General features: G+C 66.7%; 54 protein-coding genes (2 of these 54 only partly in view). 25 read left to right on the plus strand and 29 right to left on the minus strand.

From position 1 onward, the window contains the following. Together B1818_RS03455 and B1818_RS03460 are read right to left on the minus strand one after the other, a co-directional pair. A protein-coding gene (locus tag B1818_RS03455) for a GAF domain-containing protein (protein WP_078111935.1) crosses the window boundary here: on the minus strand, positions 1-845 show its 5' portion. 448 nt of this gene lie to the left of the window's left edge; the window shows 845 of its 1293 coding nt (coding positions 1-845); the start codon lies at positions 843-845; its stop codon lies off the left edge, out of view. A 114-nt stretch (positions 846-959) separates the two neighbouring features. Beyond that, positions 960-1787, minus strand: a complete 828-nt coding sequence (locus B1818_RS03460; RefSeq protein ID WP_078111936.1) for an AraC family transcriptional regulator — start codon at positions 1785-1787, stop codon at positions 960-962. Between the two features lie 37 nt (positions 1788-1824). Here B1818_RS03460 and B1818_RS03465 point away from each other — a divergent pair, with 37 nt between their 5' ends. Next, a complete protein-coding gene (locus tag B1818_RS03465) occupies positions 1825-2388 on the plus strand; it encodes a maleylpyruvate isomerase family mycothiol-dependent enzyme (protein WP_078111998.1) in 564 nt (187 codons plus the stop codon). 208 nt (positions 2389-2596) lie between these two features. Here B1818_RS03465 and B1818_RS03470 read toward each other — a convergent pair whose 3' ends face one another. Next, positions 2597-2851, minus strand: a complete 255-nt coding sequence (locus B1818_RS03470) for a hypothetical protein (RefSeq protein WP_033206618.1) — start codon at positions 2849-2851, stop codon at positions 2597-2599. Positions 2852-2941: 90 nt separating this feature from the next. Between B1818_RS03470 and B1818_RS03475 the strand changes: the two genes are divergently transcribed. Both B1818_RS03475 and B1818_RS03485 read left to right on the plus strand, forming a co-directional pair. Next, complete coding sequence (locus B1818_RS03475; RefSeq protein ID WP_065631321.1) at positions 2942-3349, plus strand: YccF domain-containing protein; 408 nt, start codon at positions 2942-2944, stop codon at positions 3347-3349. Positions 3350-3715: 366 nt separating this feature from the next. Then, positions 3716-4603: an anti-sigma factor gene (locus B1818_RS03485; RefSeq protein WP_078111938.1), complete on the plus strand. Its 888-nt coding sequence runs from the start codon at positions 3716-3718 to the stop codon at positions 4601-4603. Positions 4604-4691: 88 nt separating this feature from the next. Here B1818_RS03485 and B1818_RS03490 read toward each other — a convergent pair whose 3' ends face one another. The 3 genes from B1818_RS03490 to B1818_RS03500 form a co-directional block, all read right to left on the minus strand. After that, entirely contained in the window at positions 4692-6209 is a 1518-nt protein-coding gene (locus tag B1818_RS03490) for an ATP-dependent DNA ligase (protein WP_058253397.1), read from the minus strand. Positions 6210-6294: 85 nt separating this feature from the next. Further along, entirely contained in the window at positions 6295-7662 is a 1368-nt protein-coding gene (locus B1818_RS03495; protein ID WP_004022229.1) for an MFS transporter, read from the minus strand. Positions 7663-7773: 111 nt separating this feature from the next. Further along, positions 7774-8355, minus strand: coding sequence for a hypothetical protein (locus B1818_RS03500; RefSeq protein ID WP_078111939.1), 582 nt, complete (start codon positions 8353-8355; stop codon positions 7774-7776). 117 nt (positions 8356-8472) lie between these two features. Here B1818_RS03500 and B1818_RS03505 point away from each other — a divergent pair, with 117 nt between their 5' ends. Then, positions 8473-8913 carry a MarR family winged helix-turn-helix transcriptional regulator gene (locus tag B1818_RS03505; RefSeq protein ID WP_078111999.1) on the plus strand — a complete coding sequence of 147 codons (441 nt, stop codon included), beginning with the start codon at positions 8473-8475 and terminating at the stop codon, positions 8911-8913. Positions 8914-8996: 83 nt separating this feature from the next. Here the strand turns inward: B1818_RS03505 and B1818_RS03510 are convergent, their stop codons facing one another. Next, positions 8997-9629 carry an MBL fold metallo-hydrolase gene (locus tag B1818_RS03510; protein ID WP_078111940.1) on the minus strand — a complete coding sequence of 211 codons (633 nt, stop codon included), beginning with the start codon at positions 9627-9629 and terminating at the stop codon, positions 8997-8999. Further along, positions 9626-10714, minus strand: a complete 1089-nt coding sequence (locus tag B1818_RS03515) for an S-(hydroxymethyl)mycothiol dehydrogenase (protein ID WP_058253401.1) — start codon at positions 10712-10714, stop codon at positions 9626-9628. Before B1818_RS03515 ends, B1818_RS03510 begins: the two co-directional genes overlap by 4 nt. A gap of 328 nt (positions 10715-11042) precedes the next feature. Here B1818_RS03515 and B1818_RS03525 point away from each other — a divergent pair, with 328 nt between their 5' ends. Next, positions 11043-11318 (plus strand): Rho termination factor N-terminal domain-containing protein, encoded by a 276-nt coding sequence (locus tag B1818_RS03525; RefSeq protein ID WP_078111941.1) that lies wholly within the window; start codon positions 11043-11045, stop codon positions 11316-11318. 236 nt (positions 11319-11554) lie between these two features. Here B1818_RS03525 and B1818_RS03530 read toward each other — a convergent pair whose 3' ends face one another. Both B1818_RS03530 and B1818_RS03535 read right to left on the minus strand, forming a co-directional pair. Beyond that, entirely contained in the window at positions 11555-12442 is an 888-nt protein-coding gene (locus B1818_RS03530) for a DUF5995 family protein (RefSeq protein ID WP_078111942.1), read from the minus strand. 205 nt (positions 12443-12647) lie between these two features. Next, entirely contained in the window at positions 12648-13451 is an 804-nt protein-coding gene (locus tag B1818_RS03535; protein WP_078111943.1) for a LuxR C-terminal-related transcriptional regulator, read from the minus strand. Between the two features lie 95 nt (positions 13452-13546). Here B1818_RS03535 and B1818_RS03540 point away from each other — a divergent pair, with 95 nt between their 5' ends. Then, entirely contained in the window at positions 13547-15124 is a 1578-nt protein-coding gene (locus tag B1818_RS03540) for an AMP-binding protein (RefSeq protein ID WP_078111944.1), read from the plus strand. A gap of 182 nt (positions 15125-15306) precedes the next feature. On the opposite strand, the gene B1818_RS03545 is transcribed toward B1818_RS03540, so the two are convergent. Next, positions 15307-15969, minus strand: a complete 663-nt coding sequence (locus B1818_RS03545) for a pyridoxamine 5'-phosphate oxidase family protein (protein WP_058253407.1) — start codon at positions 15967-15969, stop codon at positions 15307-15309. A gap of 242 nt (positions 15970-16211) precedes the next feature. Between B1818_RS03545 and B1818_RS03550 the strand changes: the two genes are divergently transcribed. After that, positions 16212-16793 (plus strand): DinB family protein, encoded by a 582-nt coding sequence (locus tag B1818_RS03550; protein WP_058253408.1) that lies wholly within the window; start codon positions 16212-16214, stop codon positions 16791-16793. 139 nt (positions 16794-16932) lie between these two features. Next, positions 16933-17598, plus strand: a complete 666-nt coding sequence (locus B1818_RS03555) for a fasciclin domain-containing protein (RefSeq protein WP_004019684.1) — start codon at positions 16933-16935, stop codon at positions 17596-17598. Positions 17599-17679: 81 nt separating this feature from the next. Here the strand turns inward: B1818_RS03555 and B1818_RS03560 are convergent, their stop codons facing one another. Next, entirely contained in the window at positions 17680-19920 is a 2241-nt protein-coding gene (locus B1818_RS03560; RefSeq protein ID WP_058253409.1) for a molybdopterin-dependent oxidoreductase, read from the minus strand. Between the two features lie 134 nt (positions 19921-20054). Between B1818_RS03560 and B1818_RS03565 the strand changes: the two genes are divergently transcribed. The 4 genes from B1818_RS03565 to B1818_RS03580 all read left to right on the plus strand — a co-directional run bounded on the left by B1818_RS03565 (position 20055) and on the right by B1818_RS03580 (position 25798). After that, positions 20055-21533 (plus strand): NAD(P)/FAD-dependent oxidoreductase, encoded by a 1479-nt coding sequence (locus B1818_RS03565; RefSeq protein ID WP_058253410.1) that lies wholly within the window; start codon positions 20055-20057, stop codon positions 21531-21533. A gap of 242 nt (positions 21534-21775) precedes the next feature. After that, a complete protein-coding gene (locus tag B1818_RS03570; RefSeq protein ID WP_058253411.1) occupies positions 21776-23515 on the plus strand; it encodes a DUF6777 domain-containing protein in 1740 nt (579 codons plus the stop codon). Positions 23516-23577: 62 nt separating this feature from the next. After that, positions 23578-24210 carry an LGFP repeat-containing protein gene (locus tag B1818_RS03575; protein ID WP_058253412.1) on the plus strand — a complete coding sequence of 211 codons (633 nt, stop codon included), beginning with the start codon at positions 23578-23580 and terminating at the stop codon, positions 24208-24210. A gap of 64 nt (positions 24211-24274) precedes the next feature. Then, positions 24275-25798, plus strand: coding sequence for a fatty acyl-CoA synthetase (locus B1818_RS03580; RefSeq protein ID WP_058253413.1), 1524 nt, complete (start codon positions 24275-24277; stop codon positions 25796-25798). 30 nt (positions 25799-25828) lie between these two features. Here the strand turns inward: B1818_RS03580 and B1818_RS03585 are convergent, their stop codons facing one another. Further along, positions 25829-26479 carry a hypothetical protein gene (locus B1818_RS03585; RefSeq protein ID WP_078111945.1) on the minus strand — a complete coding sequence of 217 codons (651 nt, stop codon included), beginning with the start codon at positions 26477-26479 and terminating at the stop codon, positions 25829-25831. 149 nt (positions 26480-26628) lie between these two features. Between B1818_RS03585 and B1818_RS03590 the strand changes: the two genes are divergently transcribed. From B1818_RS03590 to B1818_RS03615, 6 genes are all read left to right on the plus strand, one after another. Then, positions 26629-27828 carry a prolyl oligopeptidase family serine peptidase gene (locus B1818_RS03590; RefSeq protein ID WP_058253415.1) on the plus strand — a complete coding sequence of 400 codons (1200 nt, stop codon included), beginning with the start codon at positions 26629-26631 and terminating at the stop codon, positions 27826-27828. A gap of 161 nt (positions 27829-27989) precedes the next feature. After that, a complete protein-coding gene (locus B1818_RS03595; protein WP_004019695.1) occupies positions 27990-28421 on the plus strand; it encodes an STAS domain-containing protein in 432 nt (143 codons plus the stop codon). 6 nt (positions 28422-28427) lie between these two features. After that, positions 28428-28913 (plus strand): ATP-binding protein, encoded by a 486-nt coding sequence (locus B1818_RS03600; RefSeq protein ID WP_058253416.1) that lies wholly within the window; start codon positions 28428-28430, stop codon positions 28911-28913. A gap of 283 nt (positions 28914-29196) precedes the next feature. Then, positions 29197-30366, plus strand: coding sequence for a hypothetical protein (locus tag B1818_RS03605; protein ID WP_058253417.1), 1170 nt, complete (start codon positions 29197-29199; stop codon positions 30364-30366). 143 nt (positions 30367-30509) lie between these two features. Beyond that, complete coding sequence (locus tag B1818_RS03610; protein ID WP_004019699.1) at positions 30510-31322, plus strand: hypothetical protein; 813 nt, start codon at positions 30510-30512, stop codon at positions 31320-31322. 87 nt (positions 31323-31409) lie between these two features. Further along, on the plus strand, positions 31410-32741 hold the full coding sequence (locus B1818_RS03615; protein ID WP_064571441.1) for a hypothetical protein: 1332 nt from the start codon (positions 31410-31412) through the stop codon (positions 32739-32741). Between the two features lie 118 nt (positions 32742-32859). On the opposite strand, the gene B1818_RS03620 is transcribed toward B1818_RS03615, so the two are convergent. Continuing rightward, on the minus strand, positions 32860-33402 hold the full coding sequence (locus B1818_RS03620) for a dihydrofolate reductase family protein (RefSeq protein WP_058253419.1): 543 nt from the start codon (positions 33400-33402) through the stop codon (positions 32860-32862). A gap of 201 nt (positions 33403-33603) precedes the next feature. On the opposite strand from B1818_RS03620, the gene B1818_RS03625 reads away from it, so the two are divergent. Next, entirely contained in the window at positions 33604-34401 is a 798-nt protein-coding gene (locus tag B1818_RS03625) for an SDR family oxidoreductase (protein ID WP_058253420.1), read from the plus strand. A gap of 21 nt (positions 34402-34422) precedes the next feature. Here B1818_RS03625 and B1818_RS03630 read toward each other — a convergent pair whose 3' ends face one another. From B1818_RS03630 to B1818_RS03665, 8 genes are all read right to left on the minus strand, one after another. Continuing rightward, entirely contained in the window at positions 34423-35382 is a 960-nt protein-coding gene (locus tag B1818_RS03630; protein ID WP_058253421.1) for a phosphotriesterase, read from the minus strand. A 123-nt stretch (positions 35383-35505) separates the two neighbouring features. Next, entirely contained in the window at positions 35506-36945 is a 1440-nt protein-coding gene (locus tag B1818_RS03635; protein WP_058253433.1) for a cytosine permease, read from the minus strand. 911 nt (positions 36946-37856) lie between these two features. Next, positions 37857-39107, minus strand: a complete 1251-nt coding sequence (locus tag B1818_RS03640) for an acyl-CoA dehydrogenase family protein (protein WP_005068444.1) — start codon at positions 39105-39107, stop codon at positions 37857-37859. Positions 39108-39117: 10 nt separating this feature from the next. After that, positions 39118-40215, minus strand: a complete 1098-nt coding sequence (gene soxB, locus B1818_RS03645; protein ID WP_050544330.1) for a 2'-hydroxybiphenyl-2-sulfinate desulfinase — start codon at positions 40213-40215, stop codon at positions 39118-39120. Beyond that, complete coding sequence (locus B1818_RS03650) at positions 40149-41573, minus strand: LLM class flavin-dependent oxidoreductase (RefSeq protein WP_005137358.1); 1425 nt, start codon at positions 41571-41573, stop codon at positions 40149-40151. Before B1818_RS03650 ends, soxB begins: the two co-directional genes overlap by 67 nt. Positions 41574-41832: 259 nt before the next feature. Further along, a complete protein-coding gene (istB, locus tag B1818_RS03655; protein ID WP_005068429.1) occupies positions 41833-42639 on the minus strand; it encodes an IS21-like element helper ATPase IstB in 807 nt (268 codons plus the stop codon). Further along, positions 42639-43883: an IS21 family transposase gene (gene istA / locus B1818_RS03660; protein ID WP_024571251.1), complete on the minus strand. Its 1245-nt coding sequence runs from the start codon at positions 43881-43883 to the stop codon at positions 42639-42641. The genes istB and istA overlap by 1 nt, the downstream gene beginning before the upstream one ends. 79 nt (positions 43884-43962) lie before the next feature. After that, a complete protein-coding gene (locus tag B1818_RS03665; protein ID WP_005068424.1) occupies positions 43963-45225 on the minus strand; it encodes an IS256 family transposase in 1263 nt (420 codons plus the stop codon). 75 nt (positions 45226-45300) lie between these two features. On the opposite strand from B1818_RS03665, the gene B1818_RS03670 reads away from it, so the two are divergent. Continuing rightward, entirely contained in the window at positions 45301-45525 is a 225-nt protein-coding gene (locus B1818_RS03670) for a hypothetical protein (protein WP_005068421.1), read from the plus strand. A gap of 76 nt (positions 45526-45601) precedes the next feature. On the opposite strand, the gene B1818_RS03675 is transcribed toward B1818_RS03670, so the two are convergent. Genes B1818_RS03675 through B1818_RS03685 form a run of 3 tightly spaced genes read right to left on the minus strand, consistent with a single transcriptional unit; the run spans position 45602 to position 48516 of the window. After that, positions 45602-47059 (minus strand): Fis family transcriptional regulator, encoded by a 1458-nt coding sequence (locus tag B1818_RS03675; protein ID WP_078112001.1) that lies wholly within the window; start codon positions 47057-47059, stop codon positions 45602-45604. Next, entirely contained in the window at positions 47037-47402 is a 366-nt protein-coding gene (locus B1818_RS03680) for a helix-turn-helix transcriptional regulator (protein ID WP_024571249.1), read from the minus strand. The genes B1818_RS03675 and B1818_RS03680 overlap by 23 nt, the downstream gene beginning before the upstream one ends. Further along, entirely contained in the window at positions 47395-48516 is a 1122-nt protein-coding gene (locus tag B1818_RS03685) for a tyrosine-type recombinase/integrase (protein WP_005068404.1), read from the minus strand. Before B1818_RS03685 ends, B1818_RS03680 begins: the two co-directional genes overlap by 8 nt. Before the next feature lie 489 nt (positions 48517-49005). On the opposite strand from B1818_RS03685, the gene B1818_RS03690 reads away from it, so the two are divergent. Together B1818_RS03690 and B1818_RS03695 are read left to right on the plus strand one after the other, a co-directional pair. After that, positions 49006-49356 carry a helix-turn-helix transcriptional regulator gene (locus tag B1818_RS03690; RefSeq protein ID WP_078111946.1) on the plus strand — a complete coding sequence of 117 codons (351 nt, stop codon included), beginning with the start codon at positions 49006-49008 and terminating at the stop codon, positions 49354-49356. After that, positions 49343-49684 carry a DUF3703 domain-containing protein gene (locus tag B1818_RS03695; RefSeq protein ID WP_078111947.1) on the plus strand — a complete coding sequence of 114 codons (342 nt, stop codon included), beginning with the start codon at positions 49343-49345 and terminating at the stop codon, positions 49682-49684. The genes B1818_RS03690 and B1818_RS03695 overlap by 14 nt, the downstream gene beginning before the upstream one ends. A gap of 92 nt (positions 49685-49776) precedes the next feature. Here the strand turns inward: B1818_RS03695 and B1818_RS03700 are convergent, their stop codons facing one another. Next, a complete protein-coding gene (locus B1818_RS03700; RefSeq protein ID WP_055476902.1) occupies positions 49777-50436 on the minus strand; it encodes a DUF5134 domain-containing protein in 660 nt (219 codons plus the stop codon). A gap of 55 nt (positions 50437-50491) precedes the next feature. On the opposite strand from B1818_RS03700, the gene B1818_RS03705 reads away from it, so the two are divergent. Next, positions 50492-52555, plus strand: coding sequence for a cytochrome c oxidase assembly protein (locus tag B1818_RS03705; protein WP_254859539.1), 2064 nt, complete (start codon positions 50492-50494; stop codon positions 52553-52555). Here the strand turns inward: B1818_RS03705 and B1818_RS03710 are convergent. Further along, entirely contained in the window at positions 52493-54739 is a 2247-nt protein-coding gene (locus tag B1818_RS03710; protein ID WP_055476901.1) for a cation-translocating P-type ATPase, read from the minus strand. The genes B1818_RS03705 and B1818_RS03710 overlap by 63 nt on opposite strands. 162 nt (positions 54740-54901) lie before the next feature. Here B1818_RS03710 and B1818_RS03715 point away from each other — a divergent pair, with 162 nt between their 5' ends. Both B1818_RS03715 and B1818_RS03720 read left to right on the plus strand, forming a co-directional pair. Further along, entirely contained in the window at positions 54902-55273 is a 372-nt protein-coding gene (locus B1818_RS03715; protein WP_078111949.1) for a BlaI/MecI/CopY family transcriptional regulator, read from the plus strand. 4 nt (positions 55274-55277) lie between these two features. Beyond that, positions 55278-56210 carry a M56 family metallopeptidase gene (locus B1818_RS03720; protein ID WP_055476899.1) on the plus strand — a complete coding sequence of 311 codons (933 nt, stop codon included), beginning with the start codon at positions 55278-55280 and terminating at the stop codon, positions 56208-56210. Between the two features lie 356 nt (positions 56211-56566). Here the strand turns inward: B1818_RS03720 and B1818_RS03725 are convergent, their stop codons facing one another. Together B1818_RS03725 and ctaD are read right to left on the minus strand one after the other, a co-directional pair. After that, positions 56567-56842: a hypothetical protein gene (locus B1818_RS03725; RefSeq protein ID WP_055476898.1), complete on the minus strand. Its 276-nt coding sequence runs from the start codon at positions 56840-56842 to the stop codon at positions 56567-56569. Beyond that, positions 56839-57671, minus strand: the 3' end of a protein-coding gene (gene ctaD, locus B1818_RS03730) for a cytochrome c oxidase subunit I (RefSeq protein ID WP_055476897.1). It continues 958 nt past the right edge of the window; 833 of the gene's 1791 nt are visible here — the last part of the coding sequence; the start codon falls outside the window, past its right edge; the stop codon is at positions 56839-56841. Before ctaD ends, B1818_RS03725 begins: the two co-directional genes overlap by 4 nt.

Raw genomic sequence — 57671 nt, forward strand, 5'->3', positions numbered from 1 at the left:
GCGAGCTGTTCGGTGTTCAGACCTTCCGGAAACGCTTGCAGCAGAACGAGGATCTCGGCGTGCCGGCGCGACAGGGTGCGGGCGCCGGGCCCGTCGGCGGCGCGATGCCAGCGTCCCGGACCGTCACCGAGCACGGCGAGGTGGGCCGCGGCCCGCGGGCCCGGTGCCGGGTCGAAGGTGGCCGGGTCGGCGAGATCGACGGCGCCCGCCCGCAATTCGCGCTCGACAGCGGCGACGACCGACCGGACCGCCGCCAGCGCGAACGGCGCCGCGACCTCGCGCCCGCCGGTCACGTCGATGACACCGATCACGTGCCCGGTCAGCGGGTCGTGCACGGGCGCCGCCGCACAACTCCACTCCTGGACGGGTCCGGCGAAGTGTTCGGGGCCGACGACCTGCACGCCCCGATCGACGGCCAGCGCGAGCCCGGGCGCGTTGGTGCCCACAACCTCTTCGCTCCACACCGACCCCTCGACGAAGTTGATGTGGCCGGCCCGGTCGCGTGCGGCCGACTCGCCCTCGATCCACAGCAGGCGGCCTGCCTGGTCGGTCAGTGCGACGACGACCCCCGTGTCGGCGATGGCGTCGACCATCAGCGACTGCACCAGCGGCCGGACGGCGGTGATGGGGTGTGCGGCCCGGTAGGCGGCGAACTCCGCGGGCGACATCGCGGACGCCCGATCTCCGTCGAGGCCGGTCTCGCTCGGGTCGACCCCCCTGGTCAGCGACCTCGCCCACGAATCGCGGACGATCGAGCGGACCGCATCCGCCGGCGGGTTGCCGCCGGAGAGAAAGTCCTCGTATGCCCGGCGGATGCGCGTGGCCACCGAAGCCGCGTCTGTCATGCACCCCTCCGTCGATTGCCCGAGTCGATTGCCCGATATGTCGACGATTCTGCCTGCCTCGATGTGATCTCGGCAACAATCACCCAGCTCGGCGTCGCACTTCGCCGTTCCGGTCTACCCGAACCTTGCCGAGAACGTGCGCGGGGTCATACCGGTGACGGTCTTGAAGTCGCGGACGAAGTGCGCCTCGTCGGCGTAGGACAACTCCGCCGCCAGCGAGGCGAGCGTCCCCGACCGGTCGCGCAGCCGCTCGGCCGCCTCGTGGAGCCGTCGACGTTGGATGAGCCACTTCGGGGTGAGACCGAGACGACGCCGGGTCAGCCGCTGCAGGCTGCGTTCGGTGAGGTGGAATCGCTCGCAGATCTGCGCGACCGCGACGACCGACGAATCGGTTTCCACGTACTCCACGATCGCGTTGATCAGCCGGCCGTCGTCGTCGAGCGGGAGATACGACCGAAGCCAGTCCTCGACGCGGTCGGTCGCGGTCCGCTGGGTCGCCTCGACTCCGGGTTCGACGGCCATCACCGACCGCACCGACCGCTCGAGGTCGGTGCCCCGGTCGCCGAAGACCTCGGATAGTTCGGCATGCCGATCGGTCCATTTCCCGACGTCACCGGTCAGCACTCCCCCGGCGCCCGGCGTGAGCATCACCCCGACTGCCCAGCCGTCGCCGGTCAGCACCGTCTCCGACAACCCGGTCACCACGCCGTAGAAGCGGGCGTAGGTGTTGCTGACGACGATGAGGCAGACGGGGTACTGCAGGACGCGCTGCGGCGCCTCCGCCCCGGGCGGGACCCACCACACCGGCACCCAGAAGCGGCGCACCAGTTCGTCCAGATCGGGGCTCGGCGCCCACCGTCCGATGCGGAAGCTCGCGTCCGACGGGTCGATGAGGTGCGCGCGCTCGACGTCGTCGAGCCGCGCCGGATTGTCGGGTTTCATCAATCACCGTCCCGTGGTCTCGCGGTTGACTCTCATCATGACCGCAATCAACGACACCTCACCATTGCTCGACCACTACGTCCGCCTCGCCGACGGCTTCGCCACCGTCCTCGACGCCGCGCCCGCCGGCACGTGGACCGCGGACTCGCCGTGCGAGGGATGGACCGGACGCGACGTCGTCGGCCACGTCATCGACACCCAGCGCGAGTTCTTCTCCCGCCACGACATCGATGCCGGACCGGCACCCTCGCTCGACGACCCGGCCGCCGCCTGGCACACCCACCGCGACACCGTCGCCGGACTGCTCGCCGACCCGACCGTCGGCGAACGCACCTTCGACGGACACTTCGGACCGACGACGATCGGCGAGACCCTCATCCGCTTCTACGGTTTCGACATGGTCGCCCACCGCTGGGACATCGCCCGCGCAGCCGGTACCGACCATCGGTTCTCCGACGACGACCTGTCCGAGATGGAAGCCGCTGTCGACGGTTTCGGCGATGCGATCTACTCCGAAGGCGTGTGCCGCAAGGTCGAGATCCCGGCCGGCGCCGACCGTCAGACGACGCTTCTCGCGAAGTTGGGTCGCGTCGCGTCCTGACTCCCCTCTGCCTCTGAGGCGCGAGCCTCCCCATGCTCCCTGAGGTGCGAGCGAAGCGAGCCACGAAGGGCATGGCGAGGCACCCTCACCACGCCCTTCGTGGCTCGTCGCTATCGCTCCTCGCACCTCAGGGAGCACAAGGTTCGCAACTCAGCGAGCCGGGGCGGGACTCCGCGCGCAGCTCAGGGAGCAAGGGGGTCAGCACCACTCACGGGATCCACCCGTTGTGCCGCGGATAGCGCGCGCGGAGGTGACCGTAGACATAGGTGCTGACGAGGAGTGCGACGCCCGCACCGATCGACGGCCACAAGAACACGTTGTCGAGTGAATCGCGGATCGCCGCGACCGCCCAGCCGATCACGAACAGCACGAGCGCGATGGTCGCCAGGATGCGGATGACGAGCACCACGGTGGCGAGCACCGCCCACAACGCCTCCCGCGCACGCCCCGGCCGTCCACCCACGACGTCATCGTAGTGTCGTGCCGGCCCGCGGGTGCTCTCCTGCGTCTCGCATTTGTCCCCACCGGTCGGCGCCGCATGGACAATGGTGGGATGAAGACCATCCTCAACGTCATCTGGCTCGTCCTGTGCGGACTGTGGATGGCGATCGGCTACGTCGTCGCCGGCATCATCTGCTGCATCCTGATCATCACGATCCCGTTCGGCATCGCCTCGTTCCGGATGGCGAGCTACGCGCTCTGGCCCTTCGGACGAACTGTCATCCGCAAGCCGACCGCGGGCGTCGCGTCGACCATCGGCAACGTCATCTGGATCATCGTGGCCGGGTTGTGGCTCGCGATCGGGCACATCACCACCGGCATCGCGATGTGCCTCACGATCATCGGCATCCCCCTCGGCATCGCGAGTTTCAAGATGGTGCCGGTGTCGCTTCTGCCCCTCGGCGCCGAGATCGTCCCGACCGATCAGCAGATGCCCGGCGGTACGCCGGTGCGGATGTGATCCACCGAACGTCGCGCTGACCTCCCCCGACCCATCCGTCACCCAACCCATCCGGGACGCCGATGGATCCGAACAGGTGGCATGACACTCGGGTCCCAGACTGACGTCGCGAGCGCGTGGCCCGGCACGGACGCGACGCTGCCGCCGGTGGCGACCGCCTGTCTCTCGCTGTACGCGACCGGCGCCCGACTCCACCAGGAGTCGTTCAGCCGACGGCCCGGATACCCCGATCACCCGCAGCGAACGTCATACTTCTTGCCGCAGCCCCGTTGCCTCCGGGCCCACGCGGAAACGTGACACCCGCCCGCCGGAAGCGGCGTTCGGGGGGACAACGACACATCGTTCGACGACGGCAGGAGGCACGCGATGTCTGAGCATCTCGATCCCGACGCTGCCGATCTGCTGGAGATGGCACCGCTCGTCGCCCTCGACGCACTCTCCGATGTCGAACTGCGCGACGTCCAGGCGCGCGTCGCGGCGGCGCCGCACGATGTCCGCGCCCTGTTCGACAAGCAGGTCCGCGCGACCCGCGAGGCGCTGGCCGCGATGAGCAAGACGACCGCCACGCCACCTCCGCCGACGCTCCGCGACCGCATCCTGTCCGCCGCGCGCGCCGACGCGGGTCTCGACGCGCCGGACGTCGCCGAACCGGCGGGCGCGTCCGCGTCCGGGCCGGTCGTGTCCGGCGCGTCGGATCATCCGATGCCCCCGCAGGACCCCGCATCAGCCGGCACCGACGTCGGGCAACCGGAATCCGCCGCCGGCTCCCCGGCGACCGGGGCCGATGACCGACGCAGGTCTCGCCGTTGGACATATCTCGCCGCCGCGGCGGTCCTCGCCGTCGCCATCGGCGCCGCCGGGTGGGTCATCGGACAGTCGAGTTCCCCGGAACCGGAGGTGCGCCCGCTTGCTTCACCGGCCGAGCAGGTCTTCTCCGCGGAGGACCTGCGATCGACCGGCGGTCCGGTCGCGACCGGGAACGTCACCGTCTACCTCGCGAAGTCTGCGGACACCGGCGTACTGGTCATGGATTCGGTCCCGCCGCCTCAACCGGGGACGGTGTATCAGATGTGGCTCATCGGGCCGGACGGCGCCCGCTCGGCCGGCACGATGACCGACAAGGACGTCGAACCGGTCACCACCGCCGTCTTGTCCGGGATCAACTCCGCCTCGACGCTGGCGTTCACCGTCGAACCACCCGGCGGTTCGGACCGGCCCACCACCACTCCGGTGGCGCAGTTGTCGCTGACCTGACCGGGCCGTTTCCTGGAAACCACCCCGTGGAGCCGGGCCGGCGGCATATATCGGCGGCTGTCCGGTTTCCACGGGTGGCTTCCAGAGCTCACTTCAACAACGCGCGGATCGCCTCGATGCTGTCGGCTTGGGCCGCGGTCTTGTCCGGCCGATATCGGACCACGCGCGCGAAGCGCAGCGCGACACCACCCGGGTAGCGCGAACTCCGTTGCGCACCATCGAGTTCGATTTCGACGACGATCTCGGGGCGCAGGTGGATCGTGTACGAGTCCCGGTGCGTCTCGTGTTTCGGGAACTCCTCGGTTTGCCAGCGCAGCAGCTCGTCGGTCAGGCCCTTGAACGTCTTGCCGACCATCACGAGTTCCCCCGTCTCCGGATCGCGGGCGCCGAGATGCAGGTTCGACAGCCAGCCCGAGCGACGCCCCGACCCCCACTCGGCACCCAGCACGACGAGGTCGAAGGTGTGCGTCGGTTTGACCTTCTGCCATGCCTTTCCACGACGGCCGGCCACGTACAGGCCGTCGAGCGATTTGACCATCACACCCTCGTGACCGTCGGCCATCGCGGCGTCGAAGTGGTTGCGCGCCTCCTCGACACTCGGCCGCGTCACGGCCGGGATACGCAGCTGCGGGGCGATCGAGTCGATGGCGGCGAGCCGCTCGGACAGCGGGCGGTCGATCAGGTCGGTGCCGTCGAGATGCAGGCAGTCGAAGAAGAACGGCTTGAGCAGGCGTTCGGGTTCACCCGCCGCCGTGGGCCCGGAACCGAAGCGGCTCATGGTGTCCTGGAACGACCGCGGTCGGCCGTCGTCGGACAGCATCAACGTCTCCCCGTCGAGGATGACCGAGTCGCACGGTAGCGCGGCGATCACCGAGACGAGGTCGGGCACGTTGGCCGTCACGTTCCGCAATGTGCGGGTGAACACCGAGACCTCGGTTCCCTTGCGGTGAACCTGGATCCGCGCTCCGTCGAGTTTGTAGTCGACGATGAGGTCGGGCCCGAGGAGCGCGAGAGCGGAATCGAGATCGTCAGCGGGGGTCGCGAGCATGGGTTCGACGGCACGACCGACCTCGAGGCCCACCGCGGCCAACGCTTCGGCCCCGAACCGGGCCAGCGCCGCGGTCTCCGGCAGCGAACCGGTCAGCATGTTCGCCCGACGCACCAGCACCAGATCCTGGCCGGTGACCTTGGCGATGGCGTCGGTCATGACCCCGGCGAGTGCTCCCTGCCGCAGTTCGCCGGTGAGCAGTGCCACGAGGAACTTCTGCTCGGCTTCGGTCGACGCCGCGAACAGGGACGCGATGATCTCGCCGCGGCGCTTCGTCGAACCGGGACCCGACGCCGACGCGAGCTCACCAAGTGCGGCATCGACGGCCGCGACCTCCAGAGTCGGCGACTCCGCGGGTGCCGCAATCAGTTTCGACAACGACCGCCATCCGACGCCGAGACGCCCTTGGGGGATCTCGCCGGAAAGCCATGCGACGACGATCGGCAGTTCCGCGTCCGTCGTCGCCGAGAGCGCCTCCGCGAGCACCGCTGTCTTGCGGGTTCGCGACCGGTCACGCGCGACATCCGCGGAGGTCTGGACGACGTCGGTCAGCTTCATGTCGCCTCCCCTGCAACCGGACGGGCATTCACCCGTTCGACGGTACGCCGTGCCGCCGACAATCCCGGTCGGCAGCGCGGCTGACTCAGACCTCGGTGAGGTCGACGGTCTTGGTCTCCTTGACGCTGAGCAGGGCGATCATCGTGGCGCAGGCGGCGACCGCGAGGTACACGCCCACCCAGCCGACGCCGTAGTCCGCGACGATCCACGTCGCGATGAACGGGGCCACGGCGGCGCCGAGGATCGACGCCACGTTGTAGGCGATCCCCGAACCCGTGTAGCGCACGTTGGTCGGGAACAGCTCGGGCAGGATCGCGCTCATCGGCCCGAAGGTGAGCCCCATCAACGTCATCCCGAGGATCAGGAAGAACAGCATCATTCCGTCGGTCATCGATGACGGATCGAGCAGCCACTGGAAGCACAGGCCGAACACGATGATCGCAGCGGTGATGATGATGAGGAACGCACGTCGCCCGTACCGATCGGCCAGACGTCCCGAGATCGGCACGCATGCGGCGAAGAAGAGGACCGCGACAAGCTGCAGCTGCAGGAAGTCGACGTAGCTGATGGAGAGCTTGACACCCGATTCGTCGGTCACCTTGCCGGTGCCGTACGAGATCACCCAGGTGGTCACGATGTAGAACAGCGTGTACGTCGCGACCATGATGAACGTGCCCGCGATGAGCGGACGCCAGCTGGTCTTGACGACCTCGGCGAGCGGCGCCTTGACCTTCTTGCCGTCGGCGACAGCCTTCGCGAACACCGGTGTCTCGGTGAGCTTCAGCCGGACATACAGCCCCACGGCCACCATGATGGCGCTGGCCAGGAACGGGATTCGCCAGCCCCAGGTCATGAAGGCATGGTCCGGGTCGGCGGACGCGGCGTCGAAGTCGAGGGCGAGCATCAGCAGCAGGAAGGTGCCGTTGGCGAAGAAGAAGCCGATGGGTGCGCCGAGCTGCGGCCACATGGCCGCCCAGGCGCGTTTGCCCTTCTCGGCCGTCTCGGTCGCGAGAAGCGCTGCGCCCGACCACTCTCCACCCAACCCGAGGCCCTGGCAGAAGCGCATGAGCGCGAGCAGTGCCGGTGCGAGGTAGCCGACGGAGTCGTACGTGGGCAGCAGACCGATCACGAAGGTGGCTATGCCCATGGTGAGGAGCGACCCCACCAGTGTCGCCTTGCGGCCGACGCGATCCCCGAAGTGGCCGAACAGGATCGAGCCGATGGGTCGCGCCACGAAGGCGAGTCCGAAGGTCGCGAACGACGACAGCAGCGCCGCGGTGTCGTCCCCCTTGGGGAAGAACAGCACCGGGAACACGAGGACCGCGGCCGTCGCATAGATGTAGAAGTCGAAGAACTCGATGCTCGTCCCGATCATCGACGCGATCACGATGCGGCTACGGGGTACCGGCGCCTGATCGGGGTGGTCGATGTTGCGGACCGCGGAATCGCTCATCCGCGCGACGTTACGCCTGCGGCTCGAGCCGCCGATTCCGACCCCTGAGAAAAAGCTGAGCGGACGGCGACACCCGGCGGGTGCGGCTCATCGCAGTCCCACCACGACTCCTCACTTGTCCCGGTGTGGACCCGACAGTTGGACGAGGACGTCGACTGCCGTTGCCAGATCGGCATCCTCGATGTGCGAGAGCATCGTCTGGATGACCCCTCGAACAATGTCGGGTCGCGGCTGATACCGGATGTCGATGGCGGTGGCGATGTTCCACGTAAGCAAGAAGGCATCGCGGACCGCGTGCTCGTAGAGCGCTCCCGCGGTTGTGTGGGTGCCGTCGAGGTCGACGACCCGGTGCGTGTCGAGGACTCCGGCGAAGGCGGCGACCATCAGGCCGGCACTTCGACGGTATCGGTGATCGAAACCGCCTCCGTACTGGTCCGCCACCAACGGGAACGATGCCCCGTCGATCGGTGCAGCTCGCTTCGAAATCAGCTCATCGCCGGCGAGGAGCGCGGTGAGACGCGCATTTCGATCGACGGCCGCCACGAACAGATCGCCGAGGTCACCGTTCGTGGCGGCGGCCGGAATGCTCATGTCGCCGACGGTCATCTCGGAGAGATGTGCGCCGACATCGTCGGTCGTCGCCCGAAGTGCCGCTGTGTCCATCCGACGCCCCTTCTCGAAGACAGTGCCCATCCGAACTGTCGTTCCGTCCTGTCGGCCCGCGATGATGAGAGGACGCTTCCGAATCGAGTGGGAGCAACCAGCCGCAACGATCGTCTACCACGGTAGACGATCTGAAAGGGGATGTCGATGGCGGACGACGACCGGGTTTCGAGTGCGGAGCCCGATCTCGGCGCACTTCTCGGGCGACTGATCCCGCACCTGATCAGCCTCGAGGAGCCGATCCTCCGGGCCGCCGGCCTGTCGATGTGGGAGTACGCCATCGTGGGCGAGGTCGCCGCGACGCCGGCGGTGTCGCAGCGTGCGTTGTCCGAACGCACCGGGCGAGATCCGACGCGACTCGGCAGACATCTGGACGAACTCCAACGGCGGGGCATCGTGTCCAGGGAGAGGTCGGGCAGTCATCGCCAGTGGACCGTCTCGATCACCTCGGAGGGGCATGCACTGCACGAGCGCGTCCAGGCCGAGATACGGGCCGTGGAGGACGAGCTACTCCACGGCGCCATGTCCGACAGTCAGGCAACGACCTTTCGACGACTGCTGCGAGTCCTCGTCGCGTCCGTCTCCTGACGCATCCTCCGCGGCCGTCACCCGCCCGCGCCGACTACCGAGAACGGCCGGTAGTCGGCCGAGCGGATGCCGCATTCGGCCTGTCAGCTACCGCGTTTGATCCATTCTTCGAGGTGGGGTGCTTCGTCGCCGACGGTGGTGCCGTCGCCGTGGCCGGTGTAGACCTTCGTCTCGGGGTCGAGGGTGAAGATCTTCTCGGTGATCGAGGCGATGATCGTGGGGAAACTCGAGTACGAACGCCCCGTCGCGCCCGGACCGCCCTGGAACAGGGTGTCGCCGGAGAACAGGACCTTCGCCTCGGGCAGATGGATCACCGACGACCCCGGCGAGTGGCCGGGGGTGTTGATGATCGTCAACTCGGTCCCACCGACGCTGATCCGCTGGCCGTCCTCCAGATCCTGATGGGCGACGTCGGGATGGGTGTCGTTCCACAACATGTCATCGCCGGGGTGCAGCAGGATCGGCGCGCCGGTCGCCTCCGACAGTTCCGGGGCCACGGTGACGTGATCGTTGTGCCCGTGGGTCAGCACGATCGCCTTCACCGTCCGGTTGCCGACGCCGTCGAGGATCGGCTTCGCCGAGTGCGCGGCATCGATGATGATCACCTCGTCGTCATCACCGACGAGCCACACATTGTTGTCGACGTCCCAGGTACCGCCGTCGAGACTGAACGTGCCCGAGGTGACGACGTTGTCGATACGCAGTTCGCCGCTCACAGCTCGACCACCGATCGCAGCACCTTGCCGGCCTCCATCGCCGAGAACGCAGCCTCGACGTCGTTGATGCCGATGCGCTCGGTGACGAACTTGTCCAGCGGCAGACGACCCTGCTCGTAGAGATCGATCAGCATCGGGAAGTCGCGTTCGGGGAGGCAATCGCCGTACCACGACGACTTCAACGCACCACCGCGGGAGAAGAAGTCGACCAGCGGCATCTCCAAGGTCATCTCTGGGGTCGGCACACCGACCAGCACGACGACCCCGGCGAGATCGCGCGCGTAGAAGGCCTGCTTGTAGGTTTCCGGGCGGCCGACCGCATCGATCACGACGTCGGCGCCGTTGCCGTCGGTCAGTTCCTGCACCGCGGCGATCACATCATCGACCTTCGAGCCGTCGATGGTGTGGGTGGCACCGAGGTCTTTCGCCCACTCCAGCTTCGACGCATCGCGGTCGATCGCGATGATCGTCGTCGCACCGGCCAACCGGGCACCGGCGATCGCGGCGTCACCGACACCGCCACACCCGATGACCGCGACCGAGTCGCCGCGGCCGACGTTGCCGGTGTTCATCGCCGCCCCGATACCGGCCATCACGCCGCAGCCGAGCAGCCCGGCCACGGCAGGGTCGGTGTCGGGATTGACCTTGGTGCACTGCAATTCGTGGATCAGCGTCTTCTCGGCGAACGCGCCGATGCCCAGCGCCGGGGTCAGTTCGGTGCCGTCGGTCAGGGTCATCGGGACGCTGGCGTTGAAGGTGTCGAAGCAGTACCACGGACGCCCCCGCTTACATGCTCGACACTGCCCGCACACCGCCCGCCAGTTCAGGACGACGAAGTCGCCGACCTCGACATGAGTGACATCGGAACCAACCGTCTCGACCACACCCGCGGCCTCGTGGCCGAGCAGGAACGGGTACTCGTCGTTGATGCCGCCCTCGCGGTAGGCCAGGTCGGTGTGGCAGACACCGCACGCCTTGATCGCCACCACCACATCACGCGCACCCGGGTCCGGGATCACCACGTCCACGACCTCTGTCGGCGCCTTCTTGCTGCGCGAGATCACTCCCTTGACTGTCTGCGACATACGTTGTTCCTTCCGCAACTGCGTTGTTCGGGGTACGGGTGCGACGTGTGCTGCGAGTGCGGCGACGCATGGGTGACGTCGCCGGAACACATCGCCACAACCTTATCGGTACCGATCAATATCGACTACTCAGAGTGGTCGTCGTCTACTGTGATTATCCACGCGCCCGTTCGGATGTAACCGTAGTTCGACGAACCGCGCACCCGCTTCGGATTCGGTCATCGTGAACACCGCGTCCGATCCGTCCACCCCGATCCCGTTGTTTGACCACCGACGCATCTGGCAACCCTGGTGCGGACCGCTCATCTCCACCACGAGGAGGTAGACCATGGCAGAGAAGAAGAAGGACCCTGGACCTTCGGTCAAGGACGACGAGCTCTACGAGAAGCTGCGCGACGAGGGCAACTCGAAGGAAAAATCAGCTCGAATCGCCAACGCCGCGGCCAACAGCTCGCGGTCGGACGTCGGCAAGAGCGGCGGCAAGTCCGGTTCCTACGAGGACTGGACGGTCGACGAACTCAAGAAGCGCGCGAAGGAACTGGACCTCTCCGGTTATTCGGACCTGAAGAAGGACGAGCTGATCGAGAAGCTCCGCGATCACTGAAACCCGATCCGCCGGGCCCGACGCCACCGAAGCCGCCGACCCCTGAGGGTTCGGCGGCTTCGGTGTGAAAGGGACGGTGCCGGCCAGTGCGCCTCTCGGCAAACAGGCCGCTCGAAGCGGCAAAAGGGTGGGACCCGGGGCAATGGATCCGTCACCGTCGAGGGCTACAACCGCGTCCCTCGGCGAGTTATTCCACCTGGTTCGTCCGCACGCGACCCACACGTTTCGGGCAGTGGTCATCGGACCAGCCCGACCCGCTGGAACGCGGTCAACGCCGTCTCGCCGGTGTTCCACAGCCCGGTCACGTCACCGCGTGCCCGAGCAGCGGTCGCCGGATCCTGGAGCGCGAGTCCGTTGCGGAACGTCAGCACGTTGTATCCGACGTCGGCGGCCCGCAGCATCGGCCCGGTCGCCCGGCCGGCGCCCACGACGCGGTCGAGGCCCTCACCGACCACGTAGAACCGGAAGATCGGTCCGAGGTTGACGCCGTATTCTCGGAGTGTCGCGGTGACGATCGAATTACCGTGTGCGGCAATTGAGTCGACGATGAAGAAGAAATCCCGCGCATTCGCCGTCGTGGCCTGGGCGTCGGCGGTCGCATACGCGAGATCGACGGTGATGTGTGCGTTGTAGCCGGCCATCGCGACCCGTTGGCCGGGGACGGCGCAGTCGTCGGCCATGTCGAAGTAGTGCCGCCACTGGGGTGCGACAGGTCCGCCGCCGAATTCGCCTCGCACGGCGTCGAGGAACCGGTTGAGGAGTTCGAGACTGATGACGGGCGCCCACCGCGGCGTCTGAAACACGCGCGGAGTGTTCTGCAGCGGCATCACCGCGTCGCGTTCCACTGCGGCCAGTCCGAGGGCGAACAACCCGCGACGGTCGCGGCGGTCGGTGAGTATGTCGACGATCCCGTACAGCTTCGCGACGTTGCGTCGTAGCTGCACGAGCGGGAGGTCCCGCGAATCCTGATCGTAGGTACTGAGTTCGACGATCCGCTCGCGGTCGGCCGGGCGGAGCTCGGTGCCACACGTCTCGGCCGGTACCGCCGTCGACGTTGCCGGCACGGCGACGAGAAGTGTTCCGAACAGAGCTGCGGTCAGCAGTGTCGCCGAGAGTGTTCGCATGGAACCCGGTGTTACCCCTCCGCGCGCGGATCAACCCTCCGACCGGGGTCGCGAGACCCTTCGTGACGCGCCCTCCGCAAGCTCCGGGCACTCAGGGAGCAGGGTGACGCGCCGCCGCCCTCCGCAAGCTCCGGGCACTCCTCAGGGAGCAGGGTGACGCGCCGCCCTCCGCAAGCTCCGGGCGCTCCTCACTGAGTGGAGTCCGTCAGGGCAGGAGGCCGGCGCTGCGGGCGGTCACCACGGCTTCCAATCGCGACGACGCCCCGAGCTTGCGCATCGCATCCTTCATGTAGCCCTTCACCGTGTACACGGTGACGCCGAGGGTCTCGGCGATCCGGGCGTTCGAGTAGCCCAGTGCGGCAAGGGAGATCACGTCCTGCTCCCGACCGGTCAGGTCCACCTGTGTCTGCGCCACCGGGTCCGCGGCAACCAGGACCTCGGTGATCGCGGCGAGTTCATCGGCGAGCCGGGCGTCGTCGACGGTGTCGGCCAGCGATCGGAGTCGGGCGTAGGCCGCCGTCATCCGGTCGCGCATCTCGGCCTCGTCCTGTGCGGCGTGCTCCAGACGTGCGCGGGATGCGACGATCTCGTGTTCGACGGTGCGCGCCTCCATGGCGAGGACGTCGAGCATCCGTCCGCCGATCGGGTCCGGCGTGTGCAACGCGCCGTAGAGCACCGCGACGGGCGAGCGGTCGACGATCACCGGCGCGGCCATCATGGCGCGCAGTCCCTCCCGCTCGATGATCGTGTTGTAGCGATGGGTGATGCGTGGGGTGCGGAGGTAGTCGTCGACGACCATCGGGCGGTTCAGCGAGACGACCTTGCCGCCCAGCCCGTGGCCGACGTCGACCGACACGCCGTTCAACGCTCCCACCGTCGATCCGGCGAAATGCTGCAGGCGCAGGTTCGACGGACCGCTGAGGACGCCCGCGAAGGCCAGCGGCACCCCGCTGGACCTGCGCACTCGACGCAACGCCTCGGTGACGATCCCGCTCAGCGGCTCGGGCATCTCACCTCACTTCTCCCCCTCTTCAGGGGGTGTTCCGGGGGCATGTCGCGGAGGACACTGTGACTCAGCTTACTCAGTACGGAGCGAGGTTCACGATGACACAGGCCACCACGAAGCCCGTCGACATGGTCGACCGCTGGTTGGGAATCTACGGGGCGCCCGACGCCGACGCCGCGTCGCTGCTCGTCGACGGTCACGATCCCGACGCGATCGCCTTCACCGTGATCGAGGTCGAGCAGACCGGCGATCAGCAGTCCGGCGGTGTTCGCCCGGTCACCACCGACATCACTTATGGCGAGCTCGCCGAGCGGTCCAAGCGACTCGCCGCGGCTCTCGCGGAGATGGGCGTCGGTCGCGGCGACACGGTGGGCGTCCTCATGGGCAAACGCGAGGAACTCGTCGTCTCGCTCCTCGCGATCGCCCGACTCGGCGCGATCTACATCCCGCTGTTCACCGCGTTCGCCACACCCGCGATCGAGATGCGCCTGGCGGCCGGCGACGCGAAGGTCGTCATCACCGAGCCGAGTCAGGCGGACAAACTCGCCGGCATCGACGGGATCACCACGGTGATCGCCGGCGAGCAGTTCGAGGAACTCATCTCCTCGCATGAACCGGTCACCGAGTCGGTGGCGGTCGGGGGCGACGGCACCCTGATCCTGCTCTTCACCAGCGGCACCACCGGGGCGCCGAAGGGTGTTCCGGTCCCGGTCAAGGCGCTCGCCTCGTTCGTCGCCTACATGCACTTCGGCCTCGACGTCCGCGCCGACGACGTGTTCTGGAACGCCGCCGACCCCGGCTGGGCCTATGGCCTCTACTACGGCGTGCTCGGTCCGCTGGCCGCCGGCCGGCGCAACCTCCTGCTGCACGCCGGATTCACCCCCGAGCTGACCGCGAAGATCCTCGGCGACCTCGGTGTCACCAATTTCGCGGCCGCGCCGACCGTGTACCGCGCGCTCAGCAAGGACTCGCGCATCTCCGGGTTCTCGCTGCGCCGGGCGTCCTCGGCCGGCGAGCCCCTGACCCCCGACGTCATCGACTGGGCGCTCCGCGCCATCGGCACCGAGGTCCGCGACCACTACGGCCAGACCGAACACGGCATGTTCATCAACAACCACTGGCACGAGTCGGTGCACGAGACCCTCGTGCCCGGTTCGATGGGTCAGCCGATGCCCGGCTTCGCCGCAGGCATCGTCGACGGCCAGATCGCCATCGATGTCCCGGCCAGCCCGCTGATGTGGTTCGAGGGCTATTTGGACGCACCGGAGAAGACCAAGCAGCGGTTCTCGCCGGACGGGCGGTGGTACCTGACCGGCGACACCGGCCGGGTCGACGACGAGGGTCGCTACTTCTTCACGGCACGCGACGACGACGTGATCATCATGGCCGGATATCGGATCGGCCCGTTCGACGTCGAGAGCGTCCTGATCACCCACCCGTCGGTCGTCGACGTCGCCGTCGTGGGTCGCCCGGACGAACTCCGCGGTGAGGTCCTCGAGGCCTTCGTCGTCACCGCCGACGGGGTCGAGGGCTCCGACGCTCTCGAGGCCGAGCTCCAGCAGTTGGTCAAGACGCAGTTCGCGGCGCACGCCTACCCGCGCACCGTGCACTTCGTCGACGCCCTGCCCAAGACACCCAGCGGCAAGATCCAGCGGTTCCTGCTCCGCCAGAGATGAGTCGCTCGGGCGCGTAACGGCGCCACCGCGCGGGAGCGATGAACCGGTTGCGCGGCCCACCGAGCCCGGCCGCGCCCAGACCGACCCCGTCGGCCGGGCTTCGACGACCTCGCCCGACCCGACGCGGTCACCGGACGCGCAACCAGCGGATCACACCCCTATCCGCTGGTTGCGCTTCTCCGTCACTCGCACGCTTCGGTCGACGGCGACGGGCCCACCAGCGCCCGTACCGATTCGGGCGGCGTCTCGCCGCTGTGGGTGAGCGGGGCGTCGTACACCGTTCGTACGGGGACCACCCCAGTCCAGTCCGTCGACTCCCCGCCCGGCCCACCGGTCCGTGCCTTGGCGATCCACTGACCGTCGGCGATCGGCAACCGGAGGGCGACGGTCGCCGCCAGCTCCTTGCGGGTCGTCGGCCGAACCTCGGCCACACGCCCGGGAATCAGCTTGTCCGACAGCACTTCGAGGTCCGTCAGGGCATCGCCCGACACTTCGAGTACGCCCCGGATCACCGCCGAACGGTAGTTCGCCGAGTGGTCGAAGAGGGTGTCGGCGACGACGAGGCCGTCCAGGACGAACACCGTGAAGGTCACCGGCGCACCGGCGGCCACGTGCCGCAGTGCGCCCGCCCCGGTGGAACCGTGCAGCAGGATCGAGTCGCCGTCCCGGGCGAAGAGCATCGGCACCGACCACGGCAGTCCGTCGACGACGGTACCGAGGGTCCCGACCTTCGCCTCGTCGAGCAGCGCGTCGAGCAACGCACGGTCGGCGGCCCGTTCGGGTTTGCGCGTCAGGGACGCGAGCGGCGAAGTCGCGTCAGTCGGGGTGCCGCCGTTCGAGGTCATGCGGACATGGTCGCCCGTGCCGGCCCCCGGTTCAACAGATTTGCTGACTCAGACCAGGACTCTGCCACCCGGCTGAAAACCACTCAGCAGACCCAATCGGGCGACATATCGTCGCCGGCGTCGCGCTGCTGGGCGCATTCCAGACGGTTTCTACGACTGATGGAAGAACCCGGCTGAACGAGGACCGAATCTGTCCTCTATCGCTCATAACGTGGTCCTCACACCAACAGAGAGGACACATCATGGGCACCTACACCCCCGCGGAAGTCAGCGTCGACGTCACCGGCGAGAAGAAGGAGCTGCTCACCGTCCTGCAGGACCAGCGCAACATGCTCAAGATCACCGCGCGTGGCCTCTCCGACGCCGACGCGCGCAAGCAGACGACGGTCAGCACCCTCACCATCGGCGCCCTGATCAAGCACCTCGCGCATGGCGAGGAGAACGCTGCCCGCATCATCACCGAGCGGGACGAGAACGCCGAGTTCGACATGAGTCAGGCCATGACCGAGTACGTGATGAGCGACGACGAGACCATCGCCGGGTGGCTGGCCGAGTACGACCGTGCGGCGCTCGAGCTCGATCGCGTGATCGCCGACGCCGAGAACCTCGACGAGCTGATTCCCCAGCCCACCGCGCCGTGGGCGCCCGAGCGCGAGTGGTCGTCGATCCGGACGATGATCATCCATCTCATCCGGGAAACCGCGCACCACTGCGGCCACGCGGACATCATCCGCGAGGCGCTGGACGGCCAGACCACCATGGGCGCGGTCTCCGAAGGCCAGGACTGGGCCGAGGGCTGGGCCGACCAGGATTGGGCCCAGTGACGCCCTCGACGGCCTGACCGACAAGGCGCCCTTCACGATCAGTCTCGTCGTTGACCAATCCGCGGATCGCCCGGCACCGAAGACGTTGTGAGGCTGCCGGCACGGCGCAGTCGACACCCCAACACAGATTGGATCGACGATGATCAAGCGAGTTCCCCGCGTAGCAGGAGCGTTGACCGGACTGGTCCTCGCCGTCGGCGTGATGGCCGGCTGTTCCAGCGACGACTCTGACACCTCGAGCGAGACCACCGGCGCGGCAACCGAATCCAGCGCCATGATGAGCGAGAGCGCGATGGCCGATCCCGCCGCCAATCTCGTCGGACCCGGTTGCGCCGCATACGCCGAGGCCAACCCCTCGGGCCCGGCATCGGTCAACGGCATGTCCAGCGTGCCGGTCGCCACCGCGGCTGCCACCAACCCCGAGCTCACCACGCTGACACAAGCACTTTCGGGCCAGCTGAATCCCGAGGTGAACCTCGTGAAGACGCTGAACGAGGGCGAGTTCACCGTGTTCGCGCCGACCGATGACGCGTTCGCGAAGCTGCCCCCGGAGACCGTCGAGCAGCTCAAGACCGATGCCCCCCTGCTGAACAAGATCCTGACCTACCACGTGGTCGAGGGCCAGGCGGCTCCGGACAAGATCGTCGGTGAGCACACCACTCTCGAAGGTCAGCAGGTGACCGTGACCGGTTCGGGCGACAACCTGAAGGTCAACGAGTCGGGCGTCGTCTGCGGCGGCGTCACCACGTCGAACGCTCAGGTCTACCTGATCGACACGGTGCTGATGCCCCCGGCCGGCGAGTGATCTCACCGTAGCCGCTGTGTGACAGCACTTTCCACGATTCTCACCGACGAGACCCGTCGGTGAGAATCGTGCTGTGCGCGGTCAGTGCCGGGCCGGCTCCACTGTGTCGGCCGACTGAAGGCGACTCTCGGACATCGCCGATACCTGGATCGGCACCCCGGTCATGTTGGCCATCCCGGCGAGTCGCTCGAGATCGGCCGGATCGGAGGAGATGAGCGCGTTGACGTTCACTCCGCCGGCACCCAGATCATTCTCCGCCGCGGCATTCGCCTGCGTCCATCCACCGGAGCCGTTGTGGCCCCAGCCATGCGGAATCGCGACGACACCGGGCTTGATGTCCTCGGTGATGGTGACCGGCAACGAGATCCGTCCGTGTCGGGACGCCACCGTCGCCAGGTCGCCCTCGGCCAGGCCGCGTGCCGTGGCATCGTCCGGATGTATCCGGGCCGCGTGAGACCGTCCGCCGCGCAGCAGCATCGGCGCGTTGTGCTGCCAGCTGTTCTCCGAACGTATCTCGCGCATTCCGATGAGCCGCAACGGATAACCCGTGTCGACGTCCACACCCAGTTGATCGATCTCGGACATCAGTTCCGGCGCAGCCAACCGGATTCGACCGTCGAGGTATGTGACATTCTTGCTCAGCTGCCCGGGTGCGAGGTTCTCGGCGACCACGACCCCATGCGGGTGGTCCTCGACCAGGCGCCGGTAGGTCAACCCGCCCCGACGCAGACCGAATCGGTCCCCGCCCAACCCCATTCGGATCACCAGGTCGGAGATCCCGCGCGGGGTGACCGGACGACCGATGCGTCGCGCCAACCGGTTGCCGACATGTAGCGAACGGATCAGCACATTCTCCGGAGCGAGGAAACCGATGAGCTCGTTGATCACCGTCCACTCCTCCCGCGCTTCACCCTGCGGGGGGATCACCGCCTCGGTCGCCTGCTTGAACGGGGTGGTGAACAGCGCTTGGAACGGGAGCAGGAAATCCTCGCGCTCGTACATCGTGGTCGCCGGCAAGATGTAGTCGGCCCGCGCGTTCGTCTCGTTGCGGTAGATGTCCAGCGACACCATGAGATCGAGTTCGTCCAGCGCCGAACGTAGTTCGTCGCCGTTGGGTACCGACAGCACCGGATTGCCCGCGCTGACGAACAGGGCTCGCAGCTGTCCGCGACCGGGCGTGGTGATCTCCTTGGCCATCAGCGACGCCGGCGCCGTCCCGAGGACCTGTGGCAGATCGCCGACCCGGCTCCGACGTCCGGCCCACCGGAAGCTCGACACCCGTTGCAGCGCGCTCACTCCCAGCCGCTGCCCGGGGATTCCCAGATCGCCGAACATGGACCCGCCCGGCACGTCCAGGTTCCCGGCGACGAGGTTGACCATGTCCAGGAGCGCGGTCGTCAGTGTCCCGGTGCGCCCCAACGACGTCCCGACCCGGCCGTACACGGCTGCCCGCTCCGTCCGGGCGAGCGAGCGGGCGACCTCACGGACGCGCTCCGGGTCGATGTCGGTGCGATCCGCGGTCGTCTCCGGTGCATAGGCCGCGACGAGCGTCTCGAGCTCCCCCACTCCCCGCGCCTGCCGTCGAAGCCGGTCGCGGTCGGCGAGGTCCTCGTCGAACAGCACATGCAGCACGGACAGCAGGAACAGTGCGTCGGTGTCGGGTGTGATCGGCAGCCAGTCGAACTCGCGGGCGGTCTCGGTGTGGCGGGGATCGACGACGACGACGGACCCGCCGCGTGCGGTGATGGCGTTCAGACCCTCGCGGATCCGCGGGGAGCTCATCACACTGCCGTGCGACACGACCGGGTTCGCACCGATGATCACCAGGTAGTCGACGCGATTGATGTCGGGGATCGGTGCGGTCAGCGGGTTCCCGTACAGGAAGTGACTGGCGACGAACCGGTTGTTCACGTCCTGCGATCCGGCCGAATACACGTGCGGTGTGCCGAGCAGGTTCATGAAGATCGCGGTCCACAGCACGTGCCCGGTGGAGAACGTCGCGGGGTTGCCGAAGTACCAACCGATCGAGTCGCTGCCGGAGGTCTGGTGGACCTCGACGAGCCTGCGGCCGATCTCATCGAGCGCGGTCTCCCATGAGACCTGTTCGAACTCGCCGTCCGGGCGTCGCCGGAGCGGGTGCCGGAGACGGTCCGGGTCGTTGACGATCTCGGTGAACGCGATCCCCTTCGGGCATGCGAAACCCCGCGACAGCGGATGCTCCTTGTCCGGCCGCAGCGAGATCAGCCGGTCGTCCTCGACGGTGGCGATCATGCCGCACAGCGGCTCGCAGATCCGGCAATAGGTGTGCTTCTCCATCGGCATCTGTGCGTCCCCTCGACCTCGCTCGATGACGACCGCAGACGGGCTGGCCTGCGGTTCGGTGTGATTCCGTTCACATCTGAGGACAAGTGTTGCATGATGACAGCACGCCAGGCAGCCCCACCGAGGAGGTCCCCGTGACCGACAGCGACACCGACGCCACACAGCCATCCGTGCGCGACATGATCATCATCGGCGCCGGCCTGTCCGGCATCGACTGCGCTTACCGGTTCACAGAGCAGAATCCCGGCGCCGACTATCTGATCCTGGAACGCCGCGAACGCATGGGCGGCACCTGGGACCTCTTCCGGTATCCCGGCGTGCGCTCGGACAGCGACATCTATTCGCTGAGCTACCCGTTCGAGCCGTGGCGCAAGCCGCGCGCGTTGGCCCACGGGACCGACATCCGGGAGTACATCGAGGACACCGCCGCCAAGTACTCGATCACCGACCACATCAGGTTCGGTCAGCACGTCCTGACCGCCGACTGGGATTCGACGACCGACACCTGGACGCTCGGGGTCGAGGTCGGCGAGGACCGGCGCCGCGAGACCTACCGCGCCAGGTTCGTCATCTTCGCGACCGGCTACTACGACTACGACAACCCGTACACGCCGCGATTCGCCGGTGCCGACGACTTCACCGGTCAGATCGTGCACCCGCAGCACTGGCCGGAGGACCTCGACTACCGAGGCAAGAAGATCGTGGTGATCGGCAGCGGCGCGACGGCGGTGAGCCTCATCCCGAGCCTCGCCGAGCAGGCCGAGCACGTCACCATGCTCCAACGCTCGCCGTCGTACATCTTCTCGTCCAAGCAGAAGCAGTACCTCGCGCCACTCGTGCAGAAGCTGCTGCCGCCCCACGCCGCGCACAAGGTCATCCGCACCCGATATGCGGCGCAGACCGCGGCGATCGTGCACCTCACCCACCGGTTCCCGAAGCTCGGGCGCAAGATGATCCGGAGCAACGTCGTGGCGAACCTGCCCGAGGACTATCCGGTCGACCTCCACTTCAATCCCACCTACAACCCGTGGGATCAGCGCATGTGCATGGTCCCCGACGCCGATCTGTTCGCCGACATCGCCGAGGGCACCGTCGAGATGGTCACCGACCACATCGACCGGTTCGACGCCTCGGGGGTCACCCTCACCTCGGGCAAGCACCTCGACGCCGACATCATCGTCACCGCGACCGGGCTCCAACTCCTCGGCTTCGGCGGCACCCGGCTCCGCGTCGACGGTGCGGAGGTGAAACCCCACGACCGATTCGTCTTCAAGAGCTACCTCATCGAGGACGTGCCGAACCTCGCCTGGTCGGTCGGCTACACGAACGCGTCGTGGACCCTGCGCGCGGACATGACCGCGCGCGCCGTCGCCGACCTGGTCAAGTACATGCGCACCAACGGCTACACCCATGCCTATCCCCATCTCGGTTCGGAGGTCATGGGTTCGCGGCCGCTGTGGGACCTCAAGGCGGGTTACGTCGAACGGTCCCCGGAGGCGCTGCCGAAGTCGGGCACGCGGGGTCACTGGCAGGTGCGGCACAACTACTACCGCGACGCCATCGACCACCGGATCAACAAGGTCGAGGACTCGATGGTGTTCGGCCGGGTCTGACTCAGCTCACCCAGACCGGGGTGGTGTCGGCCGACCCGGGCGAGGCGTTACGCCGGTGTGGTCCAAACGGTCGAGATTTCGCCTCAGCACCGTAAATATGCTGGTCAAGCCTTGCTCCTCGCGAGACGCCGCGCCGATACTGGGCTCGGCGAGCGAGCCGTCTCGCTGAATCCGCCCCGCCCCCGCGGAGCGCCACTCCACGGCATGCGTCCCGGCAGGAGTGGACCAGTAGGAGCTCCGAGATGACCTATCCGCCCGGTCCCCCGTCCCACCCGTCGAACCCGTACGGCCCGGTGCCGCCGCAGTCCGACAGCCGGCGCGCCCTCACTCTCGTGCTCGGCGCGATCGTCGTCGTCCTGGCGCTGATCCTCGCCGCGGGCATCGTCTTCGTCGTCAAGGCGCGCGATGGGGACATCTTCGTACCCGGCCTCACCCTCACCGCGGCCAACGATCCTGGGATCGACCCGTTCACCGATCCGGTCCTCGTGGCCGGGGCGGGCGACCTGCCGGCGAACGTCGCCCTCACCGGCACGGCGGGGGCCGCCGACCTCGGCGGCCGCGCGGTGAACGGCACCGACGCCGGGCTGTACGGCTCCCGCGACACCGCTGCCTGCGACACCGCCGCGCTCAGCAACCGGCTGCTCGCCGATCCGCCGGCGGCGCGCGCGTGGGCCGGGGTCTACGGCATCGATACCGCCGACATCCCGCACTACCTGAACACGCTGACCCCGGTGGTGCTGACGACCGACACCTGGGTCACCAATCACTCGTACACCTCCGGCCGGGCGGTCCCGTTCCAGTCGGTCCTGGAACGCGGCACCGCGGTCTACGTCGATTCCGCCGGCGTGCCGCGCGCGATGTGTTCCTGCGGGAATCCGCTCGCCCCGCCGGCCGCCGCCCCGCTCGGTGGGTATCGACTCGACGGACAGCCGTGGGAGGGCTACAAGAGCCGGTCGGTCGCCCGGATCGCGTACAACAACCAGCACGTCACCGCGGTCGGCAAGTCGACGACGATCGTCCCCGCGCCGCCGGTCCCGGACCCCGGGGCGCCCGCCGGCGACGTTCTCCAGCTCTTGAATTTCCTCACCGGACAGATCTTTTCGCAACCGGCGGGCGGGTTGCTCGACCTGAGCGGATTCCCGCCACCGTCCGGTCCGCTGCCCACCCCGGCCGCGTTGAACACCCCGTTCGAGGCGGCCACCGACGAAGACGCCGAGCACAACGGCCTCCTCGCAGCGGGCAATCCCGCGGCCGCGCCCGCACTGGAGAAGCGTGCCGAGGAGCACGACGGCCTGCCGGAAGGCGCGCCGTCGACGGACTCCTCGGCCCCCGACTCATCGGGACCGGACTCGGCTGCCCCCGACACCCCCGGTCCCGGCCCGGATTCCCCGGCCCCGGACGCCCCGGTGCCGGCTTCCGACGTACCCGTCCCGGAGGAGCCCGGCTACGAGGCCCCGGGCTCCGAGCTCCCCGGACCCGCGACGGAGCCCGGCGCGCCCGGGCCCGACCAACCGGCCGAAACGCCGACGACGCCGACCTCGTTCAGCGGATCGGGGGAGGTCGTCGGCAGTTTCAGCTTCGTCGACGCCGGGCTGTCGGTGGGCTGTACGGTTCCCGGCGGTCCAGCACTCGGTACCGTCACGCTCTCGTGCACCGACGGCGTGACCCGGTCGGTCGCCGGTTCCGCGCTGCACCGCCCCGGGGTGTCGGGCTCCACCACCGGCACCGGGGTGTGGACCCTGACGCTGACGGCGGTCGGCGCGTCGCGATCGGTGACCGTCCGATCGGCGAACTGGATCGCCGCGCCGCCGGCGGCCCCGGCTTCCGAACCACCGGCATCCGAGCCACCGGCATCCGACGGCTCCGCGGATCCCGCAACCCCTGCCGAGGAGCTCCCCGACACGACCACGACGACGACCACGGAGAGCCCGCCTCGGGCCGACGCCCCCGCCGACCCGGAAGCACCTGCGGGGACTCCGTGACCGCACCACGGGTGTGAGCTGTCCAACAGCAGGCACCCTGGGACGTCCGTACCATCGCGCGCATGTCTGCTCTGACGACGTCGACCCGACGCCCCTCTCGTGACCTCCGCCCGGAATCCGCCCGTAGGCGAGTGCGGGTACGTCTGGCGAGCGTCGCGATCGTGGCGGCGATGGCGTCGCTGGTGATGTTCGCGCCGAACGCGCATGCGGACCGCGTCATCAACGGGCACCTGGTGGGCGGGAAGATCGAGCAGGCGTACGCCTCGACGGGCGGGTTCTTCAAGTGGGGCGTCCCGACCGGTCCCGAACGCGCGGCCGCCAAGCGCGGCCGTTTCCAGACGTTCTCGCGCGACACGTCGTTCTACTGGCACCCGGCAGCCGACGGCGGCACCGCGCATCAGGTCGGCGGCGCGATCCGGAGTCGATGGCAGCAGGCCGGCGCGGAGCGCGGCGCGCTGGGCTACCCCGTGAGCAACGAGTACCGGTCGGGCAGCGGGCGGAGCAACGACTTCCAGGGCGGCGTCGTCACGTGGTCCAAGACCGGTGGCGCACAGGTCGTGTGGGGCCAGATCCGGCAGAAGTGGGAGAACACCGGCGGTGCGGGCGGGTACTTCGGGGTTCCGCTCGGCGGGGAGTACCGGACCGGCGCCCGGTTCGCGCAGGACTTCCTGAACGGCACCATCTTCTGGCCCTGATGGGCGGAACCCACCTCACGCAATCGGTGGTGTGTCACTAGGACGTCCAAGTATTGTCGTCGGCATGGCTTCGCGACCTTCCTCCACCAACAGCATCGACGGGATTCTCCGCAGGTCCGCCGCGCGGCATCCCGACCGCACCGCGCTGGTCTTCGACGACCGCGACTACACCTATCGTCAGCTCGACGACGCTGTGTCCGCTGCCGCCGCCGGCCTGCTCGCCCGCGGCCTGGAGCAGGGGCACCGGGTCGCGGCCTATGGCACGAACTCGGATGCCTACGTCATCGGCTTCCTGGCATGCTGTCGCGCCGGACTCGTCCACGTGCCGATCAACTACGCGCTCCGGGGTGACGAGCTCCGCTACCTCGTGGTGCAGTCGGGCGCACGCGCCGTCCTCGTCGACCCCGCGCTGGCCGAGCGGGTCGAGGAGATCCGCGGCGATCTCGCCGACGTCGAGGCAGTCGTCCCGTTGCGTGACGCCGACGACTCGCTGCTCGCGTCGGCCGCATCCGAACCGCCCGCCGCATTCGACTCCCGGGCCTCGGGTGACGACCTCGCGCAGCTGTTGTACACCTCGGGGACCACGTCGAAGCCCAAGGGCGCCATGATGTCCCACGCCGCACTGATCAGCGAGTACGTCTCGTCGGTCATCGCGCTGGACTTCACGGCCGAGGACAATCCGCTGATCGCCATGCCGCTCTACCACTCGGCGGGCATGCACGTCTTCATGCTGCCGTACCTCTCCGTGGGCGCGACCGTCCGACTCATGGCCACGCCGGACATCCCGGAGATCCTGCGGCGCGTCGAGGCCGACCGCATCGGTTCGCTGTTCCTCGCTCCGACGGTGTGGGTTCCGCTGGCCAATCATCCCGACCTCGCCACCAGCGATCTGTCCTCCTTGCGCAAGGCGCAGTACGGCGCGTCGATCATGCCGGTGACCGTGCTGAACCGGCTCCGCGACCAGTTCCCCGGCATGCAGTTCTACAACTGCTTCGGGCAATCCGAGATCGGCCCGCTCGCAACGGTTCTGCGCCCGGAGGAACACGACGACCGGCCGTCGTCGTGCGGTCGCCCGGTGTTCTTCGTCGAGACGCGCGTCGTCGACACCGACGGGAACGACGTCGAGCCCGGGGTCCCCGGCGAGATCCTCTATCGTTCGCCGCAACTCTGCCGCGGGTACTGGGACAACCCCGCGGCCACCGAGGAGGCGTTCCGAGACGGCTGGTTCCACTCCGGCGACCTCGTCACCCGCGATGCCGAGGGCTTCATCACCGTGGTCGACCGCATCAAGGACGTGATCAACACCGGCGGCATCCTGGTCGCCTCACGTGAGGTCGAGGACACCGTCTACACCCATGAGGCGGTGTCGGAGGTGGCCGTCATCGGCGAGCCGGACGAGAAGTGGATCGAGGCCATCACCGCGGTCGTCGTGGTGCGGGACGGCCGGTCGGTGACCGAGGAGGAATTGATCGAGCACGTCCGGTCCCGGATCGCGCCGTTCAAGGTCCCGAAGAAGGTGCGGTTCGTCGACGAACTCCCCCGCAATCAGAGCGGTAAACTGCTCAAGCGGGAGCTGCGCTCGCAGTGACGGACGTGCGGCGCGTCGGACCTGACATCGTCAGAACCGTTGCGCCGCAGCCACTGCCCCGGGGATGTCGGCATGTGCGCCCGCCGGTCCGAGTATCCGTTGCAGACCCGCCGCGGTCACCTCCGCCCCGGGCTCGATGATCTCTCGCAGACGGGCACGGATGTCGGCCGGGGGCGCCAGTCGCAATTCGACGAACCAGTTCGCCAGCAGATCGTCGAGCGCATCGACGGTCTTCTGGTCATCGGTGAACGGCAGCCCGACACTGGTGAAACCGTCGGCGAGGTCGTAACCGGATCGGGTCCATCGGCCGTCGAAACCGTAGACGAAACCGATCCACATGCCGTCGGTGCGCTGCCTCTCGAGGTGAGACGCGATGGCCGGTTCCCACCACGGCGGCGCGCCGCCGAGCAGGTCGGTCTCCGACTCGCCGAAATATGTGGCGCCCTCGCGGAAGTACGTGTCGGAGTACTCGTGATCGTGGCCGACGAGCACCGCCCGGTCGGCACCGACCAGCACCACGTCGACCCAGTTGCCGCCACCGTCGTCGTAGTGCCACCCGTCCGGCGTCGCATGCGCGCCCTGCGCCCAGCGTTCTCCTCGTACCGCCAGGAGAGCTGCGTAGGCAGCCCACCTGGATCGCATCTCCGCCGGAGCCGGCAGGTCGACCGTCTGCAACGCCATGTCGTGGCACCTGTCTGTCGGGATTGTCCGACCCAGCGTATTGCCGCGGCCACCGGCCCCGCTCACCGAATCCGGTACCGCTCACCGAAATGGCTGCGCAGCAACGGGATAGGTGAGCGAATCGACGACCGGGACTCGTCCGCAGTACGGTGAGGACCGTGACTCGATGGCATCGCAGGGTTCTGGCATTCGCCGCGTGTGCGGCCGTCGTGATCGGGAGTTCCGGCGCGGCCGGGACCCTCGCCGCCGGTCCGGCGATCGCCTCACCGTCGACTCTCGGCGACACCGGCTCGGTCGTCTCGTCGCGCCCGCTGGCGCCGCAGTTCTGGGTTCCCGGGTCCGCCGACGCCACCGTCCTGACCTACGTCACCACCGACACGTTCGGGAACAAGGCGCTGAGCACCGGGACCGTCTTCATCCCCGAGGGCACTGCCCCGCCCGGCGGCTGGCCGGTGATCTCGTGGGCCCACGGGACCTCCGGGATCGGCGACGACTGCGCGCCGTCGGTCCGGGGACCAGGCCTCCCGGAGCGCGACCTGCCGTACCTGGCCAAGTGGATGCAGCAGGGATACGCCATCGTCGCCAGCGATTACGCCGGCCTGGGCACCCCCGGCCTGCATGCCTACCTCGACGGCCGGACCACGGCCCACAATGTCGTCGACATGGTGCGGGCGGGTCGCGAGTTCTCCGCGAGTCTGCCTGCCGCACAGCGGTTGTCACGATCCTGGGCGGCGGTCGGGCAGTCGCAGGGCGGCGGCGCGGCGATCTACACCGCGCGCTACGCCACGCAATTCGGCGGTCCCGCACTCGACTACCGCGGCGCCGTGGGCACCGGTACGCCGGCCTACATCGAACGCCTCGTCCAGATCGCCGGCCCGGGCGTACCGCCGGTGGCGATCACACCCGCGCTGACCGCCTACCTCAGCTACATCACGGCCGGCCTCCGATACGCACACCCCGAACTCGGCATCGATCGCATCCTCACGCCGACCGGCCGGAAGTATGTGGCGCTCGCCGAGACACAGTGTGTCGGCGAGTTCGAGGAGCAGCTCCGGGGAGTCTCCGTCGGCGACTACTTCTCCGCTCCGCTGACCAGCCTGCCGAACTTCTCGGCGACCCTCGCCGACTACCTCGGCATGCCCGAAAAAGGTTTCGACAAGCCGTTTTTCATGGGCCACGGCCTGCTGGACACCGACGTGCCGTATCCCACCACCGCGGCGTACGCCGCGACGCTGGCGGCCAACGGCCAACCGGTGACCTTCCGGACCTATCCGAGTGACCACAGCGGAACACTGGTTCGGTCGCAAGCCGACACGATCCCGTTCCTCGACCGGCTCTTCGGCAAGTAGTCACTCATCACTCGGTAAATCTCTCGCTCACCCCGGTACCGACGCGACGGCGTCCCATGGCACGATGGACGGCACCGGTTGAGCAACTGCCGTCATACGTATCGCCGGGACGGGGCCGCACACCGGCCTGCTGTAGTCCCCCGTAGAGAGGGCCACCACCGATGCAGGCAGAACATCCTGACGCTGTGATCGTCGACGACAACGGCCTGAGTGCCGGACGCGCCCTGATGACGGTGGTGTCCGCGGCGCACGAGCAGCTGGTGATCCTGACCGTGGAGGGCAGCATCGACGTGCTCACCGCTCCGCAGTTGTCCGAGGCGGTCTCCCAGGCGCTGAGCGGGCAACCGGACGGTCTGATCATCGACCTGACCACCACCGAATTCCTCGCCTCGGCGGGCATGGCAGCGCTCGTCGCCGCCCATGAGGCCATCGCGCCGAGAGGCATGTTCGGGGTCGTGGCCGCCGGACCGGCGACCACACGGCCCCTCACCGTGATGGGACTCGACCAGACGATGGTGCTCTACCCGACACTGAACGACGCGGTCACGGCCATGACCACCACAGAGGGGCTGGCCGACCGTCCGGCTGGTTAGACGCCGATGGTCCGGATTTCATCGGCCCACCCGCGCCCCGAGGACTCGGACGGCGGCCTGACGCTGTCGGTGGCAGCCACGCCCGAGTCCGCCCACCTCTTTCGGCAGCACTTCACACGGTGGCTGGACGCGACGCTCGACGTGGACGCCGAACGTCGCAGCGACATCGTCCTCGCGGTCTACGAGGCCGTGGCCAACGCGGCCGAGCACGCGTACGCCGCTGACGTGCCCTCGCCCGGCCCTCAGCCCTCCGCCGCCCAGTCCTCCGCCACGCGGTCCCGTGCCATCGGGGTTCGCGCCCACGTGACGCGCGACGAATCGCTGGAGGTCACGGTCACCGACTCGGGGCGCTGGAAATCCGATGCCTCGTCGTCGCCCTATCGCGGGCGCGGCCTCGCATTGATCTCGGCGCTCAGTGACGCATCCGACGTCACCAGCGGGCCCGACGGGACCTCGGTGACGTTGCGCTGGCATCAGCGGCTCAGCGTCTGAGCGGCGGTCCGAGTGCGTGTCCCCAAGGCTGGGGACACAACTACTCGTTGTCGGTTGACAACCTGTGCCTGACTCAGCCGGGTCACCGACCTTGGAGTACGGTTCGGGCAACGAGTTCATCGCGGGGTCTGTTCAACCGACCAAGTCTGTCGGCCAGGTCACCTAACCTGAACTCCGAGGCGGGTTCGGGGCCGGCCGTCGAACAGCTCGGTGGAGCGTGCTCCCGATCCCGACATCGCTGCACAATGCGCATGCTCGTCAGCGCACGAGGAAGGGAGTCGACATGACCGACTTCACCGTGGACTCGAACATCGACGACGCCTGGCGCACGTTCGCCTTGCACGTCGGCGATCGCCTGTCGCATCTCGAGCCGGGCGAGACCCTCACGATCCAGCAGGACCCGATGATCCCGGAGGGACCCCACGGGACGCTGCGGTTCACGATCACCGGTTCACGTCGGCTGCGCTGCACGATCGACGACATCGACCTGCATCCCACCCCGGAGTACTTCGCCGAGCACGTGACCATGCTCGCCTCTCTCGGCTGGCGGCGCCTGCGCAACGGCACCCACATCTTCGAGGTCGGCCGACGCCGCGTGGATCAGCTCGCGCACGTGACGGTGCTGACGCTGCGTCAGGTCTGGGAGGTCGTGCACCCCGCGTTCCTCGACCATTCCCCCGCCGCTCGCCCCGAACCCCGGATCGAGGTCGCGGTCCAGCCCTTCGACGCCGACCATCTGCGCGCGTTGCTCGTCGGCTCGCTCGAGGACCTCACCGGTTGCCGCATCCAGACCGACGCCGACGGTGACATCGCCCTGCCCACCAAGCCGGTCTCGTCGTGGTTGAGTCCGCGCAGTGACGCCCCGCGGCTCGAGTTCTTCGCTCGCCTGGCCGGCGACATCACCGACCGCCGGCGCGCCGCCGACATCGTCGCCGCCCAGCCGACCATGGGTTCGGCGGTGCGCGTGCACCTGCTCGAGAACGAGGTCTTCGCGACGCTGACCGTCGAGTGCGCGGTCTTCCACCCGCACAACCTCAGTTCGGCCCTGGCCGAGTGGTTCTCGTTCCTCGCCGACTGCGCACCGTCCGTCATCGCCAAGATCTGCGAGGACACACCCCTGACCGCGCGGAACGACGGCCGGCTCCCCGACGCCCTGCAGACCCTGCTCGAGCTCGACCCGGACGGCCGGTCGTTGAGCGCCCGCGAGGTCGCCAAGATCTGCCGCTACAACCAGGCCGACATCCTCTCCTACATCCACACCAGCGAAGAACAGCACCTCACGTGGCGGCGCTCGGCGGTCGACGCGGCCGCCGCGTCGGACTCGGTGGAGGCCGATGCGTGTCGTCACGAGGCCGACACCTGGAAGGCGACCACGCACAACCTGCGGGCCGCTCTCCGCGTCGTCGTGCTGTCCGACGACGACACCGCGGACAGCAGCTCATCAGCCAAGTGATACCGGCAAATCGGGATCCGAATCATCGGCGCACGTAGTCTGCGCGGACGATTTTCGACGCCGCCCATCGCGCCGGCGGCCGGCGAGGCGTTCAATTCTTTAGGCCACCCTCAGCGGTTCGCGTCACCGATCGGAGCCCTCGCATGGCCATCACCACTGATCGCGGCGCGCTCACGTTCACCTTTCCCGAACTCGGTCGCGACGCGCGCTTGCACGTCACGTTCCAGCGAACGCTGCGGACCCCCGACCCGGTCGGAGGATGCGGCTCGGCCGGCGGCGACGGTGCCCTGCGCCTCGCCCAGGGCTCTCCCGACGGGGACGCACACGCGACGATCCCGATGTGGCAGTCCGAGGCCACCTGGCTGGATTTCTCCTCGCCGCACCTGCATCCGTTCCTGGTGATGGTCGGCGTCGACGGTGTCAACGCGATCAGCGGTGAGGTGTTCACCGGGGTGCCGGACTTCGACGCCGGCGACTATCTCGAAGTCCCCACGCAACCGTCGCTCGCCTCGCACCGGGGGCCGGCCGGCGGTGGATTCGACGATCAGCAGTTCCTCGCCCCCTCGACGCACACCGTCGGGGACGGCGGCCGACTCGGGACGCTCGTGCAGCTGGCCGTCATCCCGATGCGCGCCGACGCGTGGGCCCGGCGACGACGCCATCGTCCGTCGGCGCCCGGCACCTGCGTGCTCTGCGACATCTCCCGAGCCGAACGAGAACGAGCGCATCCCCGCCTCGCCGCGCCGCTCGTGACGGGTCCGCTCGAGTCCGTCGACACCTGGCACCCGACGATCTCCGACGCCGCCACGGTCCGCATCGTCAACTCGATCGCGTGGAGGTCGATGACCGGTGAACCGGTGCCGCGGGCCGCGCCGACGAGCGCCGACTACGCCGCGCACAGCCTTCCCTGGCACCCCGTCTTCGACGAGACGGTCGAGCACTCGGCACCCCGCTAGTTCTGTCGCGGGTGTCGCCCCGGGTGTCTGCTCCGCGTCGTACTATTCGGATCCGGTCCGCGTACGTCCCGCCCAGGAGGAACCCGCATGTCCCCCGACTTCGACGCCGTCCTCGAGGCGGCCTGGCGGGACTTCGCCGACACTCTCGCGGTCCGGGTGCCACGCCTCCTGCCGGGTCAGAGTCTCGCCATCGTCGAGGCGGCCGCCGGGGGATGGCGTCGACGGATGACCTTTGCGGTGACCGGAACCCTCGGGTCGACCGAACGCCTCCGCTGCACCATCTCCGCGGGTGACCTCACCTGGACCGACAAGGACCGGTGGATGCGACAGGCCACCTACATCGTCGACCGCGGCTGGTGTCGGCTCGAAGGTCGGAGCGCCTTCTGTTTCGAGGTCGACCCCCTCCGGTTCGCCGACCTCGCCGACGCCGCCGTGCGGGCCCTGCGCGAGGTGTGGGGTGTCATCCATCCGTCATTCGTCAGCATCGGCGACCCGTCCTTCGCCCGCCACCACTCACCTCTGCCCGCAGACGATCTCGACGCCGAGCGGGACCAGGCCCGGTCATCGGAGTCGAGCCGCGTGGTCGGCGAGGATCCCGACGACACCGTACGCATCACCGACGCCGACACACTCCGCTTCACCGCGCCGCCCCGATTCGTCGACGCCCCCGCGGAGGGCGGGGTGATCCCGCAGTCGAAAGACCATCTCGTCGAACTGGTCCGCGCCGCGATGACCGCGGCGGGCCGTCCCGCCGTGGTCAGTCCGCGCAAGGCCATCTTCCTGCGGTCGACGGGCACCTCGCTGCTACGACCGACCCGAGATGCCCGCTCGCTGGAGATCGTGACCATCCTCAGCTCGTCGGTGCCCGCACCCTCGCTGCTCGGGATGGTGGTCGCGGAGTTCTCCCCGCGATGGCCCGAAGTCGCGGTGGTCGTGCGCAACGGACTCGTGTACGCGCAGCGCCGGATCGACGTCGCGGTGTTCAGTCCCGCGAACCTCGATGCCGCCCTCCGGCGCTGGGACGACTTCGCCAGGTCGGCCCGCGGCGACATGATCAGGCGGCTCGGCAGCCAGCCGAAACTGGATCATCGCGGCCGCGGCGATCGGTTGCCCGGCGCCCTGCTCAGTCTCCTGCGGGTCAACCAGAAGCTCGACAACAAGCTGTCCCCGACGACGGTTCTCGCGGCGTGCCACCGGGATCGGGAGCGTGTGCACGAGTTCTTCGACATCTGTGCCGCCGAGATGCGCGAGTGGATGGACAATCTGACGACAGCCCGCAATGCCGAGCTCGGCGACGAGGAGATCGCACTGTGCGAGGCCGAGCACCAGGCCTACGCCCGCGTCGCCCGCCTGCTCCTCAGCGCCATGGACCTCGCCGACGGGGCATCGGGGCCGTCGCAACGCCCCCCTGCTCCCTAGTCCGAAAGGAGCGACCCCCTCTGCTCCCTGAGGTGCGAGGAGCGCAAGCGACGAGCCACGAAGGGCCGCTGCGCCTTCGACGAACTCCGGCGCCATCTCCGCCGAGGATCGCGACCGCTCAGTCGGTGGAGCTGTACGAGAGGTGTACGACGCCGTTGTCGAAGACGTCTGTGCCGACGAGCGTGAGAGGCAGATCGGCCAGACCGTCGAAGAGGCGGGCACCGCTCCCCAGGACCACGGGGTACACCAGCAGGTGCAGCTCGTCGATGAGCTCGTCGCGCAGCAACGCCCGCACGAGGGTGCCGCTGCCGCTGATGTAGAGGTCGCGATCCTTCTTGAGTTCGCGAATCCGGTCGGCGTCGTAGGCGCCGATGATCTCCGAGTTCTGCCAGGCAGCCGCGTCGTCGAGGGTCGAGGACACCACGTACTTGGTGGTGTCGTTGAAGAACGGCGCACCGGGATCGTCCTCGACCGTCCGGTGCGCCCAGGCCGGGGCAAACATCTCGAAGGTGTTGCGTCCGAGCAGGATTCCGGTGCAGTCGGACATGAAGGAGCCGAGCAGCTCGCCCATCCCGTCGGCGAATCCATACGGCATCGTGAAGCTCGGGTCCTCGTAGCTGCCGTCGAGGGTGATGAATTCGTGGACGTGGATCTTTCCCATGGTGTGGCCTCTCGTCTCTTCGCGGTGAACGTCACGATGTCAGACCGTGGGGCGGCGGAAAAGTCATCGGCTTCGAGTCTCGTGACTGCTGTCGGGACCCTTCGAGGCTCGTCGCTTGCGCTCCTCGCACCTCAGGGAGCGGGATTTCGCCCTCGCGTCTGGTAACTCTGGACCCCACACATCGGCGATCGAAGGAGATCCATGGACGTCGCAGGCAAGGTGGCCATCGTCACGGGTGGCGGTGCGGGTATCGGCGCGGCGATCGCGCATGCGCTGGTCGATGCGAGCGCGAGGGTCGTCGTCACCGATCTCGACGAGTCCGGCGCCCTGGCCGTCGCCGACTCACTGGGGGATTCGACGACCGCGATCGGCGGCGACGCCTCATCCGACGAGCACATCGACGCCGCGGTTCGGCTGGCGGAGAACACGTTCGGCCCGGTCGATCTCTACTTCGCCAATGCCGGCGTGGGTGTGGGTGGCGGTGTCGACACCGCCGAGGCGGTGTGGGATCTCACGCTGGACGTCAATCTCCGCGCCCACATCCGAGCAGCTCGGCGCCTCGTCCCGGAGTGGGTGGAACGAGGGACCGGCTACTTCGTCAGCACGGCGTCGGCCGCGGGTCTGCTCACGCAGATCGGCAATGCCCCGTACTCGGTCACCAAGCACGCGGCGGTCGGCTTCGCGGAGTGGCTCAACATCACCCACGGCGACGACGGCATCCGGGTGAGCTGCCTCTGCCCGATGGGCGTCGACACCAAACTGCTGCGGCCGGACGGTGATTCCGCCACCGAGGAGCAACGACTGATGCAGCGCGCCGTGGAGACCGCGGGCACGGTGCTCACGCCCGGGGCGGTGGCCGCGATCGTGCTCGACGCCGTCGCCGACGAACGCTTCCTGATCCTCCCCCACCCCGAGGTCCTCGAGATGTACCGGCAGAAGGGCGCCGACTACGACCGGTGGCTCCGCGGGATGCGCCGGTACCAGAGCAGCCTGCGCTGACCCTGTCGCCGTGTCGCGCCGCTACTCGAAGTAGCGTCGCGGCACGTCGACGAGCATCGTCGTGATGTCGGCCTCGCTCACCCCGCGTTCCCGTAGTGCCGGCAACACCTCTTCACTGATGTGCCGATAGTTCCACTTCGGGAGTGCCTGCTTCTTGGCCTCGTGGTCGAACCAGTCGATGAAGCAGGCGGCGTCGTGCGCGAGGGCCATGCGGTCGGCATAGCCGCGCTTGCACAGTTCGGCGGCCGTGTTCACGCGCTCGTCGAACGGCAGGAGGAGGTCGAGCCCGAAACGATCCATGCCGAGAACGGAACCGGCGTCGGCGAGTTTCATCAGGTAGTCGAGGTCGACGCTGTCTCCGGAGTGGCCGATGACGACCTTCGTCAGGTCGGCCCCTTCCTCGGCCAGGACCTTCTGGGCGACCAGTCCCGACTGACTGTGCGGATCGGTGTGCACGGTGATGGGCGCGCCGGTCTGGGCGCTGGTCTGTCCCACCGCGCGCATCACGCGCTCGACACCCGGTGTCAGTCCCTGGGATTCGATGGCGCACTTGAGGAAAGCCGCCCGCACACCGGTGTCCGCGATGCCCTCGGTGAGATCCTTCGTGAACAGGGTGACCAGCGGCTCCGGGACGTCGAAGAGCATTCCCGGTCCCGCGTAGTGGAATTGGAACGGGATGTCGTTGTAGGTGTACAACCCGGTCGCGACGACGATGTTGAGGTCTATCTGTTCGGCAATCCGCTGGATGCGTGGGATGTACCGGCCGAGACCGAGAACCGTCGGGTCGAGGATCGTGTCGATCCCGAGTTCCTTCAGTTCGGTCAGGTCGCGGACAGCTTCGGCGACCTTCTCGTCCTCGTCCCAATCGTCCTGATAGTTCTGCCGGAACTCCTCGCCGACGACGAACACATGCTCGTGCACCAACACGTTCCCGAGGTCAGCGGAATCGATCGGGCCGGTCGCGGTGTGGACGGTGGCCATGGAACCTCCTCACCAGGAGGCCGCGTTGCCTCCACTGCGCCGAACCCTAGTCGACGACCTGATGCGGCAGGCGGCTTTCGCCCGTCGTCGCCGCCGACCGCCACGGCTCTGGCGGGACGGGCTTCAGGCAGCGCGTGGCGCGGTGAGTTTCTCCATGGTCCAGTAGGAGGTGCCGGCAACGACTGCCCCGGCGAGCCACGACAGGTCGATCCCGCCCAGTGCGACCGCAACCGGCCCCTGCAGTGCCGGCAGCATCCCGTACATGAACATCCAGGTCGCGGTGACACCGAGAGCGAGTGCGACGAGGGCGGTCGGCCGGACCATCGGCAGGACGCTGTCCGCCGGTGTGGCGAACAGACTCTCGGCGTCGATCTGTTGCCGCGCGATCAGGAACCAGTGCACGAGAACAACGCTGCCCCAAGGGCTCAACCAGCCGACGATCGACACCAGCCAGAAGTCGATGGTGGTCGCGAAGTCGCTATTGAGCACGAAGTAGACGACGACCGCCATCGCCACGACGCCGATGATCAGGTTCAGCACGCGCCGGTCGACGCGGATGTCGAGCGCCTGCGTCGACACCGTGCACGTGTAGATGTTGAGGATGTTGGTCGCGAGCGGTCCGTGGATCACCAGCAACAGAACCGGCAGTGCGAGAACGCCGTAGGCGTCGACGATGATCTCACCCGGGTCGGCGGAGTCGCTCAATGTCGCCAGGGACGCACCCAGCACTCCGAGCCAGACGACCGGGATGAACTGCCCGAGTGCACTGGCGAGAAACAGCCTGCGCGACGGGACGTCCCGGGACACGAAGCGCGAGTAGTCGCCGGCGTAACCGATCCACGTCAGACCCCAGCCGATGCCGATCGCGGTCATCACCGCCGTGATCGCGCCGATGTGGGCCGATCCCGTGAGCTCCGGAGCGGTCGTCTGTCCCCAGTCGACGTCGAGGCCGACCCACGCGACGACGGTCATGACGAGCAGGATCGCGACCGTCGGAGGCACCGTCCATCGTTCGAACGCGGAGATCACCCGGTACCCGAACCACGCGATCGTCACCTGCATCCCCATGATGACCGCGGCCACGACGATCCGTGCGGCGTTGTTGTCGAGGTCCGGGTCGACGAGTCCCATCTCGCCGAGCAGCGCCATCACCAAGTCGAGAACGATCCAGGTGTTGACCGCGCACCAGCCCATGCAGACCAGGGCCTGGACGGCGGCGGGAACGTAGGCGCCGCGGCGTCCGAAGACGGCTCGCGACAGCACCATTCCGGTGACCCCGGTGCGCTGACCGATGACGACGAAGACGCCGAAGATGGTCATGCCGATGGCATTGCCGACGACGAGGACCGCCACCGTCTCCCACAGCCCGAGGCCCATCGTGACGCCGAGTGCACCCAGCACCCAGTTGATCGGCGCGATGTTCGCACCGGCCCAGATCCAGAACTGTCCGCGCACGTCATGGGTCTTCGCGGACTCGGGGATCAGTTCGAGTTCGGCCTCGGCCTGCGGGCCCGAATGGCCCGGTCCGGGTGCCGACGGGGTCGCGGCGTCGAGTGCGGTCATGGAGTCCGTCCAGGAAGTGTCGGCCCCCGATTGGGCGGGGTGCGTTCGGGCATGGCGCGCGACGATGCGCAGTGCATCCATGGTGGTCGCACCGCCCGTCGCGCGATACCTACAGAACGTTCGCACTCCTCGGGTACGGAACGGACAGAATGTCACACCTTCGGCGTTTCTCGCACAGCCAACTGGACTGTCCGGGCTTCTCGCGCTGACCGATCTGGAGGGCGATGCGTTGTTCGGCGGCGTCGGCGATGCGTAGCTGTTCTTAAGCCCGGTAGGCCAGGGCGACGTCGTGGTCGCGGCCGGTTTGGGCGTCGGCGGCCGCCGGGGTTGTGGCGCACGAGGGTTCCGAGGTCACGGCGGCATTGTCTGCAGGGGTGGCCCTGGGTGTCGGTGGGGATCGCGCAGCCGGGCAGGGCGCAGCGGGGGAAAAGTTCGGCGGTGATGGTCACGATGGTTCCTCGAGGTGGCGGGTGTGAGCGGGGCCGGGGCGCTGGGCCGCGACCGTGAGAGGTCGCGGCCCACCGCTGGACGGGGTCTAGTCGGGTGGCACGTCGACGGCATCGGTGTCCCCGGCGATGACCTTCTCGACGTCGGAGAGGGTGTACTCGTTCCGCAGGATCAGCTTGGAGAACGCCTCGACGGCCGAACGGTTCGTGATTGCTCCACAGTTTCGTCATTGATGACGAAATGACCTGATTTTCTCCAAGACCTGGTAACGGTGCGTGCTGGCGAGGTGCGAGTTCGTTACGTAGGCGTCATCAGCTGCCGCGCTTTGTTCTCGCGCGGCTATCTCAGGCAGCTGGCTAGGCAGGCCAAGTTGTGTGCACCCGTGCGTACGGAGAGCTGAGCGCGGCGGGCGATTCGCGGCTCGGCCGCGCGGTGGCCTCGGTTTCGGTCAGCGGCTCAGATTTCTAGGAGGTGAAGCCGGGAATCGGGTACTGCCCGTTGAGGGTGTGTTTGCCGACGTCGGCGATCTTGTAGGACACCGGATCGTGGAGGGTGTGCGTGCGTACGTTGCGCCAGAAGCGGTCGAAACCGTACTTGGGATGTGTTCCGCGCGCTCCGATCACCTCGAAGATTCCGCTGTTGACGTCGAGGGCGGCGTTCGTGGCCAACGCTTTGACCCCGGAGATCTTCACCATCAGTTCGCCGCGGTCCTCGGGGGTGAGCGCATCGCCCTTGTCCCACACCGTCTGCAGCAGATGGGCCGCTTCGCGGGCAGCGGCGTCGGCGCCCTGCAATGCGATGGTGAATTCACCATAGGCGCGCAGGACGTAGGGATCCTCGGTTGCCTGTTGAACCCCGGCCGGTGTCCATGGCCTGGCCTGAGTGCGGGTGTACTCCCGGGCGGCGTCGAGTGCGCCGTGCGCGATCCCTAAATAGACGTTGGCGAAGATCAATTGCACTATGGGCGCGAAGAGGCTGCCGCGCTCGGACTGGATGAAGGCGACAATGAAGGCGTTGGGCTCACCCAGCACTTCGTCAGGCTCGACCTTGACGCTGTGGAAATCGGTGGATCCGCTGTCGGTCTGCCGCATGCCGATGGCGGCCCAGTCGTCGTTGACCTGAACGCCGTGCCGGGATGTCGGGATGACGGCCGCGATGATCGCGCCCTGCTGCGGAGAATCGTCCTGGATGACGCCGAAGACCAGCAACAGGTCCGAACCCTTGGCGCCGCTGCAGAAGTGCTTGGTGCCGTTGAGCAGATAACCGCCGTCCTCGGTCGGGCTGGCGCTGACCTTCCAGTCCAGCACGTGGCTGTTGTTTTCGCTGGAGGCGTTCCCGGTCCACCAGTCGTTCTGCGCGATTTGCCGGTATAGCCGTTGTTCTTGTTCCTGCGAGCCGAACAGTTCGATCATCGGGGCGCTGCTGAGGTGGTAGCCGAGCAGGTGTCCCAAAGATCCATCGGCTGCGGCGATTTCTCGGACCACTTCGATGGCGGTGGGCCAGTCCGCGCCCCACCCGCCGTACTGGCGTGGGATCAGCAGCGACAGCAGGCCGCTCGCGCGCAGGTCTTCGCGCTCGACTGTTGCCGAACCCCCGGCGCGATCACGCTCGACGGCGGTGGCTCGCCACTTCTCGGCGAGCCCACGGGCGACTGCGACGGGATCGTTGTCGGCATCGCCGGGTCGAACGTGCTGCTTTTCAACGGACAGAGTCATGCTGATCTTCCTATCGGTGACGGTTGAGGCTGGTGTTCAGAAATTCCGGAGCCGCCCACTGATCGAGGGCGACGGGCTCCTGCAGCAACTGGTTGCTGAGCAGGAATTGCTGTGTGCGATCCAGCAGGGCGACCGCGTCGGGATCCAGGCGCGGAACCAAACGCTGCTGGAAGTCGGCGCCGAATCCGTGGCCGACTGCGTCGGGGGATACGCCCAGGTTCGCGGCGTGCAGGCGGGTCACCGCATCGCCGTGGTCGCGTGCCCACAACCCGGCGTCGACGACTGCGTCGACCAGTCGTTGAACGAGGTCAGGCCGGTCAACGACCAGTTCGCTGCTGACCGTCCACACGCTGGCATAGGCATTGCGCTCATCGAGGCCGAGATCCACCACCGGGCGGGCGCCGGTGCCTTCCAACTCCGCAGCCCAGGGCAACCAACTGAACAGGGCGTCAACCTCACCGCGGTCCAGCACCGCGGCCTGGCCTGCGGCCACATCGGGAAACAGGTCCGCACCCTTGAGGGTCGCGGCGTCTTCCAACTGCTCGGCGGGGACATCGACGCCAGGACTGTTGATCGGCACCAGCTCGACGTCGTCCACATCGAGCTCACCGTGCTCGAGGGTGTGCAACAACGCGCGCGCCTCCCACGAGCCCAGCGCTACCAGCGTCTGCCGCCAGGGATCCAGCTGGAGATAGTCCCCCAGTTCGCCACGCAGGATGCGAATCGCCGAAGCCGACACTCCTATTCGGCGTCCGGCAAGGTCGGCGGCCACTGTGATCGGGCTGCGATCGCCGACGAAGAAGCCCTGACGCCCCAGGATCGGGGTGATGCCGAGTAGACGCGTGCGTCCGGGTGCCCGCAACCCCTCGCTGAGCAGTGGCGGGATCTCACCGCCATAGCGGGTGTAGGCGGGCTGGTCGTAGGTGAAGTGGACCGTTCCCTGCTTGCCGCTGAGGATGTCGAGTTCGATGCCGGCGGCGTCGAGGAAACCTGATTCCCACGCCGTGAGCAGCGCGTTGGGTATCGGGCAGTTGCTGTAGGTCAGTGTGTCGAGGATGCCGGTATCAAGTTCTGAACCGGGGTTTCCGGGGCTGAGGCGGCCTGCCATGAAGGTTGTCCTAACGGTCGTGGTTCGCGCAGACCCAGGTGGTCGCGCAGGGTGTTGCCCTCGTATTCGGTGCGGAAGTAGCCGCGGTCCTGCAGAACCGGCACCACCTGGTCGACGAATTCGTCATACGCGCCAGGCAGAAAGGCCGGAGAAACAATGAAGCCATCCGCGGCGCCGGCGTCGAAGTGGCGGATCAACTCCTCGGCGATCTGCTCGGCCGTGCCGGCCCACTGCGGAACGAAGCCCACGTTGGTTCCATACCGCCGACCCAGCTCCGCCAAAGTGAGCTCCTCGGCGTGCATCGCGGCCGCGAACATGTGCAGTTGCGTCGGCACGTTGCGATCCTGCAGATCCCGCAGGATCGTCGTGATCGGCGTGTCCAACGGGTACTCCGCCAAGTTGATGCCGGTATGACTAGACAGCGTCGAAAGTCCGACCTCCGGATGCACCAGACTGTTCAGGTATTCCAGCCGGTCCTGCGCCACGGCCTCGGTCTCGCCCAACACCGGCATCACGGCGGTGAAGATCTTCGTCTGATCCGGATCACGCCCCGCAGCCTTCACCTGGGCTTTGATGTCGTGATATGTAGCCTGCATCAATCCCAGATCGGGTGCGACACTGAAAACGGCCTCGGCCCACCGCCCGGCGAAGCGCCGACCTCGCGGCGACAACCCGGCCTGCAGGATCACCGGCTCACCCTGAGGTGAACGAGGCACCTGCAGAGGCCCGCGCACATTCAGCCACTCCCCGTGGTGATCCACGTAGTGAACCTTCGTGGGATCGGCGAACACGCCTGCCGCCTTGTCCAGTACGAGCGCATCCTCATCCCAGCTGTTCCAGAGTTTCTTGACCGCATCCAAGAACTCATCGGCGCGGTCGTAACGGGCGTCGTGTTCCAGATGCTGATCAATACCGAAGTTGCGCGCTTCAGCGTCGTTGAGCGAGGTGACCACGTTCCACGAAACCCGGCCCCCCGACAATTGATCGAGCGTCGCGAACACCCGAGCAACGTGATACGGGGGATAGTAGGTCGCCGAAATGGTTGCCCCGAGACCGAGGTGTTCGGTGACCGCGGCCATGGTCGCTATCACGCTGGCCGGCTCCAAGGCGACTGCACCCTGCCCGCCGAGGCCGACACCGGTTCGCAGGTCGTCGCCGTAGCTGTCCTCGACGGCCAATCCGTCAGGCAGGAACAACAGATCGAACTTGCCGCGCTCCAGAGTGCGGGCGATGTGTTGGTAGTACTTCCCGGTCAAAAAACCATTCGACGCGTCCGTATGCCGCCACGCCCCATGTGCATGAGTCACATTGCCAGCCGAGAAGAAACCGGCCAGATGCAGTTGTCGCCGTTGAGCCATCGCGTATGTGTCCTCTAACCGTAAATAGCGGAGTGCTTCGTGTCGCCAAGAAGTGTCACCCCCACCCCCAGGGCGTGCCCACCTTTAAAGTTCACCCGATTTCAATCCGCCACCAGCAGTTCGGGCGGGACTGTCAGATTAACGGTGGATCCGACCTTGGCATTGTTAGTTGCCGGTCGGGGTGATCCGTGTCAACGACGGCTGAAATCTCACCCCTTTTCGGCGGTTGAAAGTTGACCCCCTGCTGGTTGGTTGTCGGTCAGTCTTCGGTTGTCGTGGCCGCTGTGGGGACGCGGCCCAGGTCTCGGTTCTTGAGTCGGTAGCTGTCTCCTTTGAGTCCGATGACTTCGGCGTGATGGACGAGGCGGTCGATCATGGCCGCGGCAACGACATCGTCGCCGAACACTTCACCCCAACGTCCGAATTGCTTGTTGGAGGTGACGATGAGGCTGGCCCGCTCGTAACGCGAGGACACTAGCTGGAAGAACAGGTTGGCGGCTTCGGGTTCGAACGGGATGTAGCCGACCTCGTCGATGACCAGCAGTGGGTAGCGGCCCAGGCGAACCAGTTCGGCCTGAAGCTTGCCGGCGTGATGGGCTTGGGCCAGCACGTTGACCCAGTCTGCGGCGGTGGCGAAGAGAACTCGGTGCCCGGCCTGGCAGGCTCTGATCGCCAGGCCGATCGCGAGGTGGGTCTTGCCGGTGCCAGGTGGGCCCAGGAATACCACGTTGTCCTTGGCGACCACGAAGTCCAGGGTGCCCAAGTGGGCGATGAGGTCGCGTTTGAGTCCTCGGGCGTGGTCGAAGTCGAACTCCTCCAATGACTTTCGGGCCGGGAACCGTGCTGCCCGGATGCGGCCCTCACCCCCGTGTGACTCGCGTGCCGACACCTCGCGCTGCAGACACGCCACCAGGAACTCCTCGTGGCTCCAGGATTCCGCCCGGGCCCGCTCAGCGAGGCGATCCACCGACTCGCGCAGCGTTGGTGCCTTGAGTGCCCGAGTCAGGTAGGCCACCTCGGCAGTGAGGTCGCGTGCCGGCTTGGCCGCAGAAGCGCGGGCGGCCATCACGCCACCCCGCCATCGAGGCCGTCGATCCCGAGTGCGGTGTCGTAGTCACTCAAGGCCCGCTGCTCGACGTCGAGTTCGGCGACCGGGTGCAGCACCGCGACCCGCTCACGGCGCAGCGATCGCGCGGCCGCGACGTGCTCGGGATCGGAGATCGTCTGATGCCACGCCCAGATCCGTTCGTGATCGGCGACGACCCTTCCGTCGCACACTGCCCGGACTCGCGCGAGGTCGGCGATCACCTCGATACGGCGCCCGATCACCGAGGGGTGCACCGAGTAGTCGTTGCCATCGAGGCGGACGTAGTGATCGCGAGCCAACCGCGTCGCTGATCGCCACCCCGTCGCCGGCGGGACCGGCGGCAGGGCCAGCATCGCTTGGCGATCAGCGGTAATCCGTTCCGTCGGAGCACATCCCAAGGCTCGACGCCGGCGTGTGTTCACTAACGAGATCCACTGCTGCAGTTGGACGTTGAAGTCCATCGGTGAGGCGAAGGAGCGTCCCGGCAGAAACGACCGCTCCAGGTGATCGTGACAGCGTTCGATCAACCCCTTCGCTTCGGGGTCGGCGGGTTTGCAGACCAACACTCTCGCGCCCAGCGTCCCGCGGAAGGCTTGGCACTGCTCGGTGAGCTCGACCTTCCCGGCCCGCCACCGACCGATCGCGCCCTCGCCATCCCAGACCAGCACCCGCGGCACCGCCGCCAACGCCTCGATCAGCTGCCACCATCCGGTGAACAGATCTCCCGCCGAGCGAGTCGGCAGCAGCAGCGCCGAGAGCCACCGCGAGTACCCGGTGATCATCGTCAACACCGGCAGCAGCGCGGGGCGACGTACCTGTCCGAACCCGACCGGCAGCTCGATCGGTGGGAACCACAAATCGCACTGGGCGATCTCCCCGGCCACATACGTCGTCCGTCCCGCCGGATCCGGCGGCAGATACACCGGGCGCAGCTCGGCGACCCGTTCCTTGAACACCGTCAACCCGCGTTCCCAGCCGATCCGCTCGGCGATCACCGTTGCCGGCATCCGCGGATAGCTTTGCAGCAGTTCACGAATGCGTGGCTCGACCTCATCGACGATCGACCCCGCCGGGGTGCGTTCGTACTTTGGCGGCGCGTCCGAGGCGATCGCCGCCCGCACCGTGTTCCTCGAAATGCCCAGCACCCGCACAATTGCCTTGATCGGTAACCCCTCCGCTCGATGCAGCCTGCGGATCTCAGCCCAGTCCTCCACGGATAACACCCCTTCATCTCCCTCGGCTCGGTAAGCCGAGGATCAGTCGCAGGGGGTCAAAATTCAGACGTCGACACGGGGTTATCTTTCAGGCGTCGCCGACAATCCGGCCTTCGAAGGTGATCGCGAACGCGTTGAGCGCTGGCTTCCACCTCATTGCCCATCGTGCCTTACCGCGGCCGGTGGGGTCTAGGGAGCGGGTCGCGAGGTAGAGACACTTCATCGCGGCCTGCTCGGTTGGGAAGTGCCCGCGGGCACGGATCGCTCTGCGATAGCGGGCATTCAAGGACTCGATGGCATTGGTGGAGCAGATGACGCGTCGAATCTCCACGTCGTAGTCCAGGAACGGTACGAACTCGCTCCAGGCGTTCTCCCACAATCGGATGATCGCCGGGTACTGGGCACCCCACGTCGCGGTGAACTCGACGAACCTTTCCTTGGCTGCGGCCTCCGTCGGCGCGGTGTAGACGGGCCGGATCTCCTTTGCGATCTGGTCCCAGTACTTCCGCGATGCATAGCGAAACGTGTTGCGCAACAGATGGATCACGCACGTCTGCACGATCGCCCGGTCCCACACCGTGGTGATCGCGTCAGGCAGCCCCTTGAGGCCATCGCAGACCACGATGCACACGTCGCCTGTGCCGCGGTTCTTGATCTCGGTGAGCACCGCCAGCCAGAACTTCGCACCCTCCCCGCCGTCGCCGGCCCACAACCCGAGGATGTCGCGTTCCCCGCCGCAGGTGACCCCGATGGCAACGTAGACCGGCCGGTTGGTGACCTGGCCGTCGCGGATCTTCACGTTGATGGCGTCGATGAACACCACCGGGTACACCGGCTCCAACGGGCGGTTGCACCACTCGGCCATCTCCGCGACGACCTTGTCGGTGATCCGGCTGATGGTGTCCTTGGACACCGTCGCTCCGTAGATGTCGGCGAAGTGGGCAGCGATCTCACCGGTCGTCAATCCCTTTGCCGTCAGGGACAATACGATCTCATCGATGCCCGTCAGCCGTCGTTGGCGTTTCTTGACGATCTGCGGATCGAACGAGGAATTCACATCCCGGGGCACGTCGATGTCGACTGGGCCGATTTCGGTCAACACCGTCTTGGACCGGACGCCGTTGCGGGAGTTGCCGCTGCCACGCCCGGCCGGGTCATGCTTGTCGTACCCGAGATGTTCGGTCATCTCGGCGTCCAGCGCCGTCTCCAGCACGTTCTTCGTCAACTGGTTGAGCAACCCGTTCGGGCCCACCAGATCGACACCGTGCTCCTTCGCTTGCGCCAGCAGCTGCTCAGCCAGCTGCCGATGATCCAGGTCAGTAGTAGCCACGGGATCGAGTGTTTCTGACATCGTCAGTCCTTCCCGCCAAGCTCACGCTCGGCGTGTCAGACCAAGATCAGATTCACCGTTGTTCTGACAGTCCCGATGAACCCAAACTTCGAGCGCGAGTTTGCCCGTCAGTTCAACGCACAGCTCCAGAAGGTATTCGACTCGGTTTACAGTCGCCGCGCCGGTCAGGCAGTGGGAGAAGTTAAGGCTGCGCTAAAGCGCGAAGCCGGTCGGATCGGATTGACGCTGGATGACGCGAAGTTGACGGAGTTTGCCACGGCGATCAGCGCAGGAACCCGACTCAAGGTTCGCGCGGCGTAGTCCCGGTGCGCCTGGAGGCCGGGTTCGTACCTAGCCCCCAGGCGCACCTCGAAGTCGAATCGGCAAGTTGCAGCGTTCAATCCAGACGCGTGGCGATGTATCGGGAGTAGGTCGATGCTGATGCCTTGGCGTGGGCCTCCAACGTCTGCGGGCTATACCCGAGCGTCTCGGCAAGGATCGCGATTGGAGTGGTCTGAGTCAGCTCGTTGAGTGTGCCGAGGCGCGCTTCCAGGGAGGCGAGCACGGGGCGCAGGTGATTTCGGAGATGCGTCGGTGTGAGGTGCATGCCGGGCCGGTAGCCGCGGAATATCCACGGAGAATTGGGATGTGCAGCGGTCTGGTTGTTGTAGTTGCTGGCTGCGAGCGCCCTGAGTGGCTCATCAAGTGGCGGTGGCAGTTCGATCGGAGTATCGGCGAGCGTGATGGTGGCGGCTTCGGCGGTGATAGTCACGCGGTCCCAGGTGAGCACTGCTACGTCTTCCATCCGCTGGGCAAACACGATGACGAGGATGGCGGCGAGGCGATCACGAGGATGGAGCGTCTGCTGATGTGCGACCTTCTCTATGACGGCGTTCTGCTCGGTGATCGGCATTCGCGGCGCCGTCCCGCGGCGATGGGGTGTCACTTCGAGATCCGCGGGGATCAGCCTGCTCTTGATGGCCCACCGGATGAAGCGGGCGATGTGTTCGCGGGTGGTGGGTCCGGTCGATTGCCATAGGTCGATGTGCGCTTGCGTGAGTTGGTCCATGCCAGTGTTGTGTTCAGCGGCGAGCCAGTTGCAGAACTCGATTGTGACGGTGAGGGATTGCTTGGCCCGCAGGAACGCAGAGTCGGTAACCGGGCTCATCGATTGAAGCCGCTTTTCCAGGTTCCACCGGAGGAAGCGGGAAATTACCTTTCGGTGGTCGGCCGTGGTGGTGCGTTCGAGCGCGGTGGCTGCCCACGCCTGGAACCGGGTCAGTCGGTCGTCACGCGAAGGAAGTGCGCCGTGTTCGACGAGCAGACTGCGCACGTAGTCGGAGGTCCGACCGGCCGGCAGGCCGTCAAGGATCTCGTGGGTGAGGGTTTGATGGCGGGCGAGGTCACGCAGGACGGCTTGAACGTGCGCTTGGCGGATCCAGGTCAGTCCGCTGTTCGGGCGCCCCATGGTGGTCAGCGCGTCGACGATGATCTGCAGCGGCGGTGCAACGGCCCCTGTGGCGGGGTTGGTGAGCAGGCGTTGTGCGGTGGCTCCGAGGACACAGCGTTGGCAGCGTCCGCCGCTGTAGAGTTCGGCTTCGTCGCCGCAGCTGACGCAGTCCACGTTGATGGTGACGCCACTGCAGCGCCGGCACGCGGGCCGGTTGTCGATGATGCCAGGAAGTACCCCTTGGTGCCCGCAAACGCAGATGCCGGTGATGCGTTTGGCCGCCTGATAGCAGTAACCACAGACCGATTCGTTGGGCCAGTTGGCGACCAGCTGGTAGTGGCGTCCACATCGGTCGCAGGGGACCGGCCACCGCTGTGGGTCTTCAGGCTTCCGGGGTCGTGCCATCGCCATCGTCCTGCACGATGCGGATCCGTTTGGCCACCGGGTTGCCCGGTGTCACTCCCAGTTCGCGTGGCTGCGGGGCGTTGGCTGATGCTGCTGCTTGCATTTCGACGTAGGGCTCGAAGAGGTCATTGGGTGTGCAGTCGAAGATGTCGCAGAGGGCAGCGAACGTTCGCGATGGAATACGCTGTGGCTCGCCGGTGACGAGTCGGTATACCTGTGCGTCAGACAGGTTGATTCCGCGTGACCGCAGGAGTGGGCGCAGCTCGGTCGATTTCCAGAGGTTGTGCGCTGCCATGACGCGCCTGAGATGCCAGTGAAAGCCGATACGGCGTTGCTCAGCCATTGGTTTCGCCCATCTGCAGGCGACGTGTAATCATCTGCTGGATCACCTTCTGCTTGAAATCCGACGAAACCGAGGTGTACAGCGACGTTGTCGAGGCATACGAGTGCCCGAGCTGCTGCTGCACGAACAACGGGTCGTAACCGGCTTCCAGAAGGTGCGTGGTGTAAGAGTGACGCAAGGCGTGCAAGCTCAGTTCCGTGGGCAGTCCGGCAAGCCGCCGGAACGACGTGAATGAACGTCCGAGGGCACCCAAGGTGAGCCTGTCTCCGCGTTCACTGGGCCAGAGTGCAGGGGAGCGGTCCGCGGTCGCGAATAGCTGCCGACCTTCGGAGCACCAGTACTGCAAAAGGTCTACCGCCCAGGGAAATTCGGGCGACGTCAGAACAGTCCGTCGGCGTGGCCCCGACCCCTTGGTGCCCTTGGCCCAGCGGACGGTCAGCGCACCGAAGTTGCCATAGCGGGGGACGTGCGGGTTTGGTCCAAAGTCGGTCAGGTCGAGCATGACCAGTTCTCGTCGGCGTAGTCCAAACGCGTATCCGATCTTGAATGCCGTCGAGTCACGCAGCGCCGTTAGCCAGCGTTTGGACCCCTTACTGTGGGCGTCATCGACGAAGTCATCCACGACGTCGAACAGATGCTGCAGTTCGGCCTTTGTGAATGCGCGGCGCCCCGGCGGAACCGCGTCGCCTGTGGTGTGCTGCGGCGTGTTCCATTCGAAGACGATCTGCGACGGAACATCGCGGAATTGCTTCTCGCAGAAGTCAACCCATCCATATCGACTGTCGCTGACATAACTACAGAACATCGATATCGCGTTACTGTACGAGCGCAGCGTCGACAGCGCGATCGGTGTCGCCTGCGACCGTAATTCAGCGAGGAATTGATCCACGTCGTTCGCTCGCCAGCGCCATGGGTACTCGTTGGTGAATTCGACGAATCGGGCGATCACACGGCACCGTGCTTTGATCGTGTCGATCTCGAGGCCACGAGCCAGCATCTGAGCTCGCCAGCCATCAAGCATTGCGTCAAAGACGGTCTCGTCTGCTCGCAGCAGCGAAACATCGTCGGCACGCAGAATCCGAGGGACGAAGCCCGGGAGCTGCTCAGCGGCCATCGCTGACTCCGTCTGATAGTCGGCTCGACCACGTGGATGCCGCCCAGGACGTTGACCTGGGAGTCGAACGGTGAATGCGCAATACCCCAGCGGGACATACCAATTCGTCACTGTGACGTTTTCGCGGGCTGCCGGCGGACGGAGGGCAGCCGGCCGCGGCGTTGCCGGACAGGCCTGAGTAAACCAGCATCGACATCTCGTCACCTAACAACGAAATCGTTCATTAAGTGATTGAAATCTACTTCAAGCTGGGGCGACGGTCAACAGATGACACGCCTGCCGGTGGATAGAACGGGAGGGGGTCAAGCTCGTCAGCTGCGCCAACATTGTCATCGCGCAAGGGTGCGAGTCCTTGCACCTAATGCAACTCGCATTGGTTTTTCGCCGATAACTTATGCTATGTCAGGCACAGGCAAAGGATTATGCCTTAATCGAGCCGGACGGAAGTCCTGACCTTTACTGTTCAGATGTGCGTGAATACATCGAGTCATGTATCATTTTGGCGTGAGCACGGTGGTAGAAGCGCAGCATGACGCGTTGACGAGGTTTGGATACGCACTATCCGATTCGACGCGAACGCAGGTGTTGGTTCGGTTGCGCCATGGTGGAGCCTATCCGGCGGACTTGGCTGAGGCGATTGGGGTGTCGCGGCAAACGTTGTCGAATCACCTGGCCTGCCTACGGGGATGCGGTTTGGTGGTCGCGGTACCTGAGGGTCGACGGAGTCGGTATGAACTGGCTAATAGCCGGATTGGTCATGCACTCGACGATCTACTCGGGCTGGTACTTGCGTTGGATGATCCGTGCTGCGCCGAGGAGGCTGGCGATGGCTCGCATTAGTGAGGCAGCCCGTGACCTCTACCGGGCAGAGATGGCAGCGGCCGCCGCCGCCGAGGTGGCAGAGCAGCGCTGGCACCATCTTGAACGCGCCCACATCGTGTCCCAGCCGGACCCGTGGTTGCATACTCAGAACCACATTTCGATGTTCAGATTCGCTGTGCACCAACATGATCGGCGCGAAGCGCTCGGCCAGGTGGTGCGCATCATCGTTGCCGCTCCCGGATCGCTGAGCGGACGCTACCCCGAGGGCAACACCGGACGTGTTGCCGCCGGTCTGATGCGCCCGATGCCGGTTCCCGGCGATATCGCTTCTGCGTTACGGTCATGAACAGCCGCAGACGCGACAGTGATGAGCATGCGCTGCGCGGCGGCCGTAGCGATATCGGGAATGACCGCTCACTCTGAGGCTCGGGTGGCCTGTCAGAGTAGAGCGGCGAACATGATTCCTGTCCCACCGGCGGTTAACGTGTGGCATATCCACGAGAACTCTAGATGCGGGCGGCGAAGCGTCGCTACAGCGTTTGACAGTGGTGGCGCTGGGGCCGCGGTGCGTGGCAGCTGAATTGACCGGGCTGCGCAGTAGAGGGTGAGCGCGAGGAAGCCGAGCACGAGTAGCAAGGTGACCGACCCCATCCACATGGGATCTGATGACGGGCCGTGCAGCGGTGTCATCTCGTTGATGGCGTCGGCCCCCGACGGGCCTCCGTGGTGTGCGGGGGCGGTGGCAGCGGGAACGGCGGATGTGGAATTGTGCCGGCTCATCACCGCATACATCCACACCATCGAGGCCATCATCACTGCGGTAGAGACGTAAAGCCGCCGCGCGGTCGTCTTCGGCACCGCGAAGACGACCGCGATTGCTGTGGCGAGAGCGAAGAGCAGCATCAGAGGCAGCAGTGGGAGCTGATTGCCTTGTGGCCACGCCATGACGATCATCGCCAGCGACATCAGGAGCATGAGGCAGTGCACGACTGAGAGCCGCAGGTCGCTGCGGTGGGCGGCTAGGGTGCGAATGCTGTCGATCGCTCCGATCGCGAACATGGCGGTGACGATCCACCGCAGGAGTAGGTCGTCGATCACCGCGGCCCTCGATCCATGTGAGTTAACTACTATGCGCAGTAGTAGCATACGGTTGGTGGGCGAATCAAAGGCGTTGCCGGAGGCTGACACCTCGTCAATCCAGTCGCGACTGCTGCGCGCAGTTCCTCTTCGGGTGGTGGCGCCGTTGCTGGTCGGTGGGCTGATGCTGGTGTTGGCGGTGTACGCCTGGGCGTCCGGGGCCACTCGCTATGTCGAGAGTGCGGATCCTTACCCGGGGATGGGTACGGCTGTGGCCGATGTGGTCGGCAATTTTGCTGGCTTTGCGTTGGCTGCGGCGGTCCTCGGAGGGTTAGTTTCGGTGGTGCTCACCGCGTCTCCCGACTCGCAGGGGTTCATTGACGCTGCGGTGTATCCGGTGTTTCGCCGCGTCCGCCGCGCTGCAGGGTTTGGTGTGGTTGTTGCGGTGCTGATGGCGGTTACGTCGGCCGCGGACACCACTGGTGTGTCCGTGGGCGCGATGGTGTCCAGCGGCAAGGTTGGTTACGCGTTCAGTGTGAGTTTGCCGGCGCTGGCGTGGCTGGTTGTGGCGGCAGCGGGTGTCGTGGTGCTGGTCGGTTCGGTGTCGCTGCGGTGGTCGGTCCAGGTGGCGCTGGTGGTTCCCGCGACGGTCGGGGTGCTCGCGCTGCCTGTGGTCGGTAATGCCGCGCAGGGGCCTGACCACGATTACACGACCGGCGCGGTGATTGTGTTCGCGGCGAGCTTGGCGGTGTCGGTGGGGCTGCGGTGGGCCGACCGGTTTAGGGCTCGTGGTTTGGGGTCGGCGACCATCGACAGGGCGGCCGACCGACGTGTCAGCTATGTCGTCTTGGGCGCCGATGTGACAGCTCTGGTGGGCGCGGTGTGTGTGGTGGTGCTGCTGCGGACTCCGGGCGTGTGGTCGTCGGCTTTCGGTCGCGCTGCGGGGCTGTTGGTGGGTGTACTGGCGGTGCTTGTGATCGCCGATGTTGTGCGCCTGCGCCGGGGTGTGCCGATGTCGGCAACTGCTTCTTCCCTTGCCGCGGGGGCTGCGCTGGCAGCGGTGGCGTGTTGGGCGGTGATGGACACCCGGGTCGCACCCGGGTTGATTGCCCACCCATTCACTGCGTGGGACGTGTACCTGGGTTATTCGCTTCCTGGCCCGCCCGGTGTCGGGTCGCTGGTGTCGTTGTGGCGTGTTGATCTTGTGGTGGGTGTGGCAGCGGTGGTGAGCGCCGTGGGATATGTCGTAGCCGCCAGGCGGGAGCGGGGCGGTGGACATCGCTGGCCGATACGGCGGACCGCGTCATGGGTCACGGGCTGCGCTGTGGTGGTGGTATCCACCAGCTCCGGATTGAAGGCCTACGGCAATGCTCTGTTCAGCGTGCACATGGCCGAACACACGGCTTTGACCATGATCGCACCTATTCTGCTGGTGGGTGGCGCACCGATCACGTTGCTGTTGAGGGTGCTGCCAACGGCAGGTAACACTGGTGGAGCGGCGTGCCGGCGGGGACTGCTGACTCTGCTCGGCTCTGGAGGCGTGCACCTACTGCTCAATCCAGTTGTCGCGTTCGCGTTGTTTGTGGGCTCGTCGTTTCTGGTGTACTTCACACCGGTGTTCGACGTACTCGTCCGCTACCACTGGGGGCACGTCTTGATGAGCGTGCTGTTTATCACCCTTGGGTACCTGTTCTTTTGGGTCTCTGTGGGGATCGACCCGGGCCCCAAGCAGTTGCCGATTCTGGCGCGCCTAGGTCTGCTGTTCGCCGTCATGCCTTTTCACGCCTTTTTTGGTATCGCACTGATGACCTCCACGACGGTGATCGGTGAATCCTTCTACAGCCAGTTGCAACTGCCGTGGGGTCCCGACCTCGCGCGCACGCAGTGGGCGGGCGGTGTGGTGGCCGCAGTGATCAGCGAGATTCCGATGGTGGTGGTCTGCCTGGTGCTGTTGGTGCAGTGGGTGCGTGCCGAACGCCGGCCCGATCTGCCCGAGTCCGTCGCCATTGATGGCAGCGACTCTCGAACCGTCGCAGCGATGGTGTCTCAGCTGGCACCGACCCAGCAACTGTCACCCTCAGTGGTCTACACGCGCGAAGTTCTGCAGACGCAGGCTGTTGGAGACGACGAAAAACGATGACAAGGCCATTGCCGCCCCGGCGATCAGGGGGTTGAGCAGTCCAGCGGCAGCAAGCGGCAGTGCGGCGATGTTGTAACCGAACGCCCATGCCAGATTGGTGCGCATCGTCCGTCGGGTGGCCGAGGCGAGGTGCAGGGCCAACGCGACGGTGGTGAGATCGTCGCGCACCAACACGATGTCGGCGGCGCCGATAGCGACATCGGTACCGCCACCGATAGCAATGCCCAGATCCGCCGAAGCCAGAGCGGGCCCGTCGTTAATGCCGTCACCGACCATCGCCACACAGGCACCGCTCCTGCGCGCGTCGTCGATGATGGCCACTTTCTCAGCCGGGAGCACCCCGGCGGTCACGTCATCGATGCCGACCTGCGCTGCTACGCGCTGCGCTGCGCCGGCGTTGTCGCCGGTGACCAACAACGTGCGAAGTCCCATGCGGTGCAACTCATCGACTGCCTGGCGAGCAGAGGGTTTGGCGCTATCGCGAATGTCGATGAGGCCCCGAACTGCATCGTCGACCGCGACGTACACCGCGGTGCCACCAGAGCGTTCGACGTCAGCGCGCTGCGCGTCGAGCGCGGCAGGCACCGCAGCGGTACGGGCAATCCACGTCGGCGAGCCCACCTGCACCCTCAGGCCGTCGATCACTCCACGCACGCCACTGCCGACGTCGGTGACCACCTCGACCGGTGCAGGAAGGGACTGCGGACCGGCCGCTGCGGCGATAGCGGTAGCGATGGGGTGGCTGGTGTGCTGCTCGAGTGTCGCGGCCCAGCCAAGGATCAACTCCGTGCTGTTGTTGTCGACGGTGTACACGCCGCTGACCTGAGGTCGCCCATTGGTGAGAGTGCCGGTCTTGTCGAAGACCACCACATCGATCGTCCCGGACAGTTCCAATGCGGAATGCCCTTTGAGGAAGATTCCCAGTTGGGCGCCGCGCCCGGTGGCGATCACCAGGGCCATCGGCATGGCCAGGCCCAGCGCGCACGGGCAGGCGATGACCAGCACGGCCACCGCGGCGCTCACGGCGTGCTCCCAGGACGCTCCGGTTAGTGACCAGCCCACGACAGTGCTCACAGCCAGGGCGATGACGCATGGTACGAAGATCGCGGCGATACGGTCAGCGACCCGTTGAGCGCGGGCCTTGGCCATCTGTGCGCTATCGACCAGCGCGATCATCTCCGCAAGGCGTGTGTCGTCACCGACTGCAGTGACTTCCACCCGTAATCGCCCGTCGAGGCAGGTAGTGCCCCCGACTGCGGTGGAGCGGTGGTTGGCTGATACTTGCACCGGCGTCGTCTCTCCGGTCATCGCACTGAGGTCCACACTGGCTGTGCCCTCGATCACATGCCCGTCCGAGGGAATGGTCTCACCCGGCAGCACGATGAGTCGTTGACCGACTTTGAGTTCCGCCAGGGGTATGAGCATGCTCGTACCCCCTGCACACTCGACGCGGGCCTCGGTTGCGCGTAGCGCGGCCAGCGCGCTCAATGCCTGGACAGCTTGTGTGCGGGCACGCGCTTCGTAGTAGCGTCCCGCCAGCACGAAGACCGTCACGCCGGCGGCAACTTCGAGGTAGATCGAGTCACTGGAGAAGATCGCTGACCACACCCCCTGACCCGCGGCAGACATCGCATCGGCCGAGAACATCGAATACATCGACAGGGCGGTCGCGGCCAGCACTCCCAGGGAGACGAGCGTGTCCATCGTGGCCACACCGGTCCGCAACGTACGCACCGCGGTGCGGTAGAACGGCCACGCACAATAGGTCACGACTGGTGCGGCAAGCGCCACCAACACCGCTTGCCACCCGGGAAAACGCAGGTCCGGGATGACGGCGAGCACTACGGAGAGGTTGGCCAGCGGCACGAACAGGGCCAGCGCGACGATCAGTCGGGTGAACAGCGCCTTCGCCGTCGACGCATCCTCGTTGACAGGAGGAGCCTGCTCGGTCAGTTCCGTAGCCGAATAGCCTGCCGTGTGAACAGCGTCGATCGCATCGGCCACGCCTGCGTGGCTATCGAGTTCCACGGTGGCCCGCCGAGTAGCGTAGTTCACCGAGGCGCGTACGCCGTCAATCTTGTTGAGTTTGCGTTCCACTCGGGCTGCGCACGCACCGCAGGTCATGCCACCTACATCGAGTTGGATGCGGCGGGTCGAGTACGTGTCGTCAACGAGGTCGGTCACGAGTGGCGCTTTCAGTAGGCGGTGAGGTGAGTCATGGCACCGCAGGAAATGCGAAAAGTGTGTCAGATGGTGGCGGCCAACCTGGCGAAGCCACCTTCGGCTACTAAGCAGGGTAGTTTGTTCTAGACTGGCAGCAAAGACAAGGCGATCAGGCAGGCGACGGTGACTCAATTCGGTTCGTTGGAACGCGCAGTGATGGACGTGCTGTGGGGCGCTTCTGCGGCGATGAGTGTGCACGACATTGTCGATGCGTTGGCCGATCGCGATCTGGCGTACACGACGGTGTTGACCGTGGTAACCAATCTGCACAAGAAGGGCTTCGCCGGACGCGAGAAGATCAGCCGCGCCTACAGGTACTTCCCGTTGCAGTCGCGGGAGGAGGCGACGTCGCAGACACTGCGACGGGTGCTCGATGCCAGCGGCGATTCCACGGCGGTCCTGATGCATTTCGCGCGGATGGTTACCCCCGAGGAGCGCGAGGTCCTTAGCGAACACTTGTCCCGGACGCGGACGGATCGTCCGAGAAGGCGCTGAGAGTGTGAGCGTTGCTTTGGCCCACCTGGTGGGCGCGGCCGTGCTGGGTGTGTTGGGTCCTTACGTTCTCGACCGATTGCCACAGCGATGGTCACCGCGGGTAGTGATCACCGCATGGGTCAGCAGCATTGCCACTGCGGTGGGACTGCTTCTCCTGTCGGCGCTGTCGGCCTTATGGCCCGATGCGCCGCCTGCGGAGCGTTTCGTCGACACGTTGGCTCGGTGCGCTGGCGCTGTCCTGCATGCGGTGCGCGACGATTTCAGCCAGGTGTATGGCATCACCGTCGCCGTCGTGCTGTTCGCCGTGGTCGCTCGCACCGCGATGTCGTGCGCTCGTCACACGCGCGATGTGCAACGTGTGCAACGCCTTCATCGCGACGTCGTTGCGGTGGTAGGCAGCACCGAACCCGATACCCCCGACGTACTCTGGATCGATCATCCCCACCCCATGGCCTACTGCGTCGGCGGACGCAGCGGTTTCGTGGTAGCCACCAGCGCGCTGCGCACACGCGTGCCGGCCGAGGCGCGGGCAGCAGTACTGGCACACGAGTTCGCCCATCTAAGGTCTCGTCACGACCGGGTCCTGGCGGTCTGCGACGTCATGGCACGTGCTCTGCCCTTCGTACCGCTGTTTCGGCGGGCGCCAGCGGCGGTCGCGGCCCTGATCGAAGTGGATGCCGACATGTCGGCAGCCCGGGTCACCAGCACGGCTGCGGTACGCAGCGCACTGGCCCATGTCACCGGTCAGGGCGTAGGCCCCGGGACCCCCATGCAGCACTCCACGCGCTACCGGCTGCGCATGCTCGACAATGGCGTGATCGAGCCGACCAAATCGAAGTACGCAGCGGCGAGTGTACTGCCACTTCTGGGTGCCGCATTGTGTACCGTTGCAGCACTTCCGGTGCTCTCAGTTGTTGCGCATGGGCTCACCGCGTGAGTCCCCGCACCGCCAGTTCACTCTTCAGCAGTTAGTGTCGCAAACCCGGTGACGTTTCGTTCATCTGCGCCACCGGTAACGACGACCTTCACCGGCGCGTGTCTCATGGTGTTGCGCGCACGCCCCGCGCGCGCCGCCCCCGCGAGGCCCAGAGTGCATCTTCGCCATCGGACCCGCCAGCCGAGAGACTGTCGCAACAGGATGCATAATCCACGTCACCAGGGTCATACCGGGATCGCGTCAGCTATGCATCGGGGCGTGCAGTCTCGACATGGCCCACGTGGCGCTGTGCAGCACCACGCCCCGCAGGCAAGGCTCTGATCACGCAGAGTTGGGCCGATGGATGACGCGACCGGCTACCGCCGCAGCGCACGGCCGCGCGCTGGTTGTGCTGTGCGGGCCGCGATCGCGGCTGCTCCGCGGGCCGCGCAGGCTGCCGCGGTCGCCGCGATCAGCCACAGCAGCAGGGGAGTGCCCTGAGCGAGGACAGAACCCGCGAGCAGGGTCAACGCAAAGGTCATCAACGCGGTGTAGCCGACTGCGAGGATGGCGAACCATCGAGGAACGGTCAGCGGGCGGCGCGATCGCGGGACGGCGGCCTGGTCGAGGGCAGGGAAGGGGGAGTTGTTCACGGTCGGCTCTCCGGGTCGGGATCTGTAGATGCTTCATGGTCTCCGGTGGTCAGCGGCGCACGGCGGACTTCTTCTGCGGTCTCGCTGGGTTCACCGTGCCGTGTGCCGACGTGAGCTTCGGCGCGCATCCGCTCCACCATGTGCGGGTAGTGCAGTTCAAACGCTGGACGCTCCGACCGGATGCGGGGGAGTTCGGTGAAGTTGTGGCGCGGCGGTGGGCAACTGGTGGCCCATTCCAGGGAGTTGCCGAAGCCCCATGGATCGTCGACGGTGACGACCTCGCCGTAGCGGTAGCTGCGGAAGACGTTCCACAGGAACGGCAAGGTCGAGATGCCGAGGACGAACGCGCCGGCGGTGGAGATGATGTTGAGCGTGGTGAAGCCGTCTGAGGGCAGGTAGTCGGCGTACCGGCGGGGCATGCCTTCTGCTCCGAGCCAGTGTTGCACCAAGAAGGTGAGGTGGAAGCCGATGAACGTCAGCCAGAAATGGATCTTGCCCAGGCGTTCGTCGAGCAGACGTCCGGTCATCTTCGGGAACCAGAAGTAGATGCCGGCGTAGGTGGCGAACACGATGGTGCCGAAGAGGACGTAGTGGAAGTGGGCCACCACAAAGTAGCTGTCGGAGAGTTGAAAGTCGATGGGTGGGCTGGCCAGGAGCACACCGGTGAGTCCGCCGAAGAGGAAGGTGACCATGAAGCCGACCGAGAACAACATCGGTGTCTCGAACGTCATGTGGCCCCGCCACATTGTGCCGATCCAGTTGAAAAACTTTACGCCCGTCGGCACCGCGATCAGGAACGTCATGAAGGAGAAGAACGGCAACAGCACGG

Origin of the sequence: Gordonia sp. IITR100, assembly GCF_002009645.1 — a bacterium.
Classification (GTDB): domain Bacteria; phylum Actinomycetota; class Actinomycetes; order Mycobacteriales; family Mycobacteriaceae; genus Gordonia; species Gordonia hongkongensis.

Bases quoted from the DNA above. Each gene is read 5' to 3' on its own strand.
- B1818_RS03460 (WP_078111936.1), bottom strand. From the start codon at position 1,787: ATGAAACCCGACAATCCGGCGCGGCTCGACGACGTCGAGCGCGCGCAC.
- B1818_RS03465 (WP_078111998.1), top strand. From the start codon at position 1,825: ATGACCGCAATCAACGACACCTCACCATTGCTCGACCACTACGTCCGC.
- B1818_RS03475 (WP_065631321.1), top strand. From the start codon at position 2,942: ATGAAGACCATCCTCAACGTCATCTGGCTCGTCCTGTGCGGACTGTGG.
- B1818_RS03485 (WP_078111938.1), top strand. From the start codon at position 3,716: ATGTCTGAGCATCTCGATCCCGACGCTGCCGATCTGCTGGAGATGGCA.
- B1818_RS03490 (WP_058253397.1), bottom strand. From the start codon at position 6,209: ATGAAGCTGACCGACGTCGTCCAGACCTCCGCGGATGTCGCGCGTGAC.
- B1818_RS03495 (WP_004022229.1), bottom strand. From the start codon at position 7,662: ATGAGCGATTCCGCGGTCCGCAACATCGACCACCCCGATCAGGCGCCG.
- B1818_RS03500 (WP_078111939.1), bottom strand. From the start codon at position 8,355: ATGGGCACTGTCTTCGAGAAGGGGCGTCGGATGGACACAGCGGCACTT.
- B1818_RS03505 (WP_078111999.1), top strand. From the start codon at position 8,473: ATGGCGGACGACGACCGGGTTTCGAGTGCGGAGCCCGATCTCGGCGCA.
- B1818_RS03515 (WP_058253401.1), bottom strand. From the start codon at position 10,714: ATGTCGCAGACAGTCAAGGGAGTGATCTCGCGCAGCAAGAAGGCGCCG.
- B1818_RS03525 (WP_078111941.1), top strand. From the start codon at position 11,043: ATGGCAGAGAAGAAGAAGGACCCTGGACCTTCGGTCAAGGACGACGAG.
- B1818_RS03530 (WP_078111942.1), bottom strand. From the start codon at position 12,442: ATGCGAACACTCTCGGCGACACTGCTGACCGCAGCTCTGTTCGGAACA.
- B1818_RS03535 (WP_078111943.1), bottom strand. From the start codon at position 13,451: ATGCCCGAGCCGCTGAGCGGGATCGTCACCGAGGCGTTGCGTCGAGTG.
- B1818_RS03540 (WP_078111944.1), top strand. From the start codon at position 13,547: ATGACACAGGCCACCACGAAGCCCGTCGACATGGTCGACCGCTGGTTG.
- B1818_RS03545 (WP_058253407.1), bottom strand. From the start codon at position 15,969: ATGACCTCGAACGGCGGCACCCCGACTGACGCGACTTCGCCGCTCGCG.
- B1818_RS03550 (WP_058253408.1), top strand. From the start codon at position 16,212: ATGGGCACCTACACCCCCGCGGAAGTCAGCGTCGACGTCACCGGCGAG.
- B1818_RS03555 (WP_004019684.1), top strand. From the start codon at position 16,933: ATGATCAAGCGAGTTCCCCGCGTAGCAGGAGCGTTGACCGGACTGGTC.
- B1818_RS03560 (WP_058253409.1), bottom strand. From the start codon at position 19,920: ATGCCGATGGAGAAGCACACCTATTGCCGGATCTGCGAGCCGCTGTGC.
- B1818_RS03570 (WP_058253411.1), top strand. From the start codon at position 21,776: ATGACCTATCCGCCCGGTCCCCCGTCCCACCCGTCGAACCCGTACGGC.
- B1818_RS03575 (WP_058253412.1), top strand. From the start codon at position 23,578: ATGTCTGCTCTGACGACGTCGACCCGACGCCCCTCTCGTGACCTCCGC.
- B1818_RS03580 (WP_058253413.1), top strand. From the start codon at position 24,275: ATGGCTTCGCGACCTTCCTCCACCAACAGCATCGACGGGATTCTCCGC.
- B1818_RS03585 (WP_078111945.1), bottom strand. From the start codon at position 26,479: ATGGCGTTGCAGACGGTCGACCTGCCGGCTCCGGCGGAGATGCGATCC.
- B1818_RS03595 (WP_004019695.1), top strand. From the start codon at position 27,990: ATGCAGGCAGAACATCCTGACGCTGTGATCGTCGACGACAACGGCCTG.
- B1818_RS03600 (WP_058253416.1), top strand. From the start codon at position 28,428: ATGGTCCGGATTTCATCGGCCCACCCGCGCCCCGAGGACTCGGACGGC.
- B1818_RS03605 (WP_058253417.1), top strand. From the start codon at position 29,197: ATGACCGACTTCACCGTGGACTCGAACATCGACGACGCCTGGCGCACG.
- B1818_RS03610 (WP_004019699.1), top strand. From the start codon at position 30,510: ATGGCCATCACCACTGATCGCGGCGCGCTCACGTTCACCTTTCCCGAA.
- B1818_RS03615 (WP_064571441.1), top strand. From the start codon at position 31,410: ATGTCCCCCGACTTCGACGCCGTCCTCGAGGCGGCCTGGCGGGACTTC.
- B1818_RS03620 (WP_058253419.1), bottom strand. From the start codon at position 33,402: ATGGGAAAGATCCACGTCCACGAATTCATCACCCTCGACGGCAGCTAC.
- B1818_RS03625 (WP_058253420.1), top strand. From the start codon at position 33,604: ATGGACGTCGCAGGCAAGGTGGCCATCGTCACGGGTGGCGGTGCGGGT.
- B1818_RS03630 (WP_058253421.1), bottom strand. From the start codon at position 35,382: ATGGCCACCGTCCACACCGCGACCGGCCCGATCGATTCCGCTGACCTC.
- B1818_RS03635 (WP_058253433.1), bottom strand. From the start codon at position 36,945: ATGACCGCACTCGACGCCGCGACCCCGTCGGCACCCGGACCGGGCCAT.
- B1818_RS03640 (WP_005068444.1), bottom strand. From the start codon at position 39,107: ATGACTCTGTCCGTTGAAAAGCAGCACGTTCGACCCGGCGATGCCGAC.
- soxB (WP_050544330.1), bottom strand. From the start codon at position 40,215: ATGGCAGGCCGCCTCAGCCCCGGAAACCCCGGTTCAGAACTTGATACC.
- B1818_RS03650 (WP_005137358.1), bottom strand. From the start codon at position 41,573: ATGGCTCAACGGCGACAACTGCATCTGGCCGGTTTCTTCTCGGCTGGC.
- istB (WP_005068429.1), bottom strand. From the start codon at position 42,639: ATGGCCGCCCGCGCTTCTGCGGCCAAGCCGGCACGCGACCTCACTGCC.
- B1818_RS03665 (WP_005068424.1), bottom strand. From the start codon at position 45,225: ATGTCAGAAACACTCGATCCCGTGGCTACTACTGACCTGGATCATCGG.
- B1818_RS03670 (WP_005068421.1), top strand. From the start codon at position 45,301: ATGAACCCAAACTTCGAGCGCGAGTTTGCCCGTCAGTTCAACGCACAG.
- B1818_RS03675 (WP_078112001.1), bottom strand. From the start codon at position 47,059: ATGGCACGACCCCGGAAGCCTGAAGACCCACAGCGGTGGCCGGTCCCC.
- B1818_RS03680 (WP_024571249.1), bottom strand. From the start codon at position 47,402: ATGGCTGAGCAACGCCGTATCGGCTTTCACTGGCATCTCAGGCGCGTC.
- B1818_RS03685 (WP_005068404.1), bottom strand. From the start codon at position 48,516: ATGGCCGCTGAGCAGCTCCCGGGCTTCGTCCCTCGGATTCTGCGTGCC.
- B1818_RS03690 (WP_078111946.1), top strand. From the start codon at position 49,006: ATGTATCATTTTGGCGTGAGCACGGTGGTAGAAGCGCAGCATGACGCG.
- B1818_RS03695 (WP_078111947.1), top strand. From the start codon at position 49,343: ATGGCTCGCATTAGTGAGGCAGCCCGTGACCTCTACCGGGCAGAGATG.